A 46,054-nucleotide genomic window follows, 5' to 3' on the forward strand; every position below is an offset into this window, starting at 1 on the left:
AACACCTCTCAGCTCGCCTTCCCGAAGGACGTCTGCGACACGGTGTACGCCTCGGACGGCTACGCCGAGAGCGTGCGCAACCTGAGCGGTCTCTCCCTGGAGACCGACGGGATCTTCAGCGACGGCCACGACCGGCAGACGGCCGCGATGAAGGGGAGCGTGACGCAGGGATACACGGCGACACTGACGGTTCCGGTGTGACCTGTCACAGATTGCGGATCGGGGTTGCGTCTTATTACTGGCGGGTAGCATCATCGTAGCTACTTGTTGGTACGTGAACTAGCGCGAGGATCCAAGTGCCTCGCCGATCCCTCTACGGAGTCGTCACCATGGGGCACTACAAGTCGAACCTCCGCGACATCGAGTTCAACCTCTTCGAAGTACTGGGACGCGACAAGCTGTATGGCACGGGTCCCTTCGAGGAGATGGACGTCGAGACCGCGAAGAGCATCCTGGAGGAGCTGACCCGCCTCTCCGAGAACGAGCTGGCGGAGTCCTTCGCGGACGCCGACCGCAACCCGCCGGTCTTCGACCCCGAGACGAACACCGCGCCGGTCCCGGCGTCCTTCAAGAAGAGCTACAAGGCCTTCATGGACTCGGAGTACTGGCGGCTCGGTCTCCCGGAGGCCATCGGCGGTACGACGGCTCCCCCGTCGCTGATCTGGTCGTACGCGGAGCTGATCCTCGGCTCGAACCCGGCCGTGTGGATGTACTCCTCCGGTCCGGCGTTCGCCGGGATCCTCTACGACGAGGGCAACGACGTACAGAAGAAGATCGCCCAGATCGCCGTGGAGCGGACCTGGGGTTCCACCATGGTGCTGACCGAGCCCGACGCGGGTTCCGACGTCGGCGCCGGCCGCACCAAGGCGGTCCAGCAGGAGGACGGCTCCTGGCACATCGAGGGCGTGAAGCGGTTCATCACCTCTGGTGAGCACGACATGGAGGAGAACATCCTTCACTACGTGCTCGCGCGGCCGGAAGGTGCCGGTCCGGGCACCAAGGGCCTGTCCCTCTTCCTCGTCCCGAAGTACCTCTTCGACTTCGAGACCGGCGAGCTGGGCGAGCGCAACGGCGTCTACGCCACGAACGTCGAGCACAAGATGGGCCTGAAGGCCTCCAACACCTGCGAGATGACCTTCGGCGACCAGCACCCCGCCAAGGGCTGGCTGATCGGCGACAAGCACGAGGGCATCCGCCAGATGTTCCGCATCATCGAGTTCGCTCGCATGATGGTCGGCACGAAGGCGATCTCCACGCTGTCGACGGGCTACCTGAACGCGCTGGAGTACGCCAAGGAGCGCGTCCAGGGTCCCGACCTCGCGAACTTCATGGACAAGTCCGCGCCCAAGGTCACCATCACCCACCACCCCGACGTGCGCCGCTCGCTGATGACGCAGAAGGCGTACGCGGAGGGCATGCGTGCCCTGGTGCTGTACACCGCCTCGATCCAGGACGCGATCGCCGTCAAGGAGGCCGCGGGCGAGGACGTCAAGGCCGAGCACGCGCTGAACGACCTGCTGCTGCCGATCGTGAAGGGCTACGGCTCCGAGAAGGGCTACGAGCAGCTCGCGCAGTCGCTCCAGACCTTCGGCGGCTCCGGGTTCCTCCAGGAGTACCCGATCGAGCAGTACATCCGCGACGCCAAGATCGACACCCTGTACGAGGGCACGACCGCGATCCAGGGCCAGGACTTCTTCTTCCGGAAGATCGTCCGCAACCAGGGCGCGGCGCTGAACTCGCTCGCCGAGGACATCAAGAAGTTCCTGGCGCTCGCCGAGGGCGGCGAGGAGCTGGCCGGCGCCCGCGAGCACCTCGCGAAGGCCGCCGTCGAGCTGGAGGCCATCGTCGGCCTGATGCTGACCGACCTCGCGGCCACCGAGCAGGACGTCAAGAACATCTACAAGGTGGGCCTGAACACCAGCCGCCTGCTGCTCGCCTCCGGTGACGTCGTCGTCGGCTACCTGCTGCTCAAGGGTGCCGCGGTCGCCGCCGAGAAGCTCCAGACGGCGTCGGCCAAGGACAAGGCGTTCTACACCGGCAAGATCGCGGCGGCGAAGTTCTTCGCGGCCAACGTCCTGCCGGGCGTCACCGGTGCGCGCAAGCTCGCCGAGGGCGTCGATCTGGACCTGATGGAGCTGGACGAGGCGGCCTTCTAGCCGGACCGGGCCTTCACCGCCCTTCCAGCCAGTCGTTCCAGTCACTCACGGACATTCCACATCGCCCTTACGAGGGCCCGCTCCCCTTCTCCGGGAGCGGGCCCTCGTACGTCGTTAAGGTGAACCCCATGAGCGAACCCCCCCGCTTCGATCGCGGCCACACCGACGACCTCATGTCCTTCCTGGCGGCGAGCCCGTCGCCGTACCACGCCGTGGCGAACGCCGCCGAGAGGCTGGAGAAGGCCGGATTCAGGCAGGTCTCGGAGACGGACGCCTGGGACGGAACGAGCGGTGGCAAATACGTGCTGCGCGGTGGCGCGATCGTGGCCTGGTACGTCCTCGAGGGCGCGGCGCCCCACACGCCGTTCCGGGTCGTCGGCGCGCACACGGACTCCCCCAACCTGCGGGTGAAGCCGCTGCCCGACACCGGTGGGCACGGCTGGCGTCAGGTGGCCGTGGAGATCTACGGCGGACCGCTGCTCAACTCCTGGCTCGACCGCGACCTGGGCCTCGCCGGCCGGCTGACGCTGCGGGACGGCTCGACGCGGCTGGTGAACGTGGACCGCCCGCTGCTGCGCGTCCCCCAGCTCGCCATCCACCTGGACCGCTCGGTCTCGGCGGAGGGGCTCAAGCTCGACAAGCAGCGGCACCTCCAGCCCGTCTGGGGCCTCGGCGACGTGCGCGACGGCGACCTCATCGCCTTCCTGGAGGAGACGGCCGGACTGACGGCCGGCGAGGTCACGGGCTGGGACCTGATGGTCCACTCGATCGAGGCGCCCGCCTACCTGGGCCGGGACAACGAGCTCGTCGCCGGTCCCCGCATGGACAACCTGCTGTCGGTGCACGCCGGTACGGCCGCGCTGGCCGCAGTGGCCGGCTCGGGCGCCGAGCTGTCCTGCATCCCGGTGCTGGCGGCCTTCGACCACGAGGAGAACGGCTCGCAGAGCGACACGGGTGCGGACGGGCCGCTGCTGGGCAGCGTCCTGGAGCGCTCGGTGTTCGCGCGCGGCGGGTCGTACGAGGACCGGGCGCGCGCCTTCGCGGGCACCGTCTGTCTCTCCTCCGACACCGGCCACGCGGTCCACCCCAACTACGCCGAGCGCCACGACCCGACGCACCACCCGCGCGTCAACGGCGGGCCGATCCTGAAGGTCAACGTCAACAACCGCTACGCGACCGACGGTTCGGGCCGGGCGGTGTGGGCGGCGGCCTGCGAGAAGGCCGAAGTCCCCTTCCAGTCCTTCGTCTCCAACAACTCCATGCCCTGCGGCACCACCATCGGCCCGATCACCGCGGCCCGGCACGGCATCAAGACCGTCGACATCGGGGTGGCGATCCTCTCGATGCACAGCGTGCGGGAGTTGTGCGGCGCGGACGACCCGTGGCTGCTGGCGAACTCGCTGGTGGCGTTCCTGGAGGGGTAGTCCGGGATACGTGGGGTACCCGCCTCCGACCGGAACCACCGGACAGGGAGGCGACACATATGGGCCTCGGCGGATGCATCATCCTCATCGCCGTGGGAGCCATCCTCACATTCGCGACCGACTGGGAGATGGACGGCGTCAACCTCGATCTGGTCGGGGTCATCTTCATGATCGTGGGACTGATCGGCGTCACCACGTTCAGCAGCATCGCCCGGCGCAAGCGGGTGGTGGTGCCGCCGACGACTCCGGTCGTCGAGGACGAACACCACCACCACCGGCGGGACGGATACAGCGACGGCTACGGCGTCTGAGCGTCCATCCCGGCCAGCACCAGCGGAAGTCGGTCGGCGCCCGTATCGGTCAGGCGGACCGGCACGCCCCAGTCCTGTTGGTGGACATGGCAGGCCGGATATTCGTTGGCAGGGTCGTCGTCGCAGGAGGCGGCCATCGCCGAGACGTGCAGGACGCCCTCCGGGACGGACGGGTCGAGTTCGAGGGTGCGGGAGAGGTCGGTGCCCGCACCCTCGCCCGTGCGCAGCAGCTCCGGTGGGGTCGAGGAGACCAGCAGGCGGGTCGAGGGGCCGTACCGGGTGTCCAGCTTCTGGCCCGCCGGGGCCTGGAAGATCACGTCCAGGTGCAGCTTGCCGGGGGCGACTTCGGTGGCCGCGCGCTGGGTGCGGTGGGCGACCGACTCGACGCGTACGGCCTCCTCGGGCAGGCGCAGCCGGGTGAGCCGGTGCCGGGCCGACTCCACCACCACGATGTCGTCGCCGGCCAGCACCGCGTCCGACGGCTCCCGCAGGTCCGTCGCGAGGGTGGTGACCTCGCCGGTCGCCGGGTCGTAGCGGCGCAGGGCGTGGTTGTAGGTGTCGCTGATCGCGACCGAGCCGTCGGGCAGGGCCGTGACACCCAACGGGTGCTGGAGCAGGGCCTGTTCGGCGGTTCCGTCACGGTGGCCGAAGTCGAACAGGCCGGTGCCGACGGCGGTGTGGACGGCGCCGTCGAGGTCGACCCAGCGCAGCGCCGAGGTCTCCGAGTCGGCCAGCCACAACCGGTCGGGCGTCGCCGCGAGGCCCGACGGCTGGGCGAACCAGGCCTCTGCTCCGGGACCGTCGACGAGGCCCTCGTTGGAGGTGCCGGCGGTGACGGAGACGGTGCCGGAGTCCGGGTCGTACACCCATAGCTGGTGGATGCCGGCCATGGCGATCCAGACCTTGCCCTGCCACCACGCCACGTCCCACGGTGAGGACAGGTTGACCTCGCGCGCGGGGCCGGATGTGGCGTCGCCCCGCATCCACTGGTGGCCGGTGCCCGCGAGGGTGGTGGTGCGGCCGCTGCCGGGGTCGAAGCGCCGCAGTGCGTGGTTCACCGTGTCGGCGACGACCACGGAGCCGTCCGGCAGCAGCGCCAGGCCCTGCGGTTCGGTGAAGCGCGAGCGCACCGAGGTGCTGTCGGTGAGCCCGCGGCTGCCCTGGCCGATCCGCCGGACGACCGTCTCCCCGTCCGCCTCCAGCTCCACGAGCTGATGCCGGGTGGTGTCGCTGACCAGGAAGTTCCCGGACGGCAGGAGCAGTGCCTTGCCCGGGAAGCGCAGCACGGTCGGCTCCGGCTCCGGTGGCACGTACGGTCCGTCGCCGCGCCGCAGGGTGCCCTTGGCCTCGTGCTCGGCCTCCAGCTCGGTCACCAGGCGCTCGATGGCGTGCACATGGCCCTCGCCCGCGTGCTGGGCGACGACGTAGCCCTCGGGGTCGATCACGACGAGCGTCGGCCAGGCCCGCACCGCGTACTGCTTCCAGGTGGCGAGCTCGGGGTCGTCCAGGACGGGGTGCTCGACGCCGTAGCGCTCCACGGCGTCGACGACCGCCTCGTGCTCGGCCTCGTGCACGAACTTCGGCGAGTGCACCCCGATGACGACCACCGTGTCCCGGTGCTTGCGCTCCAGTTGCCTGAGCTCGTCCAGGACGTGCAGGCAGTTGATGCAGCAGAACGTCCAGAAGTCGAGTACGACGATGCGCCCTCGCAGGTCGGCCAGGGTGTACGAGCGATCGCCCGTGTTCAGCCAGCCGCCCGCGCCGACCAGCTCGGGGGCGCGGACGCGCACGCGGCGCGGGGCGGAGTCGGTCATGCCCCAAGAGTGCCACCCCGCACTGACACTCAGGTCAGGGCGTGCCCGGTGGTCGCGTCCACATGGGCCGGTATCTCGTCGTGGCGGTCGCCGACGGTCAGGGTGCCGGTGGGTTCGAGGAGGAGGATGGCCGCCGGGGCGGGGGCGTACGGCTTGTGTTCGATGCCGCGGGGGACCGTGAAGACCGAGCCCCTGGGGAGGACGACCGTGCGTTCCGTGCCGTCCTCGCGCAGAGAGATGTGCAGTTCGCCGTCGAGGACCAGGAAGAACTCGTCGGTGTGGTCGTGGACGTGCCAGACGTGTTCGCCGTCGACCTTGGCCACGCGGACGTCGTAGTCGTTGACGGCCGTGACGATGCGCGGGCTCCAGGTCTGGGTGAAGGAGGCGAGGGCCGCGTCGAGCGAGATGGGTTCCATGCGCTCATCGTGCGGGGTGGTCCCGGCGCCGTACGAGTGCTAGGAATCGCATATGTCGCAAGGATCCTCTCAGCGGCCGGGGCACCGGGTGGCCGTGATCGTCGACGAGGGCACCAACCCGTTCGAGGTCGGCGTCGCGACCGAGCTGTTCGGGCTGCCGCGGCCCGAGCTGGGGCTCGCCGGGCCGCTGTACGACGTGACGCTGTGCGCGCCCACGCGCGAGGTGCGGATGAACCACGGCTTCTTCACGATGACCGGCGTGGCCCCGCTGGACGCGGTCGACGAGGCGGACACCCTCGTCGTGCCCGGCCGCCCGGACAACGTCGTCCCGCGCGGGGCCGCCGTACTCGACGCCATCGGCCGCACGCACGCGCGTGGGGCGCGCGTGATGAGCCTGTGCACCGGAAGCTTCGCGCTCGCCGAGGCCGGGCTGCTGGATGGGCGCCGGGCCACCACCCACTGGCGCTGGGCCGACATCTTCCGGGCGCTGCATCCGACGGTCCTGCTGGAACCGGACGTGCTGTTCGTCGACGACGGCGACATCCTGACCGCCGCGGGCAGCGCCGCCGCGCTCGACCTGTGCCTGCACGTCGTACGGCGGGACCATGGCGCCGAGGTGGCCAACGCCGTCTCCCGCAGGCTGGTGTTCGCCGCGCACCGGGACGGCGGGCAGAAGCAGTTCGTGGAGCGGCCGCTGCCGGACGTGCCGGACGAGTCGCTCGCCCCGCTGCTGGCGTGGGCCCAGGCGCGGCTGGGGGAGCCGCTGACCGTGGCGGACCTGGCCGCGCGGGCGGCGGTGTCGCCGGCGACCCTGCACCGGCGCTTTCGGGCACAGCTCGGGACGACGCCGCTGGCCTGGCTGACGGGGGAGCGGGTCACGCTCGCGTGCCGGCTGATCGAGCGCGGCGAGGAACGCCTGGACGTGGTCGCGGCACGCAGCGGACTCGGCACCGCGGCGAACCTGCGCACGCGCGTGCGGCGCGAGACCGGGCTCAGTCCGTCGGCCTACAGACGGCGTTTCGGCCCGGGCGGCGGGGAACCCCTCGTGTCATGAGATTCCTCGTACGCGACCGGCTTCTCGGCTTCGGTGACGACTACTGGATCGAGGACGACCGGGGCAACAAGGTGTTCCTCGTCGACGGCAAGGCGATGCGGCTGCGGGACACCTTCGAGCTGAAGGACACGCAGGGCAACGTCGTCATCGACATCCACCAGAAGATGTTCGCCCTGCGCGACACGATGGTGATCGAACGCGACGGAGGACCGCTCGCCACGATCCGCCGTAAACGGCTGTCCCTGCTGCGCAACCACTACCGGGTGGCCCTGGCCGACGGCAGCACGGAACTCGACGTCAGCGGCAAGATCCTGGACCGCGAGTTCGCCGTCGAGTACGACGGCGAACTCCTGGCCGTGGTCTCCCGCCGCTGGATGCACATCCGCGACACCTACGGCGTGGACGTCGTCCGGGACGACGCCGATCCGGCGCTGCTGATCGCGGTGGCGGTGTGTGTGATCCACCTGGCGGAGAAGGACCGGAAAGACGACTGAGGCCGGCCCGGGTCAGCGGCGTGGTGCCGGCAGCCCCAGCATGCGGTCCTTGAGCGCCGGGAACTGATCCCGCGTCACCGCGACCTTGCCCGGGTCGAACTCCACCGTCAGGACCTGCTCCCCCGCACCGGCCTGCGCCAGCACCTCGCCCCACGGATCGACCACGATCGAGTGACCGGCCTGCGGAACTCCGGCGTGCGTCCCGGCCGTTCCACAGGCGAGCACGAACGCCTGGTTCTCCACCGCCCGCGCCTGAGCCAGCAGCGTCCAGTGCGCCCGGCGGCGCTCCGGCCAGCCCGCGGGGACGACCAGGGTCTCGGCGCCGGCGTCGACGAGAGAGCGGAAGAGTTCGGGGAAACGGAGGTCGTAGCAGGTGGCCAGGCCCAGCGTGGTCTCGGGCAGCCGGACCGTCACAAGGTCCTCGCCCGCGGCCATCAGCACCGCCTCGCCCTTGTCGAAGCCGAACCGGTGGATCTTCCGGTACGCGGCGGCCAGCTCACCGGAGGGGGAGAAGACGAGAGAGGTGTTGTAGAGGGGCCCTTCCGGATCCCGCTCGGGGATCGAGCCCGCGTGCAGCCACACGCCCGCGTCGCTCGCGGCCTTCGCCATCACCTCGTACGTCGGCCCGTCGAGCGGCTCGGCCTCGCTGCCGAACCCCTCGTAGGCGAAGGCGCCGGTGGTCCACAGTTCGGGCAGTACCACGAGGTCGGCCGACCCGGCCTGTTCCCGGACGAGGGACGCTACGCGCACTCGACGCGATTCGACCGATTCGCCCTCATTGACGTCGATCTGGAGCAGAGAGGCGCGCACAGTACCACCGTCCTGGCATTCGAGCGGTCCACAAGGGCATCCACACGGGCCTACGATCGTCACACGAAAGCACTGCCGGGGTGCCTCACAGCAGCGTAACTTAGCGTTCAAGACACCCGCCGACAGCCGCCACCTCCCACTGGCAACGCCGCCACAACCCGCCCGTGTACCGACCGCCGAGGGGTCCCGTTCCGTGAGTCTGCATCCCACCCTCCAGCCCTACGCCGACGCCTGGACCCACTCCATCGATGCGATATCCGAGCTCGTGACGCCGCTCGTCGAAGGCGAGTGGAACCGGCGAACGCCCTGCCCCGGCTGGTCGGTGCGCGATGTGGTCTCGCATGTCATCGGCCTGGACTGCGAGATGCTCGGCGACCCGCGCCCCATCCACACGCTCCCGCGCGACCTCTTCCACGTCACCAACGACCACCAGCGGTACATGGAGATGCAGGTCGACGTCCGCCGTCACCACACGGCACCGGAGATGACCTCCGAGCTCGAGTACACGATCATCCGCCGCAACCGGCAGTTGCGCAACGAGTCCCGTGACCCGGGCACCAAGGTGCGCGGGCAGCTCGGCGCGGAGATCACGCTCGAAGAATCGATGCGCGGCCACGCCTTCAACGTGTGGGTGCACGAGCAGGACCTGCGCGCCGCCCTCGGCCGCCCCGGCAACCTCGACTCCCCCGGCGCGCACGTGGCCCGGGACGTCCTCCTCTCCCAGTTGCCCGACATCGTCGCCACCAAGGCCGACGCCCCGCGCAGCTCGGCGATCGTCCTCGACGTGCACGGCCCGATCGAGTTCCTGCGCACGATCCGCGTCGACATCCAGGGCCGCGGCACCCTCGAAACGGCCCCCGCGCTCGGTCCCGCCGCCACCCTCACCCTCGACTGGGAGACCTACGTCCGCCTGGCCTGCGGCCGGGTCACGGCGGAGTCGGTGGCGGACCGGCTGAAGACGGAGGGCGACCCGAGCCTGACGGCGGCGATCCTGCGGAACTTCACGGTCACGCAGTAGGGCACTTCGGGCGGGCAGGGACGGCGGGCACGAAAACCGGTGTCGTCGGCTGCCCGCCCGCGGCTAACGTCCCGTCGTGACCGACACCCAGATACACACCACACCCACGTCCGTGCTCCCCCCGCGCCTGACCCGACTGACGTTCCACGGCCCGCTGTCCGAGACCCGGGCACAGAGCCTCGTCGAGCGACTCACCCGCACGGATCCCCGCACCGTCCTCGACATCGGCTGCGGCTGGGGCGAGTTGATGCTCCGCGTCCTCGCGTCCGCGCCGCAGGCCACCGGCGTCGGGGTGGACCTCAACGCCGAGGACCTCGCCCGCGGCCGCCGCAACGCCGAGGCCAGAGGGCTGGCGGAACGGGTCGAGTTCATCGAGGAGTCCGGGACGGGAAGCTCGCGCGGCCCCGCCGACCTGGTCCTGTGCGTCGGAGCGAGCCAGGCCCTGAGCGCGGCCGAGCCGCCCGGGCACACCGCCGAAGCCCTGCGCGAACTACGCCGTCTCGTCAGCGACGACGGCCGTGTCCTGCTCGGGGAGGGCTTCTGGCAACGTCCCCCGACCGCCGCCGAACTCAAGGGCATGTGGCCGGGCGCCGACGCCACGGACCAGTACGACCTCGCCACCCTCCTCGACCACGTGGTCGCCGCCGGGTTCCGTCCGGAGTGGACGGAGACGGCGAACCTCGACGAGTGGGAGGAGTTCGAGTCGGCGTACCAGGCGGACGTCGAGGTGTGGCTGGCGCAGAACCCCGGGCACCCGCTGGCGGACGAGACCCGTGAGCGGCTCGACCGCCATCGTGCCCAGTGGATGAGCTACCGCGGGGTGCTCGGGCTCGCGTATCTCACTCTCGTCCCGGCCCTCTGACACCGTCGGCTCACGCGGGAACGTGCACCGTCTCCACCCTGCTGGCGACGAGCCGTTCCCGCTCCCTGCGTGCCGCCCGCTTGCGCAGCCGCAGGATCTGGCTGATCCCCAGGGCCTGGAGGACGAAGACGAACGAGAAGGCGACGGTGTAGTCGTCGCCGGTCGCGTCCAGCAGCACACCGATCGCGAACAGCGTCGTCATCGAGGCCACGAAACCACCCATGTTGGTGATGCCGGACGCCGTGCCCTGACGCTCCGGGGGATTCGCCGGACGCGCGAAGTCGAAGCCGAGCATCGAGGCCGGTCCGCACGCCCCGAGCACCGTGCACAGCACGATCAGCAGCCACATCGGCACCGTCTCGCCGGGCCAGAGAAGCGTCGTCGCCCACATCGCCGCCGTCGCCGCGACGGTGCCGAGCGCCAGCGGGAGGCGTGCCTCGTGGTGCCGGGCCACGATCTGGCCGTAGACCAGGCCCACGACCATGTTGGACAGGACGACGAGGGTGAGCAGTTCACCGGCCGTGGCCCGGGACAGCCCCTGCGCCTGGACCAGGAACGGCATCCCCCACAGCAGCAGGAACACCATCGCCGGGAACTGCGTCGTGAAGTGCACCCACAGCCCGAGGCGGGTACCCGGCTCCCGCCAGGACGCGGCGATCTGACGTCGTACGTACGCCGAACCCCGGTGCAGCAGCGGCTCCGGCTCGTGGCCCTCGGGGTGGTCCTTCAGGAACAGCAGGGTCAGCACGAGCACCACGGCACCCGCGCCCGCGCTGCACGCGAACGCCGCCGTCCAGCCCACCCCGTGCAGCAGCCGCGCCAGCACCAGCGTGGAGACCAGGTTGCCGGCCATGCCCGCGAGTCCCGCGAGCTGGGCGATCAGCGGGCCGCGCCGGGCCGGGAACCAGCGCGCGCCGAGCCGCAGCACGCTGATGAACGTCATCGCGTCGCCGCAGCCCAGCAGCGCGCGCGAGGCGAGGGCCATGCCGTACGACGACGAGAAGGCGAAGCCGAGTTGGCCCGCGGTGAACAGCACCGTGCCGATGGCCAGCACCTTCTTGGTGCCTAGCCGGTCGACGAGCAGGCCGACGGGTATCTGCATGCCCGCGTACACGAGCAGTTGGAGGATCGAGAACGTCGACAGGGCCGAGGCGCCCACGTCGAAGCGGTCCGCGGCGTCGAGGCCGGCGACCCCCAGCGACGTACGGAAGATGACGGCGACGAAGTAGACCGCGACGCCTATGCCCCAGACGGCGACGGCACGGCGGCCGCCCGGAGGGTCGCCCGGCAGTGCGGCGGACCTCATCGTTCCTCACCCCGCGCGAGGTGCGAGAACCAGTCGATGTGCCGGTGGACCAGCGCGACGGCGGCCTCGGTGTCCCCGGAGCGCAGCGCCTGAAGGATCTCCTCGTGCTCGACGAGGGTCTTGGCGATGCGGTCGGGGTGGGAGTACATGATCGCTACGCCCATGCGCAGTTGACGGTCGCGTAGCTGGTCGTAGAGCCGGGACAGGATCTCGTTGCCGGCGCTGCGGACGATCTCCGCGTGGAAGCAGCGGTCGGTGACGGCTGCCGCGGTGAGTTCGCCCGCGGCCGCCTGTTCCTTCTGGCGGGCGAGCAGTTCCTCCAGGCGCTCGATGAGTCCGGGCGGCGCGGGGACGGCCTTGCGCGCCGCGAACTCCTCGACGAGGGTCCGCGTCTCCACGACGTCCTTGATCTCCTGCGCGGAGACCGGCAGGACCAGGGCACCCTTCTTCGGGTACAGCTTGATCAGCCCCTCGGCCTCCAGGCGCAGCAGCGCCTCCCGCACCGGGGTGCGCGAGACGCCGACGGCCTCGGCCAGCTCGCCCTCGGTGAGCAGCGTGCCGCCTTCGTAACGGCGGTCCAGGACGCCCTGTTTGACGTGGGTGTAGACGCGGTCGGCGGCGGGTGGCTGCTTGAGGGGTGCGGGCGGGGCGGAAGGCATGCCCACAGCATAGATACAACACGTACGCATGGCGGCGTTCGTCCAGCATCCGGACCTCTTCGAAATCCTCCGGCAAAGAAGCGACATCGGCTCCAGCAGTTGCACAACCTTCTGTGCTAGTTACGTGTCACACACGTGCGGCCCCACTTTCTCTCCCCTCCAACTTGGCCGCGCATTCGGGGCATTCGACGCAATCGGGGTATTTCAGTTGATAACCGCCACCAAGGGCCTCCGTATCCGCAGAGCCGCGGCCGCCGCCGTGACGACCGGTGCCGTGCTCGCCACCGGAGCCCTCACCGCGGCTCCCGCGCAAGCCGTGACGGCGCCCACCATCACCGCCAAGGGCGGGTACCTGATGAACGGCGCGACCGGCACGACCCTCTTCGCCAAGGCCGCGGACACGAAGAGGCTCACCGCCTCCACCACGAAGGTCATGACCGCCAAGGTCGTGCTCTCGCAGGCGAACCTGAACCTGGACACCAAGGTCACGATCAGGAAGGAAGTCAGCGACTACATCGTCTCCAAGGGCGCCTCGTCGGCCAATCTGATCGTCGGTGACAAGGTCACCGTCCGTCAGTTGCTGTACGGGATGATGCTCAAGTCGGGCTGTGACGCCGCGATGACCCTCGCCGACAAGTTCGGCTCCGGCACGACGGTCAAGGCCCGCACGGCGAACTTCATCGGCAAGATGAACACCATGGCCAAGAGCCTGGGCATGACAAACACGCACTTCGACTCGTTCGACGGCATAAGCAACGGCTCCAACTACTCGACGCCGCGCGACCTGACGAAGCTGGCGCGCAGCGCGATGAAGAACACCACGTTCAAGGCCGTCGTGAAGACGAAGGCCTACACGGCCAAGACGATCACCAAGACCGGGGCCATCCGGACGATGGCGACCTGGAACAACACCAACACCCTGCTCGGCTGGAACGGCACGCTCGGCATCAAGACGGGCTCCGGCACCGAGGCCAAGTACTGCCTGGTCTTCGCCGCCACGCTCAACGGCGAGTCGGTGATGGGCACCGTCCTCACCGCCCCCGATGAGGCGAGCCGCACGTCGGACGTGAAGAAGCTGATCAGCTACGGCTACGCCCGCATCAGCTAACACCCGCGGCACAGGCAAAGGGGCGGCCACTCGACAGTGGCCGCCCCTCTCGCTGTCGCCCGTGGCTCACGCCCAGGTGATCAACCGCTTCGGCTGCTCCAGGATCGCCGCCGTGTCCGCCAGCACCTTGGACCCCAGCTCGCCGTCGACCAGGCGGTGGTCGAAGCTGAGCGCCAGGGTGGTGACCTGGCGGGGCTTGACCTTGCCCTTGTGGACCCACGGCTGGAGCTTGATCGCACCGACCGCGAGGATCGCGGACTCGCCGGGGTTGAGGATCGGCGTGCCGGTGTCGACGCCGAAGACGCCGACGTTGGTGATCGTGACCGTGCCGCCCTGCATGGCGGCGGGGGTGGTCTTGCCCTCGCGCGCCGTCGCCACCAAGTCGCCGAGCGCCTGAGCCAACTGCGGCAGGGTCAGGCCGTGGGCGTCCTTGATGTTCGGGACGATCAGGCCGCGGGGGGTCGCCGCCGCGATGCCCAGGTTGACGTAGTGCTTCTGCACGATCTCCTGGTTGGCCTCGTCCCAGGACGCGTTGACGTCCGGGTTGCGCTTGATCGCGACCAGCAGGGCCTTGGAGATCAGCAGCAGCGGGTTCACCCGCAGGCCCGCGAACTCCTTGTCCTCCTTGAGCTCCTCGACCAGCTTCATCGTGCGCGTCACGTCCACCGTCACGAACTCCGTGACGTGCGGGGCCGTGAACGCCGAGCCGACCATCGCCGCCGCCGTCGCCTTGCGGACGCCCTTCACCGGGATCCGGGTCTCGCGCGCCGTGTCGTAGGTGACCAGCGGCGCCGGGACGGCGGCAGGGGCCACGGGGGCGGCCTGCGGCACCGGCTCGGCGGCCGGGGCCGGAGCGGCCACCGCGGCGTGGACGTCCTCGCGGGTGATGATGCCGTCGGGGCCGGTGGGCGTCACCGTGGCCAGGTCGACGCCCAGGTCCTTCGCCAGCTTGCGCACCGGGGGCTTGGCCAGCGGCCGGGGCGGGGCCACCGCCGCGGCGGCAGCGGGCCCGTGGCCGTTCAGCTCGGACTGCAGGGCCTGCGCCGCCGGCTCCTGGCGCGGAACGTCCGCTCCCTTGCGCGGGCGGCGCTTGGTCGAGGTCTGGGCCACGCCGTAGCCGACCAGCACCGGCTGGCGGCCCGAGCCCTCCGGCTTGGGCTCCTCGACCGTTGCCTGAGGCTGCGCGGCCGGCGCCTCGACGGCGGCCGGCGCGCCACCCGCCACGTCCACGGCGATGATCGCCATACCGACGTCCACCGTCGTGCCCTCGGGGAAGTGCAGCTCACGGACCACCCCGTCGTACGGGATGGGCAGTTCGACGGCCGCCTTGGCCGTCTCGACCTCGCACACCACCTGGCCGTCGGTGACCGTGTCGCCCGGCTGGACGTACCACTTGAGGATCTCCGCCTCGGTGAGTCCCTCGCCCACGTCGGGCATCTTGAACTCGCGCACGGACGCTTCAGTCATCGTCGTCACGACCCTCTCCTCAGTACGCCAGGGCACGGTCGACGGCGTCGAGCACCCGGTCCAGGCCCGGCAGGTACTCCTCCTCCAGACGCGCCGGCGGATACGGGGCGTGGTATCCGCCCACCCGCAGCACCGGGGCCTCCAGATGGTAGAAGCAGCGCTCCGTGATCCGGGCGGCGATCTCCGCGCCCGAGCCGAAGAACACCGGCGCCTCGTGGACCACGACCAGGCGGCGGGTCTTCTCGACCGACGTCTGGATCGAGTCGAAGTCCAGAGGGGAGACCGAGCGCAGGTCCAGGACCTCCAGGTTGCGGCCCTCCTCGGCGGCCGCGTCGGCGACCTCCTGGCAGAGCTTCACCATCGGGCCGTACGCGGCCAGCGTGAGGTCGGTGCCCTCGCGCACGACCCGCGCCTTGTGCAGCGGGCCGGGGATCGCCTCGGTGTTGACCTCGGCCTTGTCCCAGTAGCGCCGCTTGGGCTCGAAGAAGATCACCGGGTCGTCGCTCTGGATGGCCTGCTGCATCATCCAGTACGCGTCCGACGCGTTGGAGGGGCTGACGATCTTCAGGCCCGCCACGTGCGCGAAGAGGGCCTCGGGGGACTCGCTGTGGTGCTCGACCGCGCCGATGCCGCCGCCGTAGGGGATACGGACGACGACCGGCAGCTTGACCTTGCCCAGCGATCGCGCGTGCATCTTCGCGAGCTGCGTGACGATCTGGTCGTAGGCCGGGAAGACGAAGCCGTCGAACTGGATCTCCACCACGGGGCGGTAGCCGCGCAGGGCGAGACCGATCGCCGTGCCGACGATGCCGGACTCGGCGAGCGGGGTGTCGATGACGCGGCTCTCGCCGAAGTCCTTCTGGAGGCCGTCCGTCACGCGGAAGACGCCGCCGAGCTTGCCGACGTCCTCGCCCATGATGAGGACCTTGGGGTCGGAGTCCAGGGCGCGGCGCAGCGATTCGTTGATCGCCTTGGCCAGAGCCATCTTTTCGGCTGCCATGATCAGACCCCCTCTACGTCCGCGAACGACGCCTGGTAGGCGGCGAACTGGGCGCGCTCCTCGTCGACGAGCGCATGCCCGTCCGCGTACACGTTCTCGAAGATGGCGAAGTGGTCCGGGTCCGGCATGGCGCGGACCGCTTCGCGCACTCGTTTGCCCAACGCCTCGCTCTCGGTCTCCAGTTCCGCGAAGAATCCCTCGTCCGCGTGGTTTGAAGCCTCGAGGTACCGGCGAACGCGCAGGATCGGGTCCTTCGCCTCCCACGCCTCGCGCTCCTCGTCGGCCCGGTACTTCGTCGGGTCGTCGGAGGTGGTGTGGGCGCCCATGCGGTAGGTGTACGCCTCGACCAGCGTGGGCCCCTCGCCGGCGCGGGCGCGCTCCAGCGCCCACTTCGTCACGGCCAGGCACGCCAGGACGTCGTTGCCGTCGACGCGGACGCCAGGGAAGCCGAAGCCCTGTGCGCGCTGGTAGAGCGGCACCCGGGTCTGCTTCTCGGTCGGCTCGGAGATCGCCCACTGGTTGTTCTGGCAGAAGAACACCACGGGCGCGTTGTAGACCGCGGAGAAGGTGAAGGACTCCGCCACGTCACCCTGGCTGGAGGCGCCGTCGCCGAAGTAGGCGATGACCGCGCTGTCGGCGCCGTCCTTGGCGATGCCCATCGCGTAGCCGGTGGCGTGCAGCGTCTGGGAGCCGATGACGATCGTGTAGAGCTGGAAGTTGTTGCTGTTCGGGTCCCAGCCGCCGTTGTTCACGCCGCGGAACATGCCGAGCAGGTTGGTCGGGTCGACCCCGCGGCACCAGGCGACGCCGTGCTCGCGGTAGGTCGGGAAGACGTAGTCGTCCTCGCGGGTGGCCCGGCCGGAGCCGATCTGGGCGGCCTCCTGGCCGAGCAGCGACGCCCACAGGCCCAGCTCGCCCTGGCGCTGCAGGGAGGTGGCCTCGGCGTCGAAGCGTCGGGTGAGCACCATGTCGCGGTAGAGGCCGCGGAGCTCTTCGGGGGTGATGCCGGCGACGTACTTGTCGTACTCGGCGTTCTTGACGCGCTTGCCCTCAGGCGTCAGCAACTGAACGAGTTCGGGGTCCGTACTCGTCGTTTTCCTTGGGGTTGTGGTCTTGCCGGCCGTGCTCTTGGTACCGGCGCTGCGTCGCGGCTTTCGCGCGGCAGTGCTCTCCACGGTCACGTGTGCTCCTCCGTCGGTCCGGCATCCCGGGTTCGCCGGGTGCCAGTGCGGCTCACCTGAAGCCCTACGGGCGCACAGGGTGGGTGCGGCTCGTTGGGAACAGGCGTGACAGGTGCCCCGGCGAGCGCCCTGCAAAAGGCACGTTACCCAGTGCTCCACATTTCTGTGAAACCCCTCCTGACCTGGGATTTTGCTTGGATATCCAAGTAAATCGCCAAAGTCGGGAACAACTCCTGGTCACAGCCTTGCAGGGGGCCGGAACAACGGCACGTTATATCGGTGAGCCAGGTCACGGGAAGAGTCGCCGAGGGGCAGATCACCGGATTGGTGTGACATGGCCCTCGTGGGCGAAGAAGGAAATGTCAGAGTATTCGTGCTCGGTAAAAAACGATCAAGAATGACGAGAGCACCGCTGATCGCTCCCGCGACCGGAAGTGACTGACGGCGACTGGCAACGACTGGCTGTGACAACGCCCAGCTCACGGGATCCGCCGTTGCCCTAGCATCGGCGCGTGCCGCGCTCCTGTGTACCACCGCTTGTGCCTCACGCGCCCCCTCTGGGCGCCCTTCTCCGCCAGTACTCCGCCGGTTCCGCCCTCGCCTGCGATCCCGTCGACCATGGCCTGCTGAACCGCGGCTACCGGCTGCGCACGACCCGCGGCCGCTACTTCCTCAAGCACCACCACGATCCCGAGACCGCCGCCCCGGCCGCCATCGCCCGCCAGCACCGGGCCACCCGGCACCTGGCCGACCTCGGCGTCCCGGTCGCCCCGCCGCTGGCCGACCGCGAGGGACGTACGGTCGCCGTCGTCGGCGGCCAGGCGTTCGCCCTGCACCCCTGGATCGACGGCCGACACCGCCACGGCGGTCAGCTCACGCGCGGGCAGTGCGAGCGGCTGGGGGCGCTGTTGGGCGTGGTGCACACGAGCCTGGAGCGCGTGATGCCGGCGGCGGGGCGGGCGCCGGCCGAGAGCGCCGACCCCGCCGACACCTTCGCCCTCATCGACGACCTGCTCGCCCACGTCCGCCGGCAGCGCCCCGCCGGCTGCTTCGACGCGCTCGCCCGCCACCGGCTCCTGGAACGCCGCGAACTCCTGGAACGACACGCCGGGCGGCGTCCCCCGCACGGCGCCTCGGTCGGCTGGGTGCACGGCGACTTCCACCCCTTCAACCTGCTCTACCGGGGCGAGGCCCCCGTCGCGATCGTCGACTGGGACCGGCTCGGCGTGCGGCCCCGCGCGGAGGAGGCCGTCCGCGCCGCCGCGATCTTCTTCGTAGGGCCCACCGGAGCGCTCGACCTCGCGAAGGCGGCCGCGTACACGCGCGCGTACCGGCGTACGGCGGGCGCCACCGCCGACGAGCTCGCGGCGGCCGTGCACCGCGTGTGGTGGGAGCGGCTGAACGACTTCTGGATGCTGCGCTGGCACTACGAGCGCGGCGACACCCGCGCGGACGCCCAGTTCCCGGCGGCTTCGGCGCTGGCGGTGTGGTGGACGCGGGAGTACGAGGCGGTGCGGGAGGCCTTCACGGGCTGAGCCGGGCGCGTCCCGGTACGCCTTCACGGGCTGAGCCGGGCGCGTCCCGGTACGCCTTCACGGACTGAGCCGGGCGCGTCCCGGTACGCCTTCACGGACTGAGCCGGGCGCGTCCCGGTACGCCTTCACGGACTGAGCCGGGCGCGATCGGGGCGGCTCCGGGTGCCCTGAAACGGCACGCGCGCGTGGAGCCCGTTTCCGGGCCGCACGCGCGCGTGGAGGTCGGGTGCCGATCTGCTGTCGGCCGACCGGTCAGCCCGTGGCCGGCGGGGCGGTCGGCAGCGTCGGCTCCTCGGTGGGCTCCTCCGTCGGCTCCTCGGTGGGCTCCTCCGTCGGCTCTTCCGTCGGCTCGGCCGTGGTCGGCTCCTCCGTCGGCTCCTGCGTGGGCTCCTCGGTCGGCTCCTGCGTGGGTTCCTCGGTCGGCGTGTAGTCCGGGTCGGTGCCGGTGCCCGAGCCGTCGTCCGTGACCTCTTCGGTCGGCTCCTCGGTCGGCTCGTCGGTCGGCTCGTCGGTCGACTTGTCCTCGGTGGTCTGCGACGTGGTCGGCGTCTCCTTGGTGCCCCCGCCGCCACCGCCACCACCGCCGTTGTTCAGCGCCAGTGCGACACCGGCCGCGATGGCGATCACCGCGAGGACGGCGAGGATCCACAGCTTGCCGCGGCCGCTGCCCCGGTTGCCGTGCCCCTCGAAGCCGCCGTCGTCCCCGCCGCCGTAGCCGCCGGGCAGGATCGGCTGCGGGATCTGCGTCGTGCCGGAGGCCGGGTCGCCCGGGTGCCCCATGACGGTCGTGTTCGCGAAGCCCGACGCCGGGGTGTGCCGGCCGTCGTGCATGGCCACCGGGCCGGTGTTCCAGGTGCCGGTGTGACCGCCCTGGTCGTACAGCATCTGCAGGCCGTACTGGACGAGGCCGCGCATCTCCTCGGCCGTCTGGAACCGGTCGTCCGGCTCCTTGGCGAGCGAGCGCATGACCAGGCCGTCGAGCTCCGGCGGCGTGGCGTCGGAGACCTCGGACGGCGGGGTCGGGATGTCCTGGACGTGCTGGTAGACCACCGACAGCGGGGTCTCGCCGGTGAACGGGGGCCGCAGCGCGAGGAGTTCGTAGAGGAGGCAGCCGGTCGCGTACAGGTCGGAGCGGTGGTCGACCGCCTTGCCGAGCGCCTGCTCCGGGGAGAGGTACTGCGGGGTGCCCATGACCATGCCGGTCTGCGTCATCGTCGACTGCGCGCCGTGCAGGGCACGCGCGATGCCGAAGTCCATCACCTTCACGGCGCCGTTGTTGGTGATGATGACGTTGGCGGGCTTGATGTCGCGGTGCACGATGCCGTGCTGGTGCGAGTAGGCGAGGGCCTCCAGGACGCCGGAGACGATGATCAGCGCCTGCTCGGGGCCGGGTGCCTCGGCATTGAGGAGGAGGTCGCGGATGGTGCGGCCCTCGACGATCTCCATGACGATGTACGGCACGCTGTGCGCGCCCACGACATCCTCACCGGAGTCGTACACGGCGACGATCGCGTGGTGGTTGAGGCCGGCCACCGACTGGGCCTCGCGCGTGAAGCGGGCCTTGGACACCGGGTCCTCGGCGAGGTCGGAGCGCAGCAGCTTGACCGCCACGGTGCGCCCGAGACGCACGTCCTCGGCCGCGAACACCTCGGCCATGCCGCCCCGGCCGAGTCTGCGGGTCAGCCGATAACGGCCGTCCCCGACAAGTCCGCCGTTACCCCACATTTCCGGCGCGTCTGACATACCGCCGCCAGCCGCCTCGGGGTCGGACGGGCCCTGAGCGCGCTGCTGCTGTGCCATCAGTCCTCGCCGTCGTTTCTGCCCGCGGTGCGCGCGGTGTTGTTACGGTCTCCGTCGGCCACGCTACAGCCTCGGCGCAAGCCGTCGGTCCGAGACGGTGGCCCCGACCGGACGGAGGCGGACCGGTCATCAAACCGGTATCCCGTCCCCTCGTGCAAATTCTGTGCACCGACCGTACGGCCCCTGTAACGCTTCCGCGACGCTCCCTTCGCGTACGGTCACGGAACGGGCACCGCGCTTGACCTGTCAGTGCCGTGGGGCAGACTTGGCCGGGAATAGCACATTGGATCACTCGCGACCATCCGGTCCACGGGGTCGCAGGCGCCCGAGAGGCACGGGGGACGCAGAACATGAGCCAGGACGGCGCACAGGGCACGGGCGCGGGGCGGGCGCTGGCCGGCGGCCGGTACCAACTGCGCGACCTGCTCGGCCAGGGCGGCATGGCCGCGGTGCATCTCGCGTACGACTCCGTGCTCGACCGGCAGGTAGCGGTCAAGACCCTGCACACCGAGCTCGGCCGCGAGCAGGCGTTCCGCGAGCGCTTCCGGCGCGAGGCCCAGGCAGTGGCCAAGCTCACGCACACCAATATCGTCTCGGTCTTCGACACGGGCGAGGACGCCGTCGACGGCATGACGACGCCGTACATCGTCATGGAGTACATCGAGGGCCGCCCGCTCAGCTCGGTCTTCGACGAGGACGTACGGCAGTTCGGCGCGGTGCCCGCCGACAAGGCGCTGAAGATCACAGCGGATGTGCTGGCGGCTCTGGAGATCAGCCACGAGATGGGGCTGGTGCACCGGGACATCAAGCCGGGCAACGTGATGCTGAACAAGCGTGGCGTGGTCAAGGTGATGGACTTCGGCATCGCGCGAGCCATGCAGTCCGGCGTGACGTCGATGACCCAGACCGGCATGGTGGTCGGCACCCCGCAGTACCTCTCGCCGGAGCAGGCGCTCGGCCGTGCCGTGGACGCCCGCTCCGACCTGTACTCGGTCGGCATCATGCTGTTCCAACTCGTCACCGGGCGGCTGCCGTTCGACGCGGACTCCCCGCTGGCGATCGCGTACGCGCATGTGCAGGAGGAGCCGGTGGCTCCGTCCTCGATCAACCGCGCGCTGCCGCCTGCCGTGGACGCGCTGGTCGCCCGCGCGCTGAAGAAGAACCCGAACGAGCGCTTCCCGAGCGCCGAGGCCATGCGCGACGAGTGCCTGCGCGTGGCCGCGTCCTTCCAGGCGGCGCCGCCGAGCATCGTGCCGGGCGCGCACACGCAGAGCGGCCAGGGCGTCGGCGCCTCGGTGTTCCCGCCGGTCGGCCAGACGCCGCCGCCAGGTGGCCCCGTCCAGTCGCCGTACCAGCCGACGCCGGCCCCGAACCCGTACGGCACGCCGCCGCCGTCCGCGCCCTCTCCGGCGTACGGCTACCCGCAGCAACAGCCCGGCTTCCAGACGCCCCCGCCGGCGGCGTACGCCCCGCAGCCCGGCCACGGGACACCGCCGCCGTACGCCGTCTCGCCCCAGACACAGGCCACTTCGGGCGGCGGCAAGAACAACCGCCCCGTCATCATCGGCTCGATCGTCGTGTCCATCGTCGCGGTGGTCGGCCTGATCGCGGCGCTGGCACTGAACGGCGGCGGCTCGGAGGACGACGGGGGCGGGGGCGCGGATGAGACCAGCACGTCCCATGCGCCGGGATACCGGGCCGGTGACGCCAGCCGCACGATCGAGACGACCAAGTGCACGGAGCCGTGGGAGTCGAACTACGACCCCGACAAAGTGCAGATGCCGAACTTCTCGTACAAGCACTGGGACTCGGTGGTCGCGTGCTTGAAGGCCGCCGATTGGGTCTACAAGGTGACGCGGGTGGACGAGAACACGTGGGGTGACGGAACGGTCATGAGCCAGACCCCGAAGTCAGGGACGGACTTCGACCCGGACAACCCGCCGGAGATGGAGTTCACCGTCTCCACCGGTAACCCGTCCTAGCAGGCGGGGCATGGACGTGCCCCAATCACGCGAGCAAGACCAACGCCGACAACATCTGCCTCGAGCTGATCGACCGTGACGCCGACGGGCACCACGTCCGCATCCGAGTGCAGTCCGACACGGCGCTGGGCTGCGAGGTGTCCTCGTGGGACGGCAACATCTACTACTGACCGGTTCGGGATCGGCATGAGGCGCCCGTGAAAGGAGCCCGGCACTTCGGTGCCGGGCTCCTGCTGTCGTGGGCTGAGTCGTCCTACAGGTACGGCCCGCCCGAGCGGCCGCCCGGGTGTTGTTCGCCGTCCTCGTGGCCGCCGACGCCCGGCGGAAGGGCGCGGCGCATCTGCTCGAGCTGGGCGCGCGCGGCCATCTGCTGGGCGAAGAGCGTGGTCTGGATGCCGTGGAAGAGGCCCTCCAGCCAGCCCACCAACTGGGCCTGCGCGATGCGCAGCTCCGCGTCGGACGGCGTCCCCTCGTCCGTGAAGGGCAGGGAGAGCCGCTCCAGCTCCTCCACGAGCTCCGGTGCCAGGCCGTCCTCCAGCTCCTTCACCGAACTGGCGTGGATCTCCTTCAGCCGGACCCGGCTCGCCTCGTCGAGGGGAGCGGCGCGCACCTCTTCGAGTAGCTGCTTGATCATGCTGCCGATGCGCATGACCTTCGCCGGCTGCTCGACCTGCTCCGTCACCGGGATCTCGCGGGAGTCCTCGTCTCCGGTGCCGCCGGTGAGCGCCATCCCGTCCTGGCCCACGACCAGGATCTGGGGGTTCTCGGGCGACCTTTCGTTCCTCGGCATCTCCATGCCGCCATTCTCTCGCACCCGTACAGCTCATCATCGTGGTGCCCCCGGTGTGGGGTGATCCACCATTTACGTCCCCACCGTTTTCGTCAGGGTTCGGCGTCACGGGTGAGGCGCGTGAGGCGGGCCTCACAGACGTCGAGCCAGCGGCTCTCCGCCTCGGCGTGGAAGACACGCTGCTCCAGCACGAGGAGGCGGGCCATCTCCTCGGGGTGCTCGTGGGCCCGCGCCAGCGCTTCGGCCCGCTGCCGGACACAGGCGTCCAGGGCCTGGGCCACGTGCCGGCGCTGTGCCCGCACGACCTCCCGTACGTCGACGCCGGGCGCCGCCACCGCCATGACCAGCTTGATCGCCAGCTCGTCGCGGGGCGGGCCGGCCCGCTCCACGGGGCGCTCGAACCAGGCCCGCAGCTCGGCCCGGCCCGCCTCCGTCAGCGCGTACAGCGCCCGCCCCGCCTCGTCCGCGCCGTACCGGAGGACCATGCCGTCCCGCTCCAGTTGGCCGAGGGCCGTATGGACCTGCCCGATGTTCAGCGGCCAGGTCCCGCCCGTTCGCGCCTGGAACTCGGTGCGCAACCGGGAGCCGTGGCGAGGGCCGGGTTCCAGGAGCGCCAGCAGCCCGTGTCGTATCGACATACCCGGATTGTGCGCCGGATTGGGTCGGGTGGCGGAGTTCGGAATGCCGGGTTCGGCAGGTGCTGTGAGGGTTGTTCCATGACTTCTTGGCTGGGGGTGGTGCGGGGGCGTACGCGAGCGGCGTCGAGTCGGTCGCGCGCCCTGTCGTGGCCTGCGGGGACGCTGACCGTGCTGGTGACGGGGCTGACCGTCGGGCTGTGGGGGGCCGGTGTGTCGTACGGGCTCGATGAGCCGCATGGTGCGGCCCCGTCCGGCTCGTCCACCGGCTCCGCGGCCCTGTCCTGGTCGTCCGGGTCCTCATCGGCGCCGGCGGCCCGTCCCACGGTCTCCGGGGCTTCGCCGGGCCCTGCGGGCGAGACCGCGGCCGAGCCGTCCTCCGTCCCTCCGCCGCAGGACGAGAAGCCCTCGGCGACCGCCGCCTCGCCCGGTGGTACGACCGAGGAGACCGCGCAGGAGACGTCGGACGAAGCCGAAGAGGCGGAGGGGTCCGAGGGCTCCGGGGAACGGTCCGAGAAGCCGGGGAAGGGACTCGGGGCATCGTCCACGCCCACCGCTCACGGGCCCGCCGCGTCCACACCCGACCCCTCCGACAAGCCCTCCCGGGCCGGCAGCCGGGCGGGAGAGGGGCGGCAGCGGCCCGGCCGGGAGAAGGGGCCGCTGGAGGACCAGGAGGCGGCGCGGGACAAGCCGGACCGCGGGAAGAGGGCCGACGAGAGCGACCGCTCGGGGCGGCCGGAGGCGGAGCATGACGGGGAGGACGACGGCGGCACCGAGCCCGAGAGCTCGGACGCCGCCGACGCCCCCGCCCAGGACCCGGTGCCCTCCGCCCCAGCGACCCACCCCGCGCGACGCCCCGCCCCGCACGCCGACGGGCCCGCCGAGCCCGTGCTCGAAGTGCTGCCCCTCGGCGCCGGGCTCGTACTCATCGGTCTGGGCCTGGGCCTCGCCTTCGTGGGTCTTCGGCTGCGGCGCGGCTAGCGGGTGTCCACGGACGCCGGGCACGGTCCGAGGGTCGCCGCAGGGGTCGTTCCGCCCTGCGGTGCGGCCGCCCTACGGCGCGACGAGGAGCACCTTCCCCACATGCCCGCTCTCCTCCACCACCCGGTGGGCCTCGGCCGCCTCGCTCATCGCAAGCTCGCGGTCGACGACCGGACGCACATGCCCGGCGTCCAGCAGGGGCCAGACGTGTTCGCGTACGGCCGCGACGATCGCCGCCTTCTCGGCGAGTGGGCGGGCCCGCAGCGAGGTCGCGCTGATGGCGCCGCGCTTGCCCAGCAGCGCCCCGATGTTGAGCTCACCCTTGATGCCGCCCTGCATGCCGATGATGGCCAGCCGGCCGTTGACGGCGAGGGTCTGGACGTTGCGGTCGAGGTACTTGGCGCCCATGTTGTCGAGGATGACGTCGGCGCCGGCCCCGTCGGTGGCCTTCTTGACCTCCTCGACGAAGTCCTGTTCCCGGTAGTTGACCAGGATGTCCGCGCCCAGCTCGGCGCACCGGTCCAGCTTCTGGCTGCTGCCCGCCGTGACGGCGACCTTGGCGCCGACGGCCTTGGCGAGCTGGATGGCCATGGTGCCGATGCCGCTGGAACCGCCGTGCACGAGCAGCGTCTCGCCGGGGCGGAGGTGGGCGATCATGAACACGTTGGACCACACCGTGCAGACCACCTCGGGCAGCGCGGCGGCCTGCGTCAGGCTCACGCCCTTGGGCACGGGCAGCAACTGACCGGCCGGCACGGCGACCTTCTCGGCGTAACCGCCGCCCGCCAGCAGCGCGCACACCTCGTCGCCGACCGCCCAGCCGGAGACGCCGGGGCCGACCTCGGCGATCCGGCCGGAGCACTCCAGGCCGGGGTAGGCGGAAGTGCCGGGCGGCGGGTTGTAGAAGCCCTGCCGTTGCAGGATGTCGGCGCGGTTGACGGCCCCGGCCACCACGTCGACCAGCACCTCGCCCTCACCGGCCACCGGATCGGGGACCTCGTCCCACACCAACGCCTCGGGCCCACCAGGTTCGGGAATCGTGATCGCATGCATGGGACGGACGCTACCCCTCGGCCCCACGGCCACGCCCCGGTCCCCGCCCTCTGCCCCGTCCCCGCCCCCGTCCCTGGGAGCTTGTCCCCGTATCCCTCGGTCCTTCGACGGGTCCTTCGAAATCCCTGTGCGCCACCGATGAGTTTGCGCGACCGTAAAAGTCTCTCCATGCGTAGCCCAAGAACGCGGAAGGACCACCCGGAAGGACCCCGAAAAGTATGAGCACGCAGACGACGTCCGGTCTCGCGATCGAGACCGCCGGCCTGGTGAAGACATTCGGCGAGACGCGGGCCGTCGACGGCGTGGACCTCGCGGTTCCGGCCGGCACGGTCTACGGCGTCCTCGGCCCGAACGGCGCCGGCAAGACCACCACGGTGAAGATGCTCGCCACCCTGCTGCGGCCCGACGGCGGAGAGGCTCACGTCTTCGGACACGACGTCGTCCGCGAGGCCGACGCGGTGCGCGGCCGGGTGAGCCTCACCGGGCAGTACGCCTCCGTGGACGAGGACCTCACCGGCACCGAGAACCTGGTCCTGCTGGCCCGCCTCCTCGGACACGGCAAGCCCGCCGCGCGTGAGCGCGCCGCGCAACTGCTGGAAGCCTTCGGGCTGACCGACGCGGCCGGGAAGCAGGTCAAGAACTACTCGGGCGGCATGCGGCGCCGTATCGACATCGCCGCCTCCATCCTGAACACCCCCGACCTGCTCTTCCTCGACGAGCCCACGACCGGCCTCGACCCGCGCAGCCGCAACCAGGTGTGGGACATCGTGCGCGCGGTCGTCGCCCAGGGCACCACCGTGCTGCTGACCACGCAGTACCTCGACGAGGCCGACCAACTGGCGTCCCGGATCGCCGTCATCGACCGCGGCAAGGTGATCGCGGAGGGGACCAAGGGCGAGTTGAAGGCGTCCGTGGGCGCCGGCTCCGTCCATCTGCGGCTGCGTGATCCGGAGCAGCGGCCGGAGGCCGAGCGGGTGCTGCGGCTGGCCCTGGACGCGGACGTGCAACTGGAGCCCGACCCCGTGGCCCTCACCGCCCGCGTCGGTTCCGGGTCGGACAACGGCCAGGGCGCCGCGGAACAGGCCGGCCGCGCGCTCGCCGAGCTGGCCCGCACCGGCATCACCGTCGACAACTTCTCGCTCGGCCAGCCCAGCCTGGACGAGGTGTTCCTCGCCCTCACCGGACACGACACCCACAAGACGGACGCCGACAAGGACGAGGTGACGGCATGAGCACCGTGACGCAGACCGAGAGCAAGGACCTCGCCCCCGTCAGCGCCGAGTCGCTCGCCGCCCTGCTGGTCGCCAAGGACCGCCCGCCGCGGCCGAGTGCCTTCTCGGCCTCCATGACCTTCGGCTGGCGGGCGATCCTGAAGATCAAGCATGTACCGGAGCAGCTCTTCGACGTCACCGCGTTCCCGATCATGATGGTGCTGATGTACACGTACCTGTTCGGGGGCGCCCTGGCCGGCTCCCCGAAGGAGTACATCCAGTTCCTGCTGCCGGGCATCCTGGTGATGTCGGTCGTGATGATCACGATGTACACGGGCGTCTCGGTGAACACCGACATCGAGAAGGGCGTCTTCGACCGGTTCCGTTCGCTGCCCATCTGGCGGCCGTCGACCATGGTCGGCTATCTGCTGGGCGACGCTCTGCGCTACACCATCGCGTCCGTCGTGATGCTCACCGTCGGCGTCATCCTGGGCTACCGCCCGGACGGCGGGATCGGCGGAGTCCTCGCGGGGATCGCGCTGCTGGTCGCCTTCTCGTTCGCGTTCTCGTGGGTCTGGACGATGTTCGGGCTGCTGCTGCGCTCCGAGAAGTCGGTGATGGGCGTCAGCATGATGGTGCTGTTCCCGCTGACCTTCCTGTCCAACGTGTTCGTCGACCCGAAGACGATGCCGGGCTGGCTCCAGGCGTTCGTGAACAACAGCCCGATCACCCATCTGGCCTCGGCCGTGCGCGGGCTGATGGCGGGTGACTGGCCGGCCGACGAGATCGCCTGGTCGGTGGGCTGGGCGGGCCTGTTCGTGCTCGTCTTCGGGCCGATCACGATGCGGCTGTACAACCGCAAGTAGCGCTGACGAGTGCGGGAGCCTCAGCCCTGGGGCAGACGCCGGGCATCGGGTGCGATCTGAGAGCCCGGCGTCGCCCGCATGATGGTGATGAGCCGGTCCGTCAACTCCAGTGTCCCGACGGCCGAATCGTCGTATCCGAGCACCCGGTGCCCGCGGATGACGCTGACCACCAGATCGTCGGTCTGCCGTGGGGTCTTGCCCACCTCGGCCTTTATGACGGGCCGTTCGACGATGTCGAGCCCGCTGCCCTGGTGGATCAGGTCTTCGAGCACCATGCCGGCGGCGGGGCTGAGCACGGACAGGCCCAGCAGCCGCCCGGCCGCGCTGGCGCTGGTGATGACGGCGTCGGCGCCGGACTGCTTCAGCAGAGGCGCGTTCTCCTCCTCGCGGACCGCGGCCACGATCTTCGCGCCACGGTTGAGCTGCCGGGCCGTCAGTGTCACCAGTACGGCCGTGTCGTCCCGCTGGGTCGCGATGATGATCTTCCGGGCCTTGTGCACCTCGGCCCGCTTGAGGACGTCGCTGCGTGTCGCGTCCCCGGTCACCCCGGCGTACCCGTCCGCGACGGCCGCGTCGATCACCTTGGAACTCGAGTCGACCACGATGACCTGGTCCCGCCTCAGACCCGTGGCGCAGACGGTCTGGATCGCCGACCGCCCCTTCGTGCCGAAGCCGACGACGACGGTGTGGTCACGCAAGGTGGACCTCCAGCGGGTCAGACGCCATTCCTCCCGGGTCCGCTCGGTGAGGACCTCAAGGGTGGTACCGACCAGGATGATCAGGAACAGCACGCGCATGGGCGTGATGACGAAGATATTGGTGAGCCGGGCGCCGTCGCTGACCGGGGTGATGTCGCCGTATCCGGTGGTGGAGAGACTGACGGTGGCGTAGTAGAAGGCGTCGAGGAGGTCGACGGAACCGTCCGAGTTGTCGTTGTAGCCGTCGTGATCGGCGTAGACGATCAGGGCGGCCGCCGCGAGCAGCGACAGGGCCAGCAGTACCCGCCTGGCGACCTGGCGGAACGGATGCTCCACGATCTTCTTCGGGAGCCTGACCCGGTAAGTGGCCACCCTCTCGTCCGCTCGGCGGGCGATGGCGTCCTGGCCCGGAAGTTTCACGTGAAACACACCTCGATGCCGGCCGACGCCCAGGGCAGATCGAGCAGTTCGGCCTCCTGACCCGCGCGTGCGCCGCCCGGCGGTACGACGGCGAGGGCATCGGCCGCCGCCATGCCCCGCAGCATGGCCGGGCCCTGGTAGTGCAGCGGCACGGCATGGTCACCGCGCAGCACGACGGGGACGAGCCGGGTGTCGTACGGATGCCCGTGCACCGCGTCCTTCAGGGACAGCGTGTACGCCTCCGGGGCCGGACGGGCTCCGAGGGTGCGCAGCAGGGGCTCGGCGAGTGTGAGCAGGCCGGAGACGGCGGCGAGGGGGTTGCCGGGCAGGCCGACGAGGTGCTGGTCCTCCTTGATGCGGGCCAGCAGCATGGGGTGGCCGGGCCGCACCTTGACGCCGTCCACCAGGAGTTCGGCGCCGATGCGCTCCAGCGTGGGGTGGACATGGTCGACGGGGCCGGACGCGGTGCCGCCGGTGGTGACGATGAGGTCGGCGGCGGACTTGGTGAGGGCCTTGTGCAGGGCCTTGGCGTCGTCGCCGAGCCGGCGCACGGCGGTGACCTCGGCGCCGAGTGCGCGCAGCCAGGGCGGCAGCATCGGGCCGAGGGCATCACGGATGAGCCCGTCGTGCGGGAGCCCCTCGGTGAGCAACTCGTCGCCGAGGATGAGGACTTCGACGCGTGGGCGGGGTACGGCGGTGAGGGTGTCGTATCCGGCGGCGGCGGCCAGTCCGAGCACGGCCGGCGTCACCAGGGTGCCCACGGCGAGGAGTTGGTCGCCGTTACGGCACTCCTGGCCGCGTGGGCGGATGTCCTGGCCGTGCTGGATCTCCCGGGTGGCGTGCAGGTGGCCCTTGGTGTCGGTGCGGCCGTGCTCGCTGCGCAGGACGGCGGTGGTGTCGAGGGGGATACGGGCGCCGGTCGCGATCCGGACGGCCTCGCCGTCGGTGAGCGTTTCGGGCTCGGCGTGCCCGGCCAGGACGCCCTCTTCCCGTACGGCCCAGGGGCCGGGGCCCGCGACCGCCCAGCCGTCCATGGCCGAGGTGTCGAAGGAGGGCAGGTCGGTCAGGGCGGTGAGCGGGGCGGCCAGGGTGAGGCCGAGTGCGGCGTCGAGGGAGACGGAGACGGGAGCGCGGCGGGCTGCCCGGGTGGCGCTGCGGGCGGCGATCTCGCGGGCCTCGGGCCAGGGTGTGGCCCTGTGGTGGCGGTCGGGGTTGTCGCCGTGACGGCGGTCGGGGCCGCCCCGGTCCGGCTTGCGCGCGCCCCGGGTCTGCGGCGTGGGTGCGGGCACATGGTCGCCGGGAGCGCGGTGGCCGTTGTCTTCGTTCACGAGGGCGAGCACCTCCTCGACGTCGAGGTCCTCGGCGTCCCCGCCCGTGCGGATGCCGCGGGCGGTCATCCGGCGTCCGGGCGGGTGTCGGGGGCGGCATCGGGGGCGGCATCGGACTTGGCCGCGGCGGCCTCCTCGGCCCAGCGCAGGGCGAGCGCGGCGGCCTTGCGAGCGGCCTCGGCGACCGCCTCGGGGCCCCCTTGGCCGCCCTTGGCCTGTGCCGCCGCGTACCCGACGAGGAAGGTGGTCAGGGGGGCCGCGGGCCGTGCCACGCCGTGGGCGGCGTCGCGGGCGAGGTCCAGCAGCGCCTTGGTGTCGACGTCGAGGTCGATGCCGAGTTCGTCCTTGACTGCGGAAATCCATTCATCCAACACGTGCCCATGCTCCCTGATGCGTGCCCTGGCGGTGGCGATGTCGTCCCAGGTGTCGCAGTCGAAGGACGCGACGGGGTCGGGGACGCGGGTGAGGTCGAGCGCGCCGGTCAGCCGGCGCAGGGGCAGGCCGGTGAGGCCGTCGTGCTCCCGGGCGAGCGCGTCCAGTTCGCGGCCCAGCGCGGACGCACGGTACGCGGCGACGAGGGGCTGGTCGCGGCCGTCGGCGTCGGTGAGCAGCGCGCCCTCGGCGCCGGTGCGCAGGGCGGCCAGCAGCCGCCGGACCGTGCCCTCGTCGAGGAACGGCAGATCGGCCGAGAGGACGACGACCGACTCGGCCGCCGTGTGCCGCAGGCCGGCGCCGAGGGCGGCCAGCGGACCGCCGCCCGGCGGGTCCTCGCGCGCCCAGGTCACCGGCCGTGCGGTGGGCCGGGGATCGGCGACGACGACGGTGGTCCGCGCGTCGCCGCAGGCGGCGAGCACCCGGTCGAGCAGCGGGCGGCCGCCGACGCTGACGCCGGGTTTGTCCACGCCGCCGAGCCGCCGCGCGGCACCGCCGGCGAGGACGACGGCGTCGTACGCGACGTCCTGTCCGGCAGCGGCGGCGCCCTGCGCGCCCGTCGGTTCGTACGCGGTCATCCCCCGAGTATGCGTGCCTCGGCGATCACAGGGAACGCAGGGGAACGCATCGCGGCCCGGTGGGCGCGCCGCCGCTCGGCCGAGCCGGGGCCGCGCCCGCCGTCGATGTGAACAGCCGACCGCGACGGCTGGGTCAGAGTGTGCGCAGCAGCACCGCCGGCTGTTCGACGCAGTCCGCCACGTACCGCAGGAAGCCGCCCGCCGTGCCGCCGTCGCAGACCCGGTGGTCGAAGGTGAGCGAGAGCTCGACGAGCTGGCGCACGGCCAGTTCGCCCTCGTGCACCCACGGCTTGGGGATGATGCGGCCGACGCCGAGCATGGCGGCCTCGGGGTGGTTGATGATCGGCGTGGAGCCGTCGACGCCGAATACGCCGTAGTTGTTCAACGTGAAGGTGCCGCCGGTGAGTTCCGCCGGGGTGAGGGTGCCCGTGCGGGCCGCCTCGGTCAGCCGGGCGAACTCCGCGGTCAGCGACTCCGCGTCCCGCGCGTGCGCGTCCCGCACCACCGGGACGACGAGTCCCCGCTCGGTCTGCGCGGCGAACCCGAGGTGCACCTGGTCGAGCTGGACGACCTCCCTGGCCTCCATGTCGACCGTGGAGTTGAGCTCGGGGAAGCGGGCCAGGGCGGCGGTGCAGATGCGGGCCAGCAGGGCCAGGAGGGAGATCTTCGGCCCTCCGGCGGCGTTCATCGCGGTCCGCGCCCGCATGAGCTCGGTCGCGTCGGCGTCCACCCAGCAGGTCGCGTCCGGGATCTCCCGGCGGCTGCGGGAGAGCTTGTCGGCGACGGCGCCGCGGACGCCCTTGAGGGGGGTGCGGATGCCGCCGGCGGGGGCGGAGGAGCGGACGGGGGCCGGAGCGGAGGGGGTCGCGGCGGGCGCCGGTGACGCGGTCGTCACGCGGGTGCGCGGCTCGGCCACCGGCTGCGTGGTCCGTCCGTGCACCTGGGCTGCCCGCAGCGCGTACTCGACGTCGGCCCGCAGGATCAGCCCGTCCGGCCCGGAGCCGTGCAGCTCCCGCAGGTCCAGGCCGTTCTGGCGGGCGAGGCGGCGCACCAGCGGGGAGATGACCGGTACGGGTCCTTCGGCGACCTCCTTCGCGACGGCACCTCCGTTGGCGGACACCGGCTCCCCCGGTCGCACCCTTCTGCGTCGCGCGGGCGCCTCCGAGGTGCCGTATCCCACCAGGACGTTCCCTGAGCCCTCGCTCTCGCCGGCGGCGGCCGGCGCGCCCACGGCCACCGTGATCAGCGGCGCCCCGACGGGCAGCTCGGTGCCCTCCTCGCCGAAGCGGGCCGTGACGACGCCGCCGTAGGGGCAGGGAACCTCGACCATCGCCTTGGCCGTCTCGACCTCGACGACCGGCTGGTCGATCGCGACGACGTCGCCGACCTGGACCAGCCAGCGCACGATCTCCGCCTCGGTGAGCCCCTCCCCGAGGTCGGGGAGCTTGAACTCGAGCACCTGTGCCATCAGCTCTCGGCCTCCCACTGCAGACGCCCCACGGCGTCCAGGATCCGGTCCACGCCGGGCAGGTGGTGACGCTCCACCATCGGCGGCGGATAGGGGATGTCGAACCCGGCCACGCGCAGCACCGGCGCCTCCAGGTGGTGGAAGCAGCGCTCCGTGACCCGGGCCGCGATCTCCCCTCCCGGTCCGCCGAACCCGCCCGACTCGTGTACGACGACCGCACGTCCGGTCCGCCGTACCGAGGCGGTGACCGTCTCGTCGTCGAACGGCACCAGCGAGCGCAGGTCGACGACCTCCAGGTCCCAGCCCTCCTCCCGCGCCGCCTCGGCGGCTTCGAGGCAGACGGGCACGGACGGTCCGTACGTGATGAGCGTGGCGCTCCGGCCGGAGCGCCGCACCACCGCGCGGCCGATCGGTTCAACGCTCTGCGGGTCCTCCGGGTTCCAGGAGTCCTTCGACCAGTACAGCCGCTTGGGCTCCAGGAAGACGACCGGGTCGTCGGAGGCGATGGAGGCGCGCAGCAGCCCGTAGGCGTCGGCGACGGTGGCGGGCGTGACGACATGGAGCCCCGGAGTCGCCATGTAGTACGCCTCGGACGAGTCGCTGTGGTGCTCGACGCCGCCGATGCCGCCGCCGTAGGGCACACGGATGGTGATCGGGAGCGGCATCCTGCCGCGGGTGCGGTTGCGCATGCGCGCGACGTGCGAGATGAGCTGCTCGAACGCCGGGTAGGCGAAGGCGTCGAACTGCATCTCCACGACCGGGCGCAGGCCGTACATGGCCATGCCGACGGCCGTGCCGAGGATGCCCGCCTCGGCCAGCGGGGTGTCGGTGCAGCGGTCCTCGCCGAACTCCTTGGCGAGGCCGTCGGTGACGCGGAAGACGCCGCCGAGGGTGCCGACGTCCTCGCCCATGACGTGCACGGACGGGTCGGCGGCCATGGCGTCGCGCAGCGCGCGCGTGAGGGCCTGCGCCATGGTGGCCGGCTTGACGGCGACGGTGGTCATCGGTGCGGCCCTTCGGACTCGGCGTGCAGCTCCGCCTGCAACTGGGCGCGCTGTTCGCGCAGTTGCGGGGTGGGCTCGGCGTAGACGTGGTCGAACAGGTCCATCGGGTCGAGCGCCGGGTCCTGGTTCATGCGTTCGCGCAGGTCGGCGGCCATGGCCTCGGCGGCGTCGCGTGCGGCCTGCCGGCCGGCGTCGTCGATCAGGCCCCGCTCGGTCAGCTCGTGCTCAAGGAGCGCGATCGGGTCGTGCCCGCGCCAGGTCTCCACCTCGGAGTCGCCGCGGTAGCGGGTCGCGTCGTCGGCGTTGGTGTGGGCGTCGATGCGGTAGGTGATCGCCTCGATCAGGGTGGGACCACCGCCCGCGCGGGCGTGCCGTACGGCGTCGGCGAGCACCTCGTGCACGGCGGCCGCGTCGTTGCCGTCGACCAGGCGGCCGGGCATGCCGTAGCCGACGGCCTTGTGGGCCAGCGACGGGGCCGCGGTCTGCTTGGCGAGCGGGACGGAGATGGCGAAGCCGTTGTTCTGGACCAGGAAGACGACCGGCGCCTGCCATACGGCGGCGAAGTTCAGCGCCTCGTGGAAGTCGCCCTCGCTGGTGCCGCCGTCGCCGACCATGGCGAGCGCGACCACGTCGTCGCCCTTGAGGCGGGCGGCGTGGGCGAGGCCGACGGCGTGCGGAAGCTGGGTGGCGAGCGGCGTGCACAGGGGGGCCACGCGGTGCTCGTGCGGGTCGTAGCCGGTGTGCCAGTCGCCGCGCAGCAGGGTCAGGGCCTCGACGGGGTCCACGCCGCGTGCGACCGCCGCGAGGGTGTCGCGGTAGCTCGGGAAGAGCCAGTCGCGCTCCTCGAGGGCGAGTGCGGCGGCGACCTCGCAGGCCTCCTGGCCGGTGCTGGACGGGTAGACGGCGAGGCGGCCCTGCTTGGTGAGCGCGGTCGCCTGCGTGTTGTACCTACGGCCCCGCACCAGCTCGGCGTAGAGCCGGCGCAGCAGGTCGGGGTCGGCCTTCGCGGCCGCCTCCGTCCCGAGGACGCGGTAGGGCTCTGCGTCGGGCAGCAGCGGCGCGGGGTCCATACGGGGCTGCCAGGCGGGTGGCGGCGATGGCCGATACGCGCCTCGCTGCTCCATGACCGTCATGACGGCACCTCCTCGTGGGAGTGGCTACGGGAGGCGCAGCTCCTGTGATGCGCCTCACCTACCGATTGTTCGGTCGTCGGCACATTTTGGCTACAGGCCCCCTGAGGCTGTGGACAAACGGTTCTCCACAGCCTCCAATGAACGCAGTACGTCCACGGAAGGAAGGTGGGGGGACATGGCGCCTGAACAAATGGCCGAGAGCCCGGACGACGGCGTCCCGCTGCCGCCCGCCCGGCCACTCGACGCCATAGATCAGGACATCATCCAGATGCTCCAGGCGGACGGCCGCGCGTCGATACGGTCCGTGGCCGAGCGGGTCCATGTCTCGCGCGCCAACGCCTACTCCCGCATCAACCGCCTCATCGAGGACGGTGTCATCCGCGGTTTCGGCGCCCGCGTCAACCATGAACGCGCAGGCCAGGGCACATCCGCGTACATCACCTTGAAGATCGTCCAGAACTCCTGGCGCACGGTGCGCGAACAGCTCCGCCAGCTCCCCGGCGCCTCGCACATCGCCCTCGTGGGCGGCGACTTCGACGTGCTGCTCCTGGTGCACACCCCCGACAACCGCGCCCTGCGCGAGCTGGTCCTCACCCGCCTCCAGGCGATCCCCGAGGTGCTCAGCAGCCGCACGCTGCTGGTGTTCGAGGAGGAGGACCTGGAGCCGCAGGGCTGAGCCCGGCCGACGCCGGTCAGCCCGAGACCATCACCGCGGCGATCAGCACCATCAGCAGCAACGGAAGCAGCGCGCACACCACCGCGGCCGTGGCCACCGTGGTGCGCAGCATCCGCGCCGACCGGCGCCGGGGGATCAGCCAGGCGAGCGCGAGCAGGACGAACGCCCAGCCGGCCACCCCGCCGAGAACGCCGATGAGATTCGCGCCCCACAGGGTGTACTCCCACGCGAGCACAGGCAGCCCGAGCAGGGTGGCGACGATCGGCGCGCGCCACCACCGCGCGTCACCGGTCGGCGGCGGCATGTCGTTGTGGACCATGCGTCAGAGTCCACCAGCCGCAAACCCCCGGGGCGTCGGGGGACGTACTCACGCGGCCACGCGCGCGTACTCAGGCCCACGACGCATCGCGCGTACTCAGCCCTCCTGGCGCAGTCCCCCGAAGACCAGCCGCACCACGGTGTCCGCGACCTCGCGTTCGTTCATGCCGCGGCCGTCCGGTCGGTACCACTCCACGATCGAGTTGACCATGCCGAAGACGAGCCGGGTCGCCAGCCGCACCTCCACGTCGGCGCGCACCTCGCCCTCGGCGGCGGCTGCCTTGAGCAGTGCGGCGACCTGGTGGTCGAAGTCCCGGCGCCGCTCCAGGGCCCAGCGCTCGGTGTCGGTGTTGCCGCGCACCCGCAGCAGCAGCGTGACGTACGGCAGCTCGGCTATGAGCACCTCGACCATGCGCCGCACGACGTACTCCAGCCGGTCCGCGGCGTGCCCCACGCGTGCGTGCTCCTCGTCGAGGATGCCGAAGAGCCCGTCGAGGGCACGGCTGACGGCACGGCGCAGCAGCTCCTCCTTGCCCGTGACGTGGTGGTAGATCGACGACTTGGAGATGCCGGCCGCCCTGGACAGGTGCTCCATGGAGGTGCCGTCGTAGCCGCGTTCGTTGAAGACCTGCACGGCGACGGAGAGCAGCGTCTCGGGGGTGTACGTGTCGCGCTTGGCGGTGGTCATGAGGTGCTGCCCTCCCGCTTGTCGGAGGCGTACGCGTGGCGGTAGAGCGCGAGGGACGGGGCGTAGCGGCCGGAGGGCTCGCGCACGTGCAGCTCGTCCAGCACGTCGTAGGCCCAGCCGCGCCCGAGGCGGCGGCTCCATTCGAAGGGCCCCAGGGGGTAGTTGACGCCGAGCCGCATCGCGGTGTCGATGTCCTCCACGGTGGCCACACCCTTGGCGACGGCGTCGTGCGCCAGGTCGACGATCCGGGCGACCGTGCGGGCGACGATCATGCCGGGGACGTCGCCGATGACGCTGACGTCCTTGCCGAGCGCCTGGAAGAGGCCGATGGCCTCGGTGAGGGTCTGCGGCGCGGTGTCCTGGGAGGCGGACAGGGCGATCCGGGTGGCGCGGCGGTAGTCGACGGCGAGGTCGAAGTAGACGACGTCCCGGAACTCCACCGACGTCTGGCCGTCGGCGAGCGCCAGTTGGCCGCCGCTGGGCAGCACCAGACGCGTGCCGTGGTCCTCTTCCTCCTCGCGCACCGGGATGCCCGCCTCGCGGATCAGCGACAGGAGCTCGGAGGCGGGGCCCAGGTCGCCCTCGGCGACGACGTAGGCGGGCTGCTGCTGCTTGTCAGCGGTGTGCGGCTCGTCCCGCTCGGCGTCCTCCGCGTAGTCGTACCAGCCGTGCCCGCTCTTGCGGCCGAGCCGGCCGGACTCCACCAGGCGGCGCTGGGCGAGCGAGGGCGTGAAGCGCACGTCGTGGAAGAAGGCCTGCCACACGGAGTGCGTGACGGACTCGTTGACGTCCTGCCCGATGAGGTCGGTGAGCTCGAAGGCGCCCATCTTGAAGCCGCCGCACTCGCGCAGCACCGCGTCGATGGTGGCCGGATCCGCTCCTTGCGCCTCGTAGACCGCGAAGGCCTCGGCGTAGAAGGGCCGGGCGATGCGGTTGACGATGAAGCCGGGGGTGTCGGCGCAGGCGACCGGCGTCTTGCCCCACGCGCGTGCCGTCTCGTACGCGCGCGTGGCGGACGTGACGTCGGTGGCGAACCCGGAGACGACCTCGACCAGCGGCAGCAGCGGCGCGGGGTTGAAGAAGTGCAGGCCGACGAAGCGGCCAGGGTTCGCGAGGGCGCCGCCGATGGCCGTGACCGACAGGGACGAGGTGTTGGTGGCGAGCAGGCAGTCCTCGTCGACGACGCCCTCCAGCTCGCGGAAAAGCTCCTGTTTGACGTCGAGGCGCTCCAGGACGGCCTCGACGACCAGGGCGCAGTCCGCGAGCTCGGCGAGGGACTCGGCGGGCAGCAGCCGGGCGCGGGCCGCGTCGCGGTCGGCGCCGGTGAGGCGGTCCTTGGCGACGAGCCGGTCCAGGCGGACGCCGATCGCGTCCGCCGCCGCCTGCGCCCGCCCGGGAACGGTGTCGTACAGCCGTACGGGATGGCCGGCGATCAACGCGACCTGGGCGATGCCCTGGCCCATGGTGCCGGTGCCGACGACGGCCACGGGGCTGCTGAGGTCGAGAGCTGTCATGTGCGCGATCCTCCCGCACGGGGTTTTCCACAGATGCGGCGGACCCCCTTGAACCGACCGATCGTTCGGTTACTCTAACTCTGTCTGGCTGTTCCTGCCCATGTTTCTGCCCAGGTCATGAGCTCGACGGAGAGCTCTGGAATCGAGGAGTTGGTCCCGCATGGCCGCCGAACTGACCGCCCACGAGCTGATCGCCAAGCACCGGCCCACCCTCGACCAGGCGCTGGAAGCAATCCGTACACGCGCGTACTGGTCACCGCACCCCGAGCACCCCAAGGCCTACGGCGAGAACGGCAGCCTGGACGCGGCAGCGGGCAAGGCCGCCTTCGACGCCCTCCTGGGAGGCCGCCTCGACCTCGGCCAGCCCGGCACCGACGACTGGGTGGGCGGCGAGACGTCCCCGTACGGCATCGAGCTGGGCGTCGAGTACCCGCACGCGGACATCGACACGCTGCTGCCCGCCATGCAGGCCGGCCGGCGCGCGTGGCGCGACGCGGGCGCGGAGATGCGCGCGGTGGTGTGTCTGGAGATCCTCAAGCGGATCAGCGACCGGACGCACGAGTTCGCGCACGCGGTCATGCACACCTCCGGCCAGGCCTTCATGATGGCCTTCCAGGCGGGCGGCCCGCACGCCCAGGACCGCGGCCTGGAGGCGGTGGCGTACGCCTACGTCGAGCAGGTCCGCACCCCCGACACCGCGGAGTGGACCAAGCCGCAGGGCAAGCGCGACCCGCTCGCCCTGACCAAGCAGTTCACGCCGGTCCCGCGCGGGACCGCCCTGGTCATCGGCTGCAACACCTTCCCGACGTGGAACGGCTACCCGGGCCTGTTCGCCTCCCTCGCCACCGGCAACCCGGTCCTGGTCAAGCCCCACCCGCGCGCGGTGCTGCCGCTCGCGCTCACCGTGCAGGTCGCGCGCGAGGTCCTCGCCGAGGCGGGCTTCGACGCGAACCTGGTCGCGCTCGCCGCAGAGCGGCCCGGCGAGGGCATCGCCAAGGCCCTGGCCACCCGCCCCGAGATCCGGATCATCGACTACACCGGCTCGACCGTGTTCGGCGACTGGCTGGAGACCAACGCCCGCCAGGCGCAGGTCTACACGGAGAAGGCCGGCGTCAACACGGTGATCGTCGACTCCACCGACAACTACAAGGGGATGCTCTCCAACCTGGCCTTCTCGCTGTCCCTGTACAGCGGCCAGATGTGCACCACCCCGCAGAACCTGCTCATCCCCCGCGACGGCATCCGCACCGACGAGGGTCCGCGGACCTTCGACGAGGTCGTCGCCGACCTCGCCCGCGCGGTCGACGGCCTCCTCGGCGACGACGCCCGCGCGAACGCGCTGCTCGGCGCGATCGTCAATCCGGACGTCAAGGCACGCCTGGAAGCCGCGGCCGGGCTCGGCGAAGTCGCCCTCGCCTCACGGGAGATCGCCAACCCCGAGTTCCCGGACGCGGTCGTACGCACGCCGGTGATCGTGAAGCTGGACGGCGCCAAGCCGGACGACGAGGCGGCGTACATGAGCGAGTGCTTCGGGCCGGTGTCCTTCGCCGTGGCGATGGACTCGGCCGCCGACGCGGTGGAGCTGCTACGGCGCACGGTGCGCGACAAGGGCGCGATGACGGTCGGCGCGTACACCACCGACGACGAGGTCGAGGGCGCGATTCAGGAGGTGTGCCTGGAAGAGGCGGCCCAGCTCTCGCTGAACCTCACGGGCGGGGTGTACGTCAACCAGACGGCCGCGTTCTCCGACTTCCACGGGTCGGGCGGCAACCCGGCGGCCAACTCCGCGCTGTGCGACGGGGCGTTCGTGGCCAACCGGTTCCGGGTTGTCGAGGTGCGTCGGGAGGCCTAGGCCCGCGGAGCGCCCCCGGAGAGACTCCAGTGGTACAGCGTCATCGCCACGCTCGTCGCCAAGTTATAGCTGGAGACCTGGGGGCGCATCGGCAGGGACAGCAAGTGGTCGGTGCGTGCGCGCAGTTCGGCCGACAGGCCGCTGCGCTCCGATCCGAAGGCGAGGACGGCGTCGTCCGGGAGCTTCACGCCCCGGATGTCGTCGCCCTCCGGATCGAGCGCGAACAGCGGGCCGGGGGGCAGCTCGGGCACCGTCAGCCGCTCCACGACCGTCGCGAAGTGCAGGCCCGCACCGCCGCGTACGACCGTGGGGTGCCAGGGGTCGAGGGTGCCGGTGGTGACCACGCCGGTCGCGCCGAAACCGGCGGCCAGGCGGATCACGGCGCCCGCGTTGCCGAGGTTGCGGGGGTTGTCGAGGACCACGACCGGGGCGGTGCGCGGGGTGTGCGCCAGCTTTTCGAGGCCGGCGGCGCGGGGCGGCCGTACGGCCAGGGCGGCCACCGCCGTGGGGTGCGGGCGCGGCACCAGAGACGTGTACGTCGACTCGGGGACCTCGGTCAGCAGCGCGTCCAGGGCGTCCCGTACGTCCGGGGCCAGCTCGTCGGCGAGGGCCAGCGCGGCCTCCCGGTCCACGGCCACCGCGAGCGGGACCTCGGCGCCGAAGCGCACGGCGTGCTTGAGGGCGTGGAAGCCGTCGAGCAGGACGGAGGTCCCGGCGAGCCGGTTCCAGGAGGTCACGGTCATGCCGAAGAGCCTACGTGCGCGTGCTCGGGGTTCTCGGGCGTGCGCGGTGCCGGAGGCTTCATCGGGTCGTCGCCGCGCCGCACCAGAGCGGCCAGCCGGCCACGCGCGCGTGCGGCCCGGTCGCCGAGACGGCGCAGGAAAGACGTCGGCAGGAAGACCGCGTCCGCCGCGATCATCGCCAGGGAGAAGAACGGCAGGCCGAGGACGACCGCGATCACGGCGTGCTCGGTGATCATCGCGGCGAGCAGGACGTTCTTGACCCGCCGGTTGAACAGCGTGAAGGGGAAGGCGACCTGCACCAGGACCGTGCCGTAGGTGATCAGCATGACCATGGTGCCGCTGGACGACAGCACGTCGGCGAGCGCGGGCCAGGGCGAGAAGTAGTCGAGGTGCAGCGGGTAGTAGACGGCGGTGCCGTCCTGCCAGCGCGAACCCTGGATCTTGTACCAGCCGGCGGTCGCGTAGATCAGACACGCCTCGGCCATGATCACCAGCAGGGCGCCGTTGTGCACGACGTTGCCGATGACGTCCAGCAGGATGCGGGGCTCCGCGGTCCGCGCGCGGCGGCCCACGATCCACCACACGGCCGGGGCGAGCCAGCCGATCCACAGGATCACCGGCACGGTCAGGTCGCCGTCGAGCCGGCCCGCCGCGGTCACCGCGACCAGCACGAACCCGGACACACCCCACAGGACCGGGCCCACCCGGTCCGGCGCCACGCGCTCGCCACGCGCGCGTGCCCCGGGCGTCGACCGTGACCGGCGCTCGTCCAGCGACCAGACCTGACCGCAGCGCGTGAAGACGAGATAGACGCACATCAGGTGCAGGACGTTGTCGCCGCCGTCGCCCATGAAGATGGAGCGGTTCTGGAGCGAGAGCACGCCCACCATGAACAGCACGGACATCGCGCGGGTACGCCAGCCGATCAGCAGCAGCACGCTGGTCAGGACGGCGAAGACGTACACCGTCTCGAACCAGAACGCGCCGCGGAACCAGATCAGCGCGGTGAAGGAGCCGTTCGTGCCGATGAGCTGCTGGGCGAGGTCGAAGTCCCAGGGACCGTCGGGGCCGTACAGCTCCTGGCGGTGCGGGAACTCGCGCAGCAGGAACAGCAGCCAGGTCGCGGACAGGCCGATGCGGATCACGGCCGTCTGGTACGGACCGAGGGCGGACTCCGTGACGCGGGCGATGGCGGAGGAGACCGCGAGGGCGAAGCGGTTCACCGCGTCCCTCCCGTGCCCGTCCCGGCCGCTTCGGCGCCGGCCCGGTCCTCCGGGACCGACCACCACGGCAGGACTCGATAGCTCGGCTTGTTCGAGATCTGCTCCTCGCTCCACTTCGGCGGGGGCACATTGGTGGTGCGCGAGCGGACCTGGACGCGTTCGACGACGCCGCCCTCGCCGGCCGCGTCCCCGCGGTCGAGCCGCAGCTCCACTATGCGCCGCAGATACGTCTCGGACAGGGCACCCCGCAGGCCCACGGGACGGTTCGCGGTGTCGTGCGTGGCGACGAAGAAGTCCCAGGCCCGGCGCAGCTCGTTCTGCTGGGTGTGGCTGGGCAGCAGATTGCCGTCGATGGCCTCGCCGTCCTGGGCGGACAGGTCGTACCAGCCGGTCGTGCGCGTGCCGCCGCCGGCCGTGCCGACCTGGGCCCTGACCTGCACCGCGATGTTCTGCTGCAGCGGGTTCGGGGCGAACAGCTTCCAGTTCTGCTCGAACTCCGGGTATATCCAGTCGTCGATCGCCTGGCCGTGCGCCTTGGTGACCGTGTTCGGCGGGGCGACGTGCAGAAAGACCATCCCCGTGTGGACACAGACGACGATGGCCACCACCGCGACGGCCAGCGCGGCGCAGATCTGGTACCGCAGGGACAGGGCGGCCACGCCGGCACGGGGTTCCGGTTCGGGTGCGGGCGGCGGGTCGGCGGGCGCAGCGGGCTGCGGCACGGCGTGCGGCTCCCGGTCCGGCTCATGCCGGGCGGCCGAGCCTGCGTCGTACGCGTCCATCCTGCCCCGATTCCCGATTCCGGTCCGTCCTGCCTCAGCGCTCGCACGGGAACGGTACTCAGGCTGACCCGCCGGGCACAGCCCCTGCCGTGCCGCCGTTGCCCACACCTTACGGGGGTGCCGACGGGACCATTCCCTTCTTCTAGAACCTGTTCTATCTTGACGCACCGTCAGATCGCCGTGCGTGTGGAAGGGCAGGGACCGTGGACTTCACCTTCTCCGAGGAGCAGCAGGCGGCGGCCGAGGCGGCGCGCGGAGTGTTCGCCGGGGTCGCACCGGACGCGGTGCCCTCTCCCGCGCTCACCCCGGGCGCCGTCGCCGACACCTTCGACCGCCCGCTGTGGGGCCGGCTCGCGGACGCGGACCTGCTGAGCCTGCTCCTGTCGCAGGAGTACGGCGGCGCGGGCCTCGACGCCGTCGCACTGTGCCAGGTGCTGCGCGAATCGGCGAAGGTACTGGCCCGGGTGCCGCTCCTCGAGAGCAGCGCCGCGGCGGCCGTCGTCCAGGCGTACGGCGGCCCGGAACTGAAGGCCGACCTGCTGACGCGCGCCGGGCGCGGCGAGCTCGTGCTGACGGTCGCCGCGCACGGCCGCACCGGCCACGACCCGGCCGAGCTCGCCACGACCGCCCGGCGCGACGGCTCCGGGTGGCTGCTGGACGGGGTGCAGACCGCGGTGGCCTGGGCGTACGACGCCGATCTCGTCGCCGTTCCGGCCCGTACGGACGCGGACCTGACCGTCCTCGCGCTGGTGCCCCGCGATGCCGAGGGGGTCTCGCTCGCCGAGCAGTTCTCGACCAGCGGGGAGAGGCTGGCGGAGCTGCGGCTGGAGTCGGTGCGGCTGGCGGCGCGGCACGTCATCGACACCGAGGGGGCGTGGGAGTGGCTGCGCGAGCTGCTCGCCACGGGCACGTGTGCGCTGGCGCTCGGGCTGGGGGAGCGGGTGCTGGCGATGACGTCCGAGTACGCGAGCAAGCGGGAGCAGTTCGGGCATCCGATCGCCACGTTCCAGGCGGTCGCGGTGCAGTCCGCCGACCGCTACATCGACCTGCGCGCGATGGAGGCCACCCTGTGGCAGGCCGCCTGGCGCATCACCTCGGGGGCATCAGGGGCGCTGCCCGCCGCCGGGGACGTGGCCGTGGCCAAGATCTGGGCCTCGGAGGGCGTACGGCGGATCGTGCAGACGGCCCAGCACCTGCACGGCGGCTTCGGCGCCGACGTCGACTATCCGCTGCACCGGTACCACGCCTGGGCAAAGCACCTGGAACTGGCGCTCGGCCCGGCAGCGGCGCACGAGGAGGCGCTGGGAGATCTGCTCGCCGCGCATCCGCTGGCCTGACTTGCGGATGCCGGGTGCTCCGGAGCACCCGGCCGAGGTGACCCGCGGCCGCGGGAGCCGTGCAGCACGTGGTCGGACCGACCGCGGACGCCGATGCCCTACAGCACGTACCCGGGCTGACCCTCGTCGGTCACGACGGGACGTCCGGCCGCCGCCCACACCTGCATGCCGCCGTCGACGTTCACGGCGTCGATGCCCTGCTGGACCAGGTACATCGCGACCTGTGCCGAGCGGCCGCCGGAACGGCAGATCACGTTGACGCGGCCGTCCTGCGGGGCGGCCTCGGTCAGCTCGCCATAGCGGGCCACGAACTCGCTGATGGGGATGTGCAGTGCGCCTTCGGCGTGGCCCGCCTGCCATTCGTCGTCCTCACGGACGTCCAGGAGGAAGTCGTCGGCCTTGAGGTCGGTGACCTCGACGGTGGGTACGCCTGATCCGAGATGCATGGAGTCGACGCTACCTGACGGGTTCGGGTTGGTCGCAGGCTCCGCACTTCTACGCAGCCCCGTGCCCTTGGGCGATGCCCGTGCCCCTACCCGAGCAGTGCCGCCAGTTCCGCTTCCCTCGCCGCCACCTGGGCCAGGAGCTGGTCGGCGATCTCGTCCAGGAGGCGGTCCGGGTCGTCCGGGGCGAGGCGGAGCATCGCGCCGATCGCGCTCTCCTCCAGGTCCTTCGCGACCAGGGTGAGCATCTCCTTGCGCTGGGCCAGCCATTCGAGCCGGGCGTAGAGCTCCTCGCTGGGGGTCGGGCCCTGCTCCTTGGGCGCGGGTCCCGCGGCCCACTCCGTGGCCAGCTCCCGCAGCAGGGCCTCGTCCCCACGGGCGTAGGCGGCGTTGACGCGGGTGATGAACTCCTCACGCCTGGCCCGCTCGGCCTCTTCCTGCGCGAGATCGGGGTGGGCCTTGCGGGCCAGCTCGCGGTAGAGCTTGCGGGCCTCGTCGCTCGGGCGCACCCGCTGCGGGGGCCGTACCGGCTGCTCCGTGAGCATCGCCGCGGCCTCCGGGAACAGCCCTTCGCCGTCCATCCAGCCGTGGAACAGCTCCTCGACACCGGGCATCGGCATCACCCGGGCGCGGGCCTCGTCGGCCTTGCGGATGTCCTCGGGGTCACCGGTACGGGCGGCGACGACCTCGGCGATCCGGGCGTCGAGCTCGTCGAGGCGGGTGTACATCGGGCCGAGCTTCTGGTGGTGCAGCCGGGAGAAGTTGTCCACCTCGACCCGGAAGGTCTCCACCGCGATCTCGTACTCGATCAGCGCCTGCTCGGCGGCCCGCACGGCCCGCTCCAACCGCGCCTCGGGCCGCTCGGCCGGTTCTTCCGGCGACTCCTCGGCTTCCGCTGCCGACTCCACAGCTTCTTCCGCCGCCTCGTCGGCCGTCACCCGTGCCTCACCACCCTGCTCGGCTCCGCCGACGGGCACCTCGGCACCGCCCTGCGCCCCCTCACCAGCGGGCTCGGCCTGGGACTGCTCAGCTTCCGGCGTCATCACCCGCCCAGCGTAGGCCACACCGGTCCCGACCCCACGAACACCGGCACCGCCCCGGACTCCGGGCCAGCGACACGGCCCCGTCCGCCGACCGCTCTTTCGAAGGAGGCACCCGTCACACGCCCATCTCGGCCGCGATCCGCCCGCCGGGCACCGCCGTCACGAGTACGGACTCGGGGCCGGCGACACTGCCCCTCCACCCGCCGCCCCCACAAGGGAGGCGTCCATCACATGCCCATCTCCGCCACGATCCGCCCCTCCGGCACCTCCGTCACGAGTACCGACTCAGGGCCGACGACACGACCCCTCCGCCCACCACCCCCACAAGGAAGGCGTCCATCACACGCCCATCTCCGCCACGATCCGCCCCTCCGGCACCTCCGTCACGAGTACCGACTCAGGGCCGACGACACGACCCCTCCGCCCACCACCCCCACAAGG

General features: G+C 71.3%; 43 protein-coding genes (1 of these 43 only partly in view). 17 read left to right on the forward strand and 26 right to left on the reverse strand.

Annotated features, from left to right (window positions below; all coding sequences use genetic code 11):
- From ACZ69Q_RS17190 to ACZ69Q_RS17205, 4 genes are all read left to right on the forward strand, one after another.
- On the forward strand, nt 1-201 hold the 3' end of the coding sequence (locus ACZ69Q_RS17190) for an intradiol ring-cleavage dioxygenase (RefSeq protein ID WP_471042212.1). The gene continues 633 nt to the left of window position 1, outside the view; only the last 201 of its 834 coding nucleotides appear in the window; its start codon lies off the left edge, out of view; its stop codon occupies nt 199-201.
- 128 nt (nt 202-329) lie between these two features.
- A complete protein-coding gene (locus tag ACZ69Q_RS17195) occupies nt 330-2,156 on the forward strand; it encodes an acyl-CoA dehydrogenase (protein ID WP_471042647.1) in 1,827 nt (608 codons plus the stop codon).
- Nucleotides 2,157-2,284: 128 nt separating this feature from the next.
- Nucleotides 2,285-3,580, forward strand: a complete 1,296-nt coding sequence (locus tag ACZ69Q_RS17200) for a M18 family aminopeptidase (protein ID WP_471042214.1) — start codon at nt 2,285-2,287, stop codon at nt 3,578-3,580.
- A 59-nt stretch (nt 3,581-3,639) separates the two neighbouring features.
- On the forward strand, nt 3,640-3,891 hold the full coding sequence (locus ACZ69Q_RS17205; protein ID WP_471042215.1) for a DUF6458 family protein: 252 nt from the start codon (nt 3,640-3,642) through the stop codon (nt 3,889-3,891).
- On the opposite strand, the gene ACZ69Q_RS17210 is transcribed toward ACZ69Q_RS17205, so the two are convergent.
- Nucleotides 3,879-5,705 (reverse strand): NHL domain-containing thioredoxin family protein, encoded by a 1,827-nt coding sequence (locus ACZ69Q_RS17210; RefSeq protein WP_471042216.1) that lies wholly within the window; start codon nt 5,703-5,705, stop codon nt 3,879-3,881. The two genes, ACZ69Q_RS17205 and ACZ69Q_RS17210, sit on opposite strands and share 13 nt — an antisense overlap.
- Nucleotides 5,706-5,734: 29 nt before the next feature.
- On the reverse strand, nt 5,735-6,121 hold the full coding sequence (locus ACZ69Q_RS17215; protein ID WP_471042217.1) for a cupin domain-containing protein: 387 nt from the start codon (nt 6,119-6,121) through the stop codon (nt 5,735-5,737).
- A gap of 52 nt (nt 6,122-6,173) precedes the next feature.
- Between ACZ69Q_RS17215 and ACZ69Q_RS17220 the strand changes: the two genes are divergently transcribed.
- On the forward strand, nt 6,174-7,175 hold the full coding sequence (locus ACZ69Q_RS17220; protein ID WP_471042219.1) for a GlxA family transcriptional regulator: 1,002 nt from the start codon (nt 6,174-6,176) through the stop codon (nt 7,173-7,175).
- Nucleotides 7,172-7,669, forward strand: coding sequence for an LURP-one-related/scramblase family protein (locus ACZ69Q_RS17225; RefSeq protein WP_471042221.1), 498 nt, complete (start codon nt 7,172-7,174; stop codon nt 7,667-7,669). Before ACZ69Q_RS17220 ends, ACZ69Q_RS17225 begins: the two co-directional genes overlap by 4 nt.
- A 12-nt stretch (nt 7,670-7,681) precedes the next feature.
- Here the strand turns inward: ACZ69Q_RS17225 and ACZ69Q_RS17230 are convergent, their stop codons facing one another.
- The gene (locus ACZ69Q_RS17230) at nt 7,682-8,479 is read right to left on the reverse strand and encodes a carbon-nitrogen family hydrolase (RefSeq protein WP_471042222.1); all 798 of its coding nucleotides are present in this window, start codon (nt 8,477-8,479) and stop codon (nt 7,682-7,684) included.
- A 193-nt stretch (nt 8,480-8,672) separates the two neighbouring features.
- Here ACZ69Q_RS17230 and ACZ69Q_RS17235 point away from each other — a divergent pair, with 193 nt between their 5' ends.
- Both ACZ69Q_RS17235 and ACZ69Q_RS17240 read left to right on the forward strand, forming a co-directional pair.
- Nucleotides 8,673-9,497: a maleylpyruvate isomerase family mycothiol-dependent enzyme gene (locus tag ACZ69Q_RS17235; protein ID WP_471042224.1), complete on the forward strand. Its 825-nt coding sequence runs from the start codon at nt 8,673-8,675 to the stop codon at nt 9,495-9,497.
- A 76-nt stretch (nt 9,498-9,573) separates the two neighbouring features.
- Complete coding sequence (locus ACZ69Q_RS17240; protein WP_471042226.1) at nt 9,574-10,359, forward strand: SAM-dependent methyltransferase; 786 nt, start codon at nt 9,574-9,576, stop codon at nt 10,357-10,359.
- 10 nt (nt 10,360-10,369) lie between these two features.
- Here the strand turns inward: ACZ69Q_RS17240 and ACZ69Q_RS17245 are convergent, their stop codons facing one another.
- Nucleotides 10,370-11,665 (reverse strand): MFS transporter, encoded by a 1,296-nt coding sequence (locus ACZ69Q_RS17245; protein ID WP_471042227.1) that lies wholly within the window; start codon nt 11,663-11,665, stop codon nt 10,370-10,372.
- Nucleotides 11,662-12,324 (reverse strand): GntR family transcriptional regulator, encoded by a 663-nt coding sequence (locus tag ACZ69Q_RS17250; RefSeq protein WP_471042228.1) that lies wholly within the window; start codon nt 12,322-12,324, stop codon nt 11,662-11,664. The genes ACZ69Q_RS17245 and ACZ69Q_RS17250 overlap by 4 nt, the downstream gene beginning before the upstream one ends.
- 208 nt (nt 12,325-12,532) lie before the next feature.
- Here ACZ69Q_RS17250 and ACZ69Q_RS17255 point away from each other — a divergent pair, with 208 nt between their 5' ends.
- Complete coding sequence (locus ACZ69Q_RS17255) at nt 12,533-13,432, forward strand: D-alanyl-D-alanine carboxypeptidase family protein (protein WP_471042230.1); 900 nt, start codon at nt 12,533-12,535, stop codon at nt 13,430-13,432.
- Nucleotides 13,433-13,498: 66 nt separating this feature from the next.
- Here ACZ69Q_RS17255 and ACZ69Q_RS17260 read toward each other — a convergent pair whose 3' ends face one another.
- The 3 genes from ACZ69Q_RS17260 to pdhA (ACZ69Q_RS17270) are packed head-to-tail and all read right to left on the reverse strand — an operon-like array spanning nt 13,499 to nt 17,080.
- Nucleotides 13,499-14,908 carry a dihydrolipoamide acetyltransferase family protein gene (locus ACZ69Q_RS17260; protein ID WP_471042232.1) on the reverse strand — a complete coding sequence of 470 codons (1,410 nt, stop codon included), beginning with the start codon at nt 14,906-14,908 and terminating at the stop codon, nt 13,499-13,501.
- 10 nt (nt 14,909-14,918) lie between these two features.
- Nucleotides 14,919-15,899, reverse strand: coding sequence for an alpha-ketoacid dehydrogenase subunit beta (locus ACZ69Q_RS17265; RefSeq protein WP_471042233.1), 981 nt, complete (start codon nt 15,897-15,899; stop codon nt 14,919-14,921).
- 2 nt (nt 15,900-15,901) lie between these two features.
- Nucleotides 15,902-17,080 (reverse strand): pyruvate dehydrogenase (acetyl-transferring) E1 component subunit alpha, encoded by a 1,179-nt coding sequence (gene pdhA / locus ACZ69Q_RS17270; protein WP_471042234.1) that lies wholly within the window; start codon nt 17,078-17,080, stop codon nt 15,902-15,904.
- A 539-nt stretch (nt 17,081-17,619) separates the two neighbouring features.
- Here pdhA (ACZ69Q_RS17270) and ACZ69Q_RS17275 point away from each other — a divergent pair.
- Complete coding sequence (locus ACZ69Q_RS17275; protein ID WP_471042235.1) at nt 17,620-18,615, forward strand: phosphotransferase; 996 nt, start codon at nt 17,620-17,622, stop codon at nt 18,613-18,615.
- A gap of 252 nt (nt 18,616-18,867) precedes the next feature.
- Here the strand turns inward: ACZ69Q_RS17275 and ACZ69Q_RS17280 are convergent, their stop codons facing one another.
- Nucleotides 18,868-20,415, reverse strand: coding sequence for a protein kinase domain-containing protein (locus ACZ69Q_RS17280; RefSeq protein ID WP_471042237.1), 1,548 nt, complete (start codon nt 20,413-20,415; stop codon nt 18,868-18,870).
- A 350-nt stretch (nt 20,416-20,765) separates the two neighbouring features.
- Here ACZ69Q_RS17280 and ACZ69Q_RS17285 point away from each other — a divergent pair, with 350 nt between their 5' ends.
- Complete coding sequence (locus ACZ69Q_RS17285) at nt 20,766-22,397, forward strand: Stk1 family PASTA domain-containing Ser/Thr kinase (protein WP_471042238.1); 1,632 nt, start codon at nt 20,766-20,768, stop codon at nt 22,395-22,397.
- A 253-nt stretch (nt 22,398-22,650) separates the two neighbouring features.
- Here the strand turns inward: ACZ69Q_RS17285 and ACZ69Q_RS17290 are convergent, their stop codons facing one another.
- Complete coding sequence (locus tag ACZ69Q_RS17290; RefSeq protein WP_471042240.1) at nt 22,651-23,193, reverse strand: bacterial proteasome activator family protein; 543 nt, start codon at nt 23,191-23,193, stop codon at nt 22,651-22,653.
- 86 nt (nt 23,194-23,279) lie between these two features.
- Entirely contained in the window at nt 23,280-23,825 is a 546-nt protein-coding gene (locus ACZ69Q_RS17295) for a PadR family transcriptional regulator (RefSeq protein ID WP_471042242.1), read from the reverse strand.
- A gap of 78 nt (nt 23,826-23,903) precedes the next feature.
- Between ACZ69Q_RS17295 and ACZ69Q_RS17300 the strand changes: the two genes are divergently transcribed.
- Nucleotides 23,904-24,803 (forward strand): hypothetical protein, encoded by a 900-nt coding sequence (locus tag ACZ69Q_RS17300; protein ID WP_471042243.1) that lies wholly within the window; start codon nt 23,904-23,906, stop codon nt 24,801-24,803.
- A 72-nt stretch (nt 24,804-24,875) separates the two neighbouring features.
- On the opposite strand, the gene ACZ69Q_RS17305 is transcribed toward ACZ69Q_RS17300, so the two are convergent.
- Nucleotides 24,876-25,856, reverse strand: coding sequence for an NAD(P)H-quinone oxidoreductase (locus ACZ69Q_RS17305; RefSeq protein ID WP_471042244.1), 981 nt, complete (start codon nt 25,854-25,856; stop codon nt 24,876-24,878).
- A 218-nt stretch (nt 25,857-26,074) separates the two neighbouring features.
- On the opposite strand from ACZ69Q_RS17305, the gene ACZ69Q_RS17310 reads away from it, so the two are divergent.
- Nucleotides 26,075-27,088 carry an ATP-binding cassette domain-containing protein gene (locus ACZ69Q_RS17310; RefSeq protein ID WP_471042245.1) on the forward strand — a complete coding sequence of 338 codons (1,014 nt, stop codon included), beginning with the start codon at nt 26,075-26,077 and terminating at the stop codon, nt 27,086-27,088.
- Entirely contained in the window at nt 27,085-27,933 is an 849-nt protein-coding gene (locus ACZ69Q_RS17315) for an ABC transporter permease (RefSeq protein ID WP_471042246.1), read from the forward strand. The genes ACZ69Q_RS17310 and ACZ69Q_RS17315 overlap by 4 nt, the downstream gene beginning before the upstream one ends.
- A gap of 20 nt (nt 27,934-27,953) precedes the next feature.
- Here the strand turns inward: ACZ69Q_RS17315 and ACZ69Q_RS17320 are convergent, their stop codons facing one another.
- The 6 genes from ACZ69Q_RS17320 to pdhA (ACZ69Q_RS17345) form a co-directional block, all read right to left on the reverse strand.
- Nucleotides 27,954-29,051 carry a potassium channel family protein gene (locus tag ACZ69Q_RS17320; protein ID WP_471042247.1) on the reverse strand — a complete coding sequence of 366 codons (1,098 nt, stop codon included), beginning with the start codon at nt 29,049-29,051 and terminating at the stop codon, nt 27,954-27,956.
- Complete coding sequence (locus tag ACZ69Q_RS17325; protein ID WP_471042248.1) at nt 29,048-30,448, reverse strand: molybdopterin molybdotransferase MoeA; 1,401 nt, start codon at nt 30,446-30,448, stop codon at nt 29,048-29,050. The genes ACZ69Q_RS17320 and ACZ69Q_RS17325 overlap by 4 nt, the downstream gene beginning before the upstream one ends.
- The gene (locus ACZ69Q_RS17330) at nt 30,445-31,389 is read right to left on the reverse strand and encodes an NTP transferase domain-containing protein (protein ID WP_471042250.1); all 945 of its coding nucleotides are present in this window, start codon (nt 31,387-31,389) and stop codon (nt 30,445-30,447) included. Before ACZ69Q_RS17330 ends, ACZ69Q_RS17325 begins: the two co-directional genes overlap by 4 nt.
- A gap of 133 nt (nt 31,390-31,522) precedes the next feature.
- On the reverse strand, nt 31,523-32,857 hold the full coding sequence (locus tag ACZ69Q_RS17335; RefSeq protein ID WP_471042251.1) for a dihydrolipoamide acetyltransferase family protein: 1,335 nt from the start codon (nt 32,855-32,857) through the stop codon (nt 31,523-31,525).
- The gene (locus ACZ69Q_RS17340; protein ID WP_471042253.1) at nt 32,857-33,861 is read right to left on the reverse strand and encodes an alpha-ketoacid dehydrogenase subunit beta; all 1,005 of its coding nucleotides are present in this window, start codon (nt 33,859-33,861) and stop codon (nt 32,857-32,859) included. Before ACZ69Q_RS17340 ends, ACZ69Q_RS17335 begins: the two co-directional genes overlap by 1 nt.
- Nucleotides 33,858-34,994, reverse strand: coding sequence for a pyruvate dehydrogenase (acetyl-transferring) E1 component subunit alpha (gene pdhA, locus ACZ69Q_RS17345; RefSeq protein WP_471042254.1), 1,137 nt, complete (start codon nt 34,992-34,994; stop codon nt 33,858-33,860). The genes ACZ69Q_RS17340 and pdhA (ACZ69Q_RS17345) overlap by 4 nt, the downstream gene beginning before the upstream one ends.
- A gap of 190 nt (nt 34,995-35,184) precedes the next feature.
- Here pdhA (ACZ69Q_RS17345) and ACZ69Q_RS17350 point away from each other — a divergent pair, with 190 nt between their 5' ends.
- Complete coding sequence (locus ACZ69Q_RS17350; protein ID WP_471042650.1) at nt 35,185-35,670, forward strand: Lrp/AsnC family transcriptional regulator; 486 nt, start codon at nt 35,185-35,187, stop codon at nt 35,668-35,670.
- A gap of 16 nt (nt 35,671-35,686) precedes the next feature.
- On the opposite strand, the gene ACZ69Q_RS17355 is transcribed toward ACZ69Q_RS17350, so the two are convergent.
- The 3 genes from ACZ69Q_RS17355 to ACZ69Q_RS17365 all read right to left on the reverse strand — a co-directional run bounded on the left by ACZ69Q_RS17355 (nt 35,687) and on the right by ACZ69Q_RS17365 (nt 38,190).
- A complete protein-coding gene (locus ACZ69Q_RS17355) occupies nt 35,687-35,989 on the reverse strand; it encodes a hypothetical protein (protein WP_471042256.1) in 303 nt (100 codons plus the stop codon).
- A 96-nt stretch (nt 35,990-36,085) separates the two neighbouring features.
- Nucleotides 36,086-36,676 carry a TetR/AcrR family transcriptional regulator gene (locus ACZ69Q_RS17360; protein ID WP_471042258.1) on the reverse strand — a complete coding sequence of 197 codons (591 nt, stop codon included), beginning with the start codon at nt 36,674-36,676 and terminating at the stop codon, nt 36,086-36,088.
- Nucleotides 36,673-38,190 carry a 3-hydroxyacyl-CoA dehydrogenase gene (locus tag ACZ69Q_RS17365; RefSeq protein WP_471042260.1) on the reverse strand — a complete coding sequence of 506 codons (1,518 nt, stop codon included), beginning with the start codon at nt 38,188-38,190 and terminating at the stop codon, nt 36,673-36,675. The genes ACZ69Q_RS17360 and ACZ69Q_RS17365 overlap by 4 nt, the downstream gene beginning before the upstream one ends.
- Nucleotides 38,191-38,350: 160 nt before the next feature.
- On the opposite strand from ACZ69Q_RS17365, the gene paaN reads away from it, so the two are divergent.
- Entirely contained in the window at nt 38,351-40,042 is a 1,692-nt protein-coding gene (paaN, locus tag ACZ69Q_RS17370) for a phenylacetic acid degradation protein PaaN (protein WP_471042262.1), read from the forward strand.
- Here the strand turns inward: paaN and ACZ69Q_RS17375 are convergent.
- From ACZ69Q_RS17375 to ACZ69Q_RS17385, 3 genes are read right to left on the reverse strand one after another with little or no spacing between them, the layout of a single operon-like run.
- The gene (locus tag ACZ69Q_RS17375) at nt 40,039-40,785 is read right to left on the reverse strand and encodes a TrmH family RNA methyltransferase (RefSeq protein WP_471042264.1); all 747 of its coding nucleotides are present in this window, start codon (nt 40,783-40,785) and stop codon (nt 40,039-40,041) included. The genes paaN and ACZ69Q_RS17375 overlap by 4 nt on opposite strands.
- Nucleotides 40,782-42,008, reverse strand: a complete 1,227-nt coding sequence (locus ACZ69Q_RS17380) for an HTTM domain-containing protein (RefSeq protein ID WP_471042265.1) — start codon at nt 42,006-42,008, stop codon at nt 40,782-40,784. The genes ACZ69Q_RS17375 and ACZ69Q_RS17380 overlap by 4 nt, the downstream gene beginning before the upstream one ends.
- Complete coding sequence (locus ACZ69Q_RS17385) at nt 42,005-42,790, reverse strand: DUF5819 family protein (protein WP_471042267.1); 786 nt, start codon at nt 42,788-42,790, stop codon at nt 42,005-42,007. The genes ACZ69Q_RS17380 and ACZ69Q_RS17385 overlap by 4 nt, the downstream gene beginning before the upstream one ends.
- A 203-nt stretch (nt 42,791-42,993) precedes the next feature.
- Between ACZ69Q_RS17385 and ACZ69Q_RS17390 the strand changes: the two genes are divergently transcribed.
- Nucleotides 42,994-44,127 carry an acyl-CoA dehydrogenase family protein gene (locus ACZ69Q_RS17390; protein WP_471042268.1) on the forward strand — a complete coding sequence of 378 codons (1,134 nt, stop codon included), beginning with the start codon at nt 42,994-42,996 and terminating at the stop codon, nt 44,125-44,127.
- A 98-nt stretch (nt 44,128-44,225) separates the two neighbouring features.
- Here ACZ69Q_RS17390 and ACZ69Q_RS17395 read toward each other — a convergent pair whose 3' ends face one another.
- Together ACZ69Q_RS17395 and ACZ69Q_RS17400 are read right to left on the reverse strand one after the other, a co-directional pair.
- A complete protein-coding gene (locus ACZ69Q_RS17395) occupies nt 44,226-44,573 on the reverse strand; it encodes a rhodanese-like domain-containing protein (protein ID WP_471042270.1) in 348 nt (115 codons plus the stop codon).
- An 86-nt stretch (nt 44,574-44,659) separates the two neighbouring features.
- A complete protein-coding gene (locus tag ACZ69Q_RS17400) occupies nt 44,660-45,616 on the reverse strand; it encodes a hypothetical protein (protein WP_471042271.1) in 957 nt (318 codons plus the stop codon).
- Nucleotides 45,617-46,054: the final 438 nt, after the last annotated feature.

Source organism: Streptomyces sp. NPDC036764 (assembly GCF_055609385.1).

What these genes read in the sequence shown, in the direction of transcription:
- ACZ69Q_RS17290 (WP_471042240.1), bottom strand. Translation starts at nt 23,193, where the DNA reads ATGGAGATGCCGAGGAACGAAAGGTCGCCCGAGAACCCCCAGATCCTG.
- ACZ69Q_RS17295 (WP_471042242.1), bottom strand. Translation starts at nt 23,825, where the DNA reads ATGTCGATACGACACGGGCTGCTGGCGCTCCTGGAACCCGGCCCTCGC.
- ACZ69Q_RS17300 (WP_471042243.1), top strand. Translation starts at nt 23,904, where the DNA reads ATGACTTCTTGGCTGGGGGTGGTGCGGGGGCGTACGCGAGCGGCGTCG.
- ACZ69Q_RS17340 (WP_471042253.1), bottom strand. Translation starts at nt 33,861, where the DNA reads ATGACCACCGTCGCCGTCAAGCCGGCCACCATGGCGCAGGCCCTCACG.
- ACZ69Q_RS17250 (WP_471042228.1), bottom strand. Translation starts at nt 12,324, where the DNA reads ATGCCTTCCGCCCCGCCCGCACCCCTCAAGCAGCCACCCGCCGCCGAC.
- ACZ69Q_RS17220 (WP_471042219.1), top strand. Translation starts at nt 6,174, where the DNA reads ATGTCGCAAGGATCCTCTCAGCGGCCGGGGCACCGGGTGGCCGTGATC.
- paaN (WP_471042262.1), top strand. Translation starts at nt 38,351, where the DNA reads ATGGCCGCCGAACTGACCGCCCACGAGCTGATCGCCAAGCACCGGCCC.
- ACZ69Q_RS17245 (WP_471042227.1), bottom strand. Translation starts at nt 11,665, where the DNA reads ATGAGGTCCGCCGCACTGCCGGGCGACCCTCCGGGCGGCCGCCGTGCC.
- ACZ69Q_RS17195 (WP_471042647.1), top strand. Translation starts at nt 330, where the DNA reads ATGGGGCACTACAAGTCGAACCTCCGCGACATCGAGTTCAACCTCTTC.
- ACZ69Q_RS17350 (WP_471042650.1), top strand. Translation starts at nt 35,185, where the DNA reads ATGGCCGAGAGCCCGGACGACGGCGTCCCGCTGCCGCCCGCCCGGCCA.
- ACZ69Q_RS17365 (WP_471042260.1), bottom strand. Translation starts at nt 38,190, where the DNA reads ATGACAGCTCTCGACCTCAGCAGCCCCGTGGCCGTCGTCGGCACCGGC.
- ACZ69Q_RS17200 (WP_471042214.1), top strand. Translation starts at nt 2,285, where the DNA reads ATGAGCGAACCCCCCCGCTTCGATCGCGGCCACACCGACGACCTCATG.
- pdhA (WP_471042254.1), bottom strand. Translation starts at nt 34,994, where the DNA reads ATGACGGTCATGGAGCAGCGAGGCGCGTATCGGCCATCGCCGCCACCC.
- ACZ69Q_RS17330 (WP_471042250.1), bottom strand. Translation starts at nt 31,389, where the DNA reads ATGACCGCGTACGAACCGACGGGCGCGCAGGGCGCCGCCGCTGCCGGA.
- ACZ69Q_RS17280 (WP_471042237.1), bottom strand. Translation starts at nt 20,415, where the DNA reads ATGGCACAGCAGCAGCGCGCTCAGGGCCCGTCCGACCCCGAGGCGGCT.
- ACZ69Q_RS17315 (WP_471042246.1), top strand. Translation starts at nt 27,085, where the DNA reads ATGAGCACCGTGACGCAGACCGAGAGCAAGGACCTCGCCCCCGTCAGC.
- ACZ69Q_RS17285 (WP_471042238.1), top strand. Translation starts at nt 20,766, where the DNA reads ATGAGCCAGGACGGCGCACAGGGCACGGGCGCGGGGCGGGCGCTGGCC.
- ACZ69Q_RS17335 (WP_471042251.1), bottom strand. Translation starts at nt 32,857, where the DNA reads ATGGCACAGGTGCTCGAGTTCAAGCTCCCCGACCTCGGGGAGGGGCTC.
- ACZ69Q_RS17325 (WP_471042248.1), bottom strand. Translation starts at nt 30,448, where the DNA reads ATGACCGCCCGCGGCATCCGCACGGGCGGGGACGCCGAGGACCTCGAC.
- ACZ69Q_RS17360 (WP_471042258.1), bottom strand. Translation starts at nt 36,676, where the DNA reads ATGACCACCGCCAAGCGCGACACGTACACCCCCGAGACGCTGCTCTCC.
- ACZ69Q_RS17265 (WP_471042233.1), bottom strand. Translation starts at nt 15,899, where the DNA reads ATGGCAGCCGAAAAGATGGCTCTGGCCAAGGCGATCAACGAATCGCTG.
- ACZ69Q_RS17215 (WP_471042217.1), bottom strand. Translation starts at nt 6,121, where the DNA reads ATGGAACCCATCTCGCTCGACGCGGCCCTCGCCTCCTTCACCCAGACC.
- ACZ69Q_RS17375 (WP_471042264.1), bottom strand. Translation starts at nt 40,785, where the DNA reads ATGACCGTGACCTCCTGGAACCGGCTCGCCGGGACCTCCGTCCTGCTC.
- ACZ69Q_RS17395 (WP_471042270.1), bottom strand. Translation starts at nt 44,573, where the DNA reads ATGCATCTCGGATCAGGCGTACCCACCGTCGAGGTCACCGACCTCAAG.
- ACZ69Q_RS17225 (WP_471042221.1), top strand. Translation starts at nt 7,172, where the DNA reads ATGAGATTCCTCGTACGCGACCGGCTTCTCGGCTTCGGTGACGACTAC.
- ACZ69Q_RS17385 (WP_471042267.1), bottom strand. Translation starts at nt 42,790, where the DNA reads ATGGACGCGTACGACGCAGGCTCGGCCGCCCGGCATGAGCCGGACCGG.
- ACZ69Q_RS17305 (WP_471042244.1), bottom strand. Translation starts at nt 25,856, where the DNA reads ATGCATGCGATCACGATTCCCGAACCTGGTGGGCCCGAGGCGTTGGTG.
- ACZ69Q_RS17355 (WP_471042256.1), bottom strand. Translation starts at nt 35,989, where the DNA reads ATGGTCCACAACGACATGCCGCCGCCGACCGGTGACGCGCGGTGGTGG.
- ACZ69Q_RS17310 (WP_471042245.1), top strand. Translation starts at nt 26,075, where the DNA reads ATGAGCACGCAGACGACGTCCGGTCTCGCGATCGAGACCGCCGGCCTG.
- ACZ69Q_RS17205 (WP_471042215.1), top strand. Translation starts at nt 3,640, where the DNA reads ATGGGCCTCGGCGGATGCATCATCCTCATCGCCGTGGGAGCCATCCTC.
- ACZ69Q_RS17210 (WP_471042216.1), bottom strand. Translation starts at nt 5,705, where the DNA reads ATGACCGACTCCGCCCCGCGCCGCGTGCGCGTCCGCGCCCCCGAGCTG.